Origin of the sequence: Nakamurella lactea DSM 19367 (assembly GCF_000426645.1) — a bacterium.
In the GTDB taxonomy this organism is placed as follows: Bacteria; Actinomycetota; Actinomycetes; order Mycobacteriales; family Nakamurellaceae; genus Nakamurella; species Nakamurella lactea.
The window spans coordinates 1-57671 of the sequence record NZ_AUFT01000006.1 but is presented as its reverse complement, the minus strand read 5'-3'; the positions used below and the strand labels follow the sequence as shown (position 1 = coordinate 57671).

Here is a 57671-nt window from a genome sequence, read left to right as displayed (position 1 = left end):
CCCGTCAGGCGTAGCAGGGATGTCCCGCCGGCGCCCGCCGGCCGGTGATCCAGCGCTCCCAGTTCGTCGAGCAGCCGGACCCCGTCGTTGATCTGTCGCGGATCCGGCGGGTCGATGAACGGGAATGACGCGATCTCTCCGAGATCGAGCGCGGCCATCTGCAGGATCACCGCGGCCAGCGAGGTTCTGGCAATCTCCGGGTCGGTGTACTCGGGCCGGGCGGCGAAGTCGTCCTCGCTGTAGAGCCGGATGCAGATGCCGTCGGCCACCCTTCCGCACCGGCCGGCCCGCTGACCGGCGGAGGCCTGGGAGATCTTCTCGATCGGCAGCCGCTGCACCTTGGTCCGGGTCGAGTACCGGGAGATGCGGGCGGTACCGGGGTCGATCACGTAGCGGATTCCCGGGACCGTCAGCGAGGTCTCGGCGACGTTGGTGGCCAGCACGATCCGCCGGCCGGAGTGGGAGGAGAACACCTTGTGTTGGTCGGCGGCGGACAGCCGGCCGTAGAGCGGCAAGACCTCGGTGTGGCCCGGCCGGCCTTGCAGGTGCGCCCGCAAGGCGTCCGCGGTGTCGGTGATGTCCCGTTCGCCGGACAGGAACACCAGGATGTCGCCGTCGCCGTCGGTGCCCAGTTCGTCGACGGCGCGACAGATCGCCGTCGGCTGGTCGATCGTCTCCCTGGGGCGGGGAGCGGGCCGCTTCTTGCCGCGACCACCGTCGGTCTCGTCGGGATCTTCGTCGTCAGCGTCGTCGGCGTCGTCCAGGTCATCCGGAAGGTAAGGCCGGTAACGAATCTCGACCGGGTACGTCCGACCGGACACCTCGACCACCGGAGCGTCGGCGAAGTGCCGGGAGAACCGCTGCGGGTCGATGGTGGCCGAGGTGATGATCACCTTCAGGTCGGGGCGTCGGGGCAGCAACTGGACCAGGTAGCCGAGCAGGAAGTCGATGTTCAGGCTGCGTTCGTGCGCCTCGTCGATGATGATCGTGTCGTAGCGGCTGAGCAGCCGGTCCCGGCCGATCTCGGCGAGCAGGATGCCGTCGGTCATCAGCTTGACCAAAGTGTCGGCGCCGGTGTGGTCGCCGAACCGGATGGTGTAGCCGATGGCGTCGCCGAGCTGGGTGCCGGTCTCGTCGGCGATCCGCTCGGCCAGCGCGCGGGCGGCGATCCGTCGGGGCTGGGTGTGCCCGATCATCCCGCGAACGCCCCGTCCCAGCTTCAGGCAGATCTTCGGCAGCTGGGTCGATTTGCCCGACCCGGTCTCGCCGGCGACGATCACCACCTGGTTGGCGGCGATCACCTCGGCCAACTCGTCGGCGTGCTCGGCGACCGGCAGCTCCGGCGGGAAGGTGATCTCCGGGACAAGTGCGCTACGCCGCTCGAGGCGTCGCTCGGATTCGGCGATCGCGTCGGCGATCTGCCGCAGCGAAGCGTCACGTTTGTCGGAATCGGCGATCTTGCGCAGGCCGGCCAGCCGGCGGCCGAGGCGCCGTTCGTCGGCCAGCGGCACCTGGTTCAGCCGTTGCCGGAGCTCGCGCGGCGTAGGCGGGGCGCTGGCAGACATAACCATCCCAGGATAGTGGAGCGCGACGACCGCTTTCGGCTACCGGCGACCACCGGGCCGCCGCGGTCGCCACCGTCAGCCGTGGGCGTCCAGCACCTTCGCCGACAGCACCGGCCAGGCCACCGCCGCCCATTCACCGAAAGCTTTGTCCGCCAACGAGACGCAGGCCAGCTTGGCGACCGGGTCGACCCACAGGAAGCTGCCCGACTGGCCGAAGTGGCCGAACGTCTGCGGCGAGTTTCCCGGCGCCGTCCAGTGCGGGCTCTTGCCGTTGCGGATCTCGCAGCCGAGACCCCAGTCGTTGTGCTGTTGCCGGCCGAACCCGGGCAGCACGCCCGGCAGATCCGGGAACGCCAGGGTGGAGATCGCCGACAGCACGCCGGGCAGCATCTCCCGGGTGCTCAGCAGTTCCTGCGCCAGCGCGGCCAGGTCGGAGATGCTGCCCGTCATCCCGTGCGCCGGCGAACCCTCAAGCACCGCACCGCTCATCCCCACCGGATCGAGCACCCGCTCCGCCAGTTCGTCGGCGAAGTCGTTGCCGGAAGCGGCCTCCAGTGTCTGCGCCGCGATCTCGATGCCGCGGTTGGAGTAGATCCGCCGGGTGCCGGGAGCGGCCAGCACGTCGTCGGAATCCATCGCGATGCCGGAGGCGTGGGCGAGCAGATGGCGAACCGTCGCGCCCGCCGGGCCGGCCGCGGTGTCCAGACTCAGCAGCCCGTCCTGGCAGCCGTCGAGCACCGTCAGCGCGCTGGCGATCTTGCTCACCGAGGCCCAGCGGTGGCGTTGCCCGTCGTCCAGCAGATCGAGCACGCCGTCGGGACCGATCACCGCGACGGAGGCGGAGCCGACGGGCCAGTCGGCGATGGCGGCTTTCAGGTCGAGGCTCACAGCCCGACCCTATCCGGCGGCGGTCGACGCCAGGTCGCGCAGCAGTGCCGACGATCCGGCATCGGCCGGATAGAACGTCTCGATGGCCAACTCCGACACGGTGACGTCCCGTGGGGTGCCGAACACCGTGGTCATGCTGAACATCGCCAGTTCGGCGTCGCCGAACCGGATCCGCAGCGGTACCACGATCGCGTCGGTGTCCGGCTGCGTCCGGCTGTCGGCCCCGGGATAACCGGTCAGCTCGTCCAGCAGCGCCATCAGTCCGGCGTCGGCGGAGGCGGCGATCTCTCGACTCAGTCGCTCCAGCAGGTGGCCTCGCCACTCGCCGAGATTCACGATGGCCGGCGCCAGCCCGTCCGGGTGCAGGCTGAGCCGGAGCACGTTGACCGGCGGCTCCAGCAGATGCGCCGCCGCGCCGGCGATCAACCGCTCGATGGCGCGGTTGCCGGCCACCATGTCCCAGTGCTGGTCGATGACCACCGCCGGGAACGGCTCGTGCGCCTCCAACACCGTGGTGATGGCATCGCTGACCAGCGCCATCGACGGCTCGCCGAGCCGGTGCTCCGGGTGGGCAGGGGCGTAGCCGCCGGACATCAGCAGGGTGTTCTGTTCGCGCAGCGGCACCTCGAGCTGTGCGGCAAGCCGCAGGATCATCGAGGGCGTCGGCTTCGACCTCCCGGTCTCCACGAAACTCAGATGTCGGGCCGAAACCTCCGCCCTGGCAGCGAGTTCCAGCTGGCTGAGATGCCGACGCTCGCGCCATTGGCGCAGCAGATGGCCGACCGATCCGGCCGGAGCGGCTGTCGTCATCCCTGCACCGTACGACGTCACCGTTCGGCGGCACTTACCTGGCAGGTAATCGACGGGCTTCCCCTTCCCCAGCAACATTGTCGGCATGCGGATCGGCCGACCGGGTCGACCGGAAACCAGAAGGAGCATCACGATGACCGACTTCCAGCAGCTCGCCGCCTACTACATTGCGATCTGGAACGAGACCGATGTCGAAGCCCGCCAAGCCGCGATCGGCCGCGTGTGGGCGGCGGACGCGCGTTACGTCGATCCGCTGGCCGACGTGACCGGACACGACGGCATCGCCGCCGTGGTAGCCGGCGCGCAGGGTCAGTTCCCCGGCTGGCAGTTCCGGCTGCTCGGAGCCGTCGATGCGCACCACGAGCAGTTCCGGTTCAGCTGGGAGCTGGGCCCGGCCGACGGCGAGGCGCCGATCGTCGGCTCCGATGTCGCCGTCGTCGGAGCGGACGGCCGGTTGACCCTGGTGCTGGGTTTCCTCGACAAGGTGCCGGCCCAGGTCTGACGGCGGTCGACCCTGCCTCCCCGCTACAGTCGAGCAATGCCGCCGGCCGCATCCACCGACCTGCCCCGCAGGCTGTTGGCGGAGTTTCTCGGTACTGCGCTGCTGGTGGCCGTCATCGTCGGCTCCGGCATTGCCGCGCAACAGCTTTCCCCGAACGATGTCGGGCTGCAGCTGCTGGAGAACTCGATGGCCACGGTTTTCGGTCTCGCGGTCCTGATCCTGGTCCTTGGCCCCGTCTCCGGCGCGCATTTCAACCCGGTGGTCTCCGCCGTCGACCATCTGCTCGGGCGACGCAGCGGCGTCGGCCTCTCGGCCGTCGACGTCGGCTACTACTCGGTGGTGCAAGTCGCCGGCGGGATCGTCGGTGCGTTGCTGGCCAACGTGATGTTCGACCTCCCACTCGCGCAAATCTCGACGAAGGACCGGCTGACGACGGGCCACACCGTCGCCGAGGTCGTCGCCACTGCCGGCCTCATCGTGGTGATCTTCGCGCTCGCCCGCGGCGGCCGGGCTGCATTGTCGGCGGCGGCGGTCGGCGCCTACATCGGCGCCGCCTACTGGTTCACCAGCTCTACCTCGTTCGCCAACCCGGCGGTGGCGGTCGGCCGGATCTTCAGCGATACCTTTGCCGGCATCTCGCCGGCGTCGGTCCCGATCTTCGTGGCGGCGCAGGTCGTCGGCGGCGCCGTCGGTCTGGTCCTGGTGGTACTGCTGTACCCGGACGCGGGGGCTGCCGCGGATCGCGCGGTGGTACCCCATCGACCGGGTCGTCGCCGTGGCTGAGGCGCCCGTCCATCGGCTCCGCCGCCACTGGCGGTGGCGACCCTCGACGGGGTCGGGTCAGGGAAGCATCCGGCCCAGGAGGCCGGCGAGCCGCTGACGTTCGGCAACGGTGAGCGAGTGCGTCATCGGTGCGATCAGGCCGGCAATCTCCGCCGTCAGACCCGGGTCAAGCCTTCGCCCGTCGGCGGTGAGACTGACCCGGACCGACCTTCCGTCGTCGCCACTACTGGTCCGCTGCACCAGACCACGCTTCTCGGCCCGGTCGATCAGACCGCTCACCGACGACCGGTCCAGCCCGAGATACCTGGCCAGTTCAGCCATTTTGGGCTGGCGGTCGCGCAGGATCGCCAGCATCCGTAGCTGGGTCAAGGACATGTCGTGAGCGGCCGCCGCCTGGCTCAGTCGGGCCATCACCGCGAACGAGGTCTGCACGAGGGCGTCCAACAGCTCGGGGTCGAGCTCGGATCCGGGTCGGGTGAACATCGTCCCAGACTACCCGATCTGATTGGTGTTACCATCTAGTTTAGTTCGTATTCCCAATTATATTTCCGACGCGATCCGCCGTCAGGTTCCTGGAGGTCAACATGCACGCCGCCGTCGTCACCGCCTTCGATTCCCCGCCGGCCTACCGCGAGTTCCCCGTGCCGACACCCCGAACACCGCACGAAGCAGTGGTCGACGTCATTGCCACCGGCCTGCACCCGCGGGTGCGGTCGCAGGCGGACGGCTCGCACTACACCAGTACGGACGAATTGCCGCTGGTTCCGGGTATCGACGGCGTCGGTCGCGCGCCCGACGGGTCGGTGCGGTACTTCGTGTTGCCGGACACCACCATGGGCGCGATGGCCGAGCAGACGGTCATCGACCTGCGGCGCAGCATCGAACTGCCGGCGGGAACGGATCCGGTGGCGGTCGCGGCCGGGATGAACCCCGCGATGTCGTCCTGGGTGGCGCTGCGCCGGCGCATCGATTTCCGCTCCGGGCAAAGCGTTCTGGTGTTGGGCGCGACCGGTAGCGCCGGCCGGCTGGCCGTCCAGGTCGCCCGACTGCTGGGAGCGGGCAAGGTGGTCGGTGCCGGTCGTCACCCCGGTCGGTTGGCGACGCTGACGGAGCTCGGGGCTGACGAGACGGTCTCCCTCGACGGTGACCCCGGCGAGGTCGACGATCGGCTCGGGCGGGCCGCGGCCGACGTGGATGTGGTGATCGACTACCTCTGGGGTGCCCCGGCAGCCGGTGCGATCCGCGCCCTGGTCACCGAGCGGAGCGACCGGGGGGTGCCACTCACCTGGGTCCAGATCGGCTCGGTGGCCGGGCCCGAGGCCGCGATCCCATCGGCCGCGCTTCGGGCGGCACGGCTGCAGATCGTCGGCAGTGGGCAGGGTTCGGTACCGACCCGCGACATTCTGGCCGAACTACCCGACCTGGCGACCGAGATCGCCAGTGGCAAGCTCCGGCTCGATGCCCGCGGCGTGCCGCTCGCCGACGTCGGGTCCGCCTGGGCGGAGACCGGCCGCGACGAACGGATCGTCATCACGCCGTGACGGGCGCTCGTGTTCTGTCCCGCGGTCGACTAACCCGTTGCGGTCGGCCGACTCCGCCGCCAGAGTGGCCGTATGACCACAACGACAGGCGGGCCGTCGGCCCGGCCCCTGCATCTGGACCCGCTGGCCTTTGTCCTGGCGGTGGAGGGCGCCGCACTGATGCGGGCCTTCGCCGGTGAACACGACGCCGCCTTCGTGCGGGCCAGACTGGCCAATATCCGAAGCCTGCTGGCCGATCCCGGCCCGCTCGGCGCGCCGGCCGAGGTGCGTGCGCTGACGGCCGCAGAAGGCTACGACGCCTGGTCGGTCGACTACGACGAACCCGGAAACGGGCTGCTGGCGCCGGACTTCGAGCGGGTCACCGCGATGATCGAGGACCAGCCGGGCGGCTTGGCGATCGACATCGCCTGCGGGACAGGTCGCTACGCCGAGTGGCTCGCCGGGCGCGGATATCAGGTGATCGGCGTCGACGGATCGCCCGGCATGCTGTCGGTGGCCCGCCGGAAGCTGCCGACCGTCGACCTGCGGCAGGGGGACCTGACGGACCTACCGGTTCCGGATCGCTGCGCCGATCTGGCCGTGTGCGCGCTGGCGCTGACCCATCTTGAGGACCTCACCGACGCGTACGCCGAGTTTGCCCGGGTGCTCAAACCTGGTGGCCGGCTGGTGGTTTCCGATACCCACTCGCTGTACCTGACGGCGGCCCGCTACCCACTGATCAAGCAGTTGGTCGACGGCGAGTTCGGCTACCTTCCCGGCTGGGAGCACTCGCTGGCCGATCACCTCAACGCCGCGCTCCGGGCCGGCTTCGCCGTTCAACGGGTGTCCGAGTTCAAGCTCGACGGGATCATCGATCCTGGGCTCGCTCCGGAGGATCTGCGGGACGCTCCGGTGCCCGACCCGTGGCCGTTGATGACCTGGGTGTCGGCGGCGGCGAATGCGGCGTGGGCCGGTGCACCCGCATCGATGTACCTGCAGCTGCAGAGGATCTCGGACGGCGGGTGACGGCAGGTTCACCCGCCGGCCGACGCCAGTTCCGCAGCGGCAGCCGCGGCGCCGGCCTCGATGATCTTCGGGTGGTCGGGGTCGGTGTTGTCGACGACCAGCCTCGCCCGTTCCCACGGCCGGGAGCTGGTGAAGTAGAGCAACTGAGCACCGAAGTACCGCTGACGAAGACCGTCGTCGATGCCCGTCCCGCCTCCGGCACGCTGACTCATTCGCCGGACGGCAGTCTCGGACGGGACGTCGAGAAAGACCGACGAATCCCAGTAACTCGCAAGCTCCCGACGATGCAGAAACGTTCCGTCCACGAGCACCAGGGCATCGTCGGCGGCCCGGACCGGTGCCGGCCTGGTCACCCGACCGCTGTCGTGGTCGATCGCGGCAGCGCGGAACCAACCGTCACCCGAGGGGCGTAATGGGTCGAGGGCATCGGACGTCAGCGCGTCATAGTTGTAGCTGTCGAGCCAGAACCCTTCCGGCGAATAGCGACCTCTGGCATGCCTGATCGCGGCGGGATTGAAGAAGTCGTCGACGTGCAACACGACAACCGGCCGGGTCTCGACGCTCCGCGCCAGCGCGGCGGCGAACGTCGTCTTCCCGCTGGCCCCGACACCGTCGATCGCAACGAGCGCGCGTCTGCCGCGCGGTGCGGTGTCGATGATGCGCGCGAGAGTCGCTTCCGCATCAGAATCCACCTGGTCACGCTAGCTGCTAGAAGCACGACTCCGGTGGCGAGCACCTGGTCGGCACCTTTGTCGGGCTCGGGCAGTTCCGATCCGCTATCCCCGCGTCACTCGGAACATCTTTGCCTGGTGGGGTGCGAGCGATGCCGACACCGATCCGTCGGCGGCCGTCGCCGACTGCTTCGAGACCAGATCCTTGTCCGTCACCGGCCCCGTCCCCAGACCCACCTGGCGTGCGTCGGCGGTCAGCACCCGCGCAGCGTCACTGCTGTTGAACAGGACGACCGAGACATCGCCGTTGGACAAAGGTTTGGTCATCACCATCCACCCGTCGCCGCTGGAGGTGACTCGTCCCTGGACGCCGAGCGAATCCTGGTCGACGGCGATGACGTCGGCATTCTTCAGGATCGCCAATGCGTCCTGGTCGCCGGCCAGCGCTGCCGGGTTGGTTGACACCAATAGCGGTGCGGCCATCTGCGCGAACATGATGAACTGGGTCTGCTGTTCGACGTTACTCATCGCGTGGCCCGCCGCCAGCATGTCCTCATCGTTCCAGAACCCGGGCTGCTGGTAGTCGGCGATCCTGGCGTTCTGTTCGACAGTGCGCAACAAACTTACCCAGCTGTTCCCGGAGTCGGCCTCCACCCGGGCCAGTTGACCGTACTTCCACGCCCAGGACGCGGCGTCCTGGTAGATCGCGCCGTCGTAGCCACACCACCAAGCGATCGATGCCGGTGCGGACACCGCCAGCAGCATCGGCCGGTCGATGTCGGCCAGGGCTTCCGCCGCCGACTTGTACCGCGCTTCGACATCCTTGAGACCCTTGCTGGTGTCGCACTGGGAATTGATCAATGTGTTGTCGGCCGAACCGCACAGGTCCAACTTGATGTAGTCCATGTTCCAGTCCGCGAACTGGTTGAAGTCCTGGTTGAACAGACCGAGCGATGCCGGGTACCCGCCGCAGGTCTGCACCGACGCAGCCGAATAGATGCCCACCTTCAGGCCCTTGCCGTGGACGTAGTCGGCCAGCGACGCCATACCGCTGGGGAACTTGGCGGTGTCGACCGTCAGACGCCCACTGCCGTCCCGTGACCTGTTCGCCCAGCAGTCATCGATGTTGATGTATTGGTAGCCGAGGTCCTTCAGGCCCAGAGTCACGAATTGGTCGGCGGCAGACTTCATCAACGATTCGGAGACATTGCAGCCGTAGGCGAGCCAGTCGTTGAATCCCATCGGCGGTGTTGGCGCCAGCGACGCGGCAATGGTGCGATCCAGCCCGGTGTCCGCCTTCGCCGCGACTGTCGACACGGCGATGTCGAAGATATGCAGGTTCGGATCTGTCGGCAGGGTCACGGCCATCAGGTGCTTGGTCGGATCGATCGGGAAGATGCGGGAGAACACCGTGAATCGTTGTGACCGATCGGCCACTCCCGACGCGGTATTGCGGCCGGAGGTCACCAGGGCGGGCTGGGCGGCGTAGTCGTTGTCGGCGTCAGCGGCCGAGTCGGTCCAGTCGGGAAACGCCGCTTGGTTCGGCGTGATCGCTGAGACCTTCGCCGTCACCCCGTCGTCGTAGTGCACCAGGACCTGCTGATCGTCACCGCCGGCGGTGGAGGTGCCGAGCAGGCCGAGGCCGCGTTTGCCGGTCGCATCGAGCGCGATCGTCTGGCCACCCGCGGCAATATTGTCCGGCTTGCCGGACCTGGAGTCCGGCCACCGGTAGTCGAGTCCGGGCTGCCCGCCCTGAATCTTCGCTCCTGGCTTGGTCTTTGCCGCCTTGAGCGCTTCGCGACGCAAACTCGAGCCAGCGCCGTCCAGATCACCCTTGTCGCGGTCGCGGAACTCTGTGGTGCCCACGTTGTTGAACGCCGCGCCGACGGAGCCGAACGGCACGATGCTGGCGGCGTCGGCGGTCAACTGACCACCGGACGACGAGGCGGTGGCGGTCCAGCTGAGGTCCCCGGGTTCACGATCGCGCGGAACGCTGACTCGATAAATGGCGGTTCCCACCGCACCGGCCTTGATCGTCCCGGCCATCGCCTGTTCCCTGCGCACGCTGATGCCCGCCGGCCCCGTCAGGTCGGCCGTCGCACTGCTGAGCGCCTGAGCGGACGCGTTCGTCATGCTCACCCGGACGCGGGCGGACGATCCGGGTGCGATCACCGGTGGAGCGCTGACGATCAGCGATTGTTCGCTGAGCAGACCGCCGACCCACGGCGGCGCCTGGTCGAGCACGCTCACGGCGAACACGTGATAGGAAGTGTTGGACGGCAGCGTCAGACTGGCCACCGTCTTTGCCGGATCGAGCGGAAAGTCCTTGGAATACAACGAGTACTCGTAGTCGGTGTTTGCATATCCGCCTTGGGTGTTGCGACCGGCGACGCCCCCGACCCGGCGGGCGCCGAAGGCTTCCGGATCGGCTTGATGGGTTGCCAGGTCGCCCCAATTTGGAATGCCGATCCCCTGCCGGACCCGACGGGAGATCTCCTCCGAGGTGCCGTCTGTGTAGGTGACGGTGAGCGATCCCGAGATCCCGTTCGCGGATGCGGCGGCCAATACCGAGAGCGCGGCCCCGGAGGCATTGACCGGGACCACCTGACCGTTGGCCCGCACATTGTCGGGCTTCTCGTCGGTCGCCGGATCGGCAGGCTGGTAGTCCGGCCAGATGTACGTCGGTCCGCCCGGATCCGTAGCCACGGTCGATCCCGGGGTGATACCCAGCTCGGCAAATTTCTGCGCGGCAAAACTGTTCCCCGAGCCGTCGAAATTGCCCGAGGCCCGAGTCGCGACCGAGGTCAGGCCGACGTTGTCGAACAATGGACCCAACGGGACATGTACCACGGGCGCGGTTTCCAGGACTGCGGCGGAGCTGCTCTGCGCACCGGCTGACGCCAGCGCCAGTCCGAGAAACAGCGGAATGACGCCGAGCGCTCTGGACAGTCTTCGTGCGGGTGATCGAGTCATGGGTGAAACCTCCAGATACACGCGAATGACCGGGCTCACCGCGCAATGCTCCCGACGCTAAACCCGAGACCATCTGCGCACAAGTGCAATGTACTGATTATTTTGAAGCATGTTCACTCAGAGACTCTGCGAGGGTCCCGCCGCGCGGGTCACTCTGGTCGATACGTCGACGGTCCACCGTATCCGCGATCATGACGGTGTACCGCATTGTCGGCACTCCTGGGCATACTGCGATCCATGACCGCATCCGAGGTCCTCGAGACCTTCGCCGCCGCTATCGACGCCCGCGACTGGGACCGGCTCGATTCGCTACTCGCCGAAAACTTCCACAGCCGGTTCGTCCACGACGGCAGGACGCTCGATCGAGCCGGCTTCGTCAGGTTCAACAGGGACTACCCAGGCTCGTGGTCTTTCGCCTTGGAGGACGCCGTGGCCGACGGCGACCGCGCCGTGGGTCGCGCACGGGTCACCGATGGCAGCGAAGAATACTTCGTCGCCTCGTTCATCACGCTCGACCAAGCCGGATTGATCGCCGAGCTCACCGAGGTGTGGACAGACGGCACGCCCGTGGATCACTAAGACCTGCCGGGTCAATGTTCGAGACTTCGACGGTGCAGGTACAGACCAGGGCATCGGGAGGCGAATTTGACGTCCCGGACCGTGAGGATCTGAATCGGGGACATCCAGCCCTGCGACGGCTTGTGCAGCGCCCACCCGCCGCCCAACGTGACCGCTGCATGCTGCGCCAACCCGTCCCGACCGCGCCAGAGCAGCACCGTTCCGGGTTCGTCGTCCGAGCCGCCATCGCGAGTTTCCGCCGCCAGCCACTCCTCGAAGGGCGCCTGCTGCATCCAGGCCTCGGCGGCCCCTCCGACACCTGCAGCACCCATCACCGTTCCGAAGCAATTCGGTCCGCTCCGCGTCGGAAAGGTCCCGACCAACCGGCGGGCGCAGGGCAGCACCTGTTCGATCCGATCCCAGACGGCCTGGTCAACCTCAGTATGACGAGAGGGTCGCCGTCCGTTCTCGACCGACCGCACTATGCGCACCGTGTCCGTCCCGTCGTGTCGCCGCCAGCGGTGCGTGGCGCGCTGCGATCGCCGGACATCCGGCGGCAGGCCCTGGGCCTCGGCCCTGGTAAGCCAACAAACAAGCTGATCGTCTTCGATGCCATAGAGCGAGAACGAGTCCCGCAACTCGGGCGTCAGCCGACCGCGATCATCGGCAACGTGCAGGTTTCGAGCGACCGACTGGGGCACGAGATATGGCTGCTCCTCAGGCATCAGCCATTCGAACCACTGGGCGATCAGGCCGACGTCGACCGGAATGCCCAGTACCTGCATGAACGGATGGTACCGACGGCCGACTCGTTCCTGGCCAGTCGCTCCGGCGCGGCTACAGTCGATGCGTGTCTCCGACTCCAGCCGCGACTCCCGGACGAACCGTCTACCGCGACACTGCCCGCGTGCTGCCGGTCGACCCCGAGGGGCGAGTGCTGCTGATGCACGGGTGGGATCCGGCCAGGCCCGATTACCCGTTCTGGTTCACCATCGGCGGCGGGATCGAGCAGGGCGAGTCATTGGCGGATGCCGCGGTTCGTGAGTTGTTCGAGGAGACGGGCATGCAGGCGGATGCCCTCGCCCTCGGCGAGCCGTTCGCCGCCCATCGGCACCAATTCGGCTGGGGCGGAATGACTCTGGTGCAGCACGAGACCTACTTCGCGCTACCGGCGTCCACCACCGAGGTGTCGTTCGCCGGCATGGAGCAGATCGAACTTGACACTACGGACGGAGCGGATTGGTGGACGCCCGACGCTCTCGACCAGGACGGTTCGGCCGGATTTCCGCAGTTGACCGACTTCATGCGGATGGCGATTCGGGCAACAGCGGCCCGCCTGACGCCAGGAATACCGGATTGCTGATCGCGGCCATGCTGCCGTCGGCGAATCTCATCTCGACCCAGACCAGCGCCGAGTCGGTGACCTCCGCTGCGACCTGCATGTGTTGATCAGTCAGGTCGAAAGTCCAGGTCGCACCGGTGTTGGTGTGGACAGTGAGCAGGCCACCCGGCGCGCCGGCGACCTCGACGGTCAGGGTCGCCGGATGGCTGCCGATTGGCAGGACGTCACCGATTCCGGCGACGAGATTGTCGACCCGGACCGTCAGGGACAGAGCAATTTCGGTGGAGGCGGCGATCCACGAGTGACCCGCCCGCAGTCCGCCGAGCAGTGCACGTGGAGTGCACGATTCGGCCCGGACCACAGTGTGCGGGTGAGCAATCTGACCGGCGAGATGCGCATCGCTGTTGCCGATCGCGGGTCGCCAACGGCCCGCCGAGAATTCGCGAAGGTCGCGCTGCCACCGGGCGAGAGCCGCTTCGTTGTCTGCCTGCCAGGCCAGTTCCGAGTCCCATCGGCCGTTCCACACCTCGACCAGATCGAACTGTTCCAATGGATATTCGCAGGTGCCGCCCGGATACGGCGCGATCGGATGGGCAGCGACGCACAGACCCCCGACGGCGCGCACCGCATCTAGTTCGTCCGAGATTCGACCGTCCGCACTGCCGTACTGCCAATCAATGAGCTGTCCAGGATCCACCCCGAGCGCGAGCCAATGCCCTGCCCGGGTTGTCACCTCCTGGCCCGGGATCACCAGCACATACAAGGATTCCCCTTGCCATTGGCCAGGTGTCGCCAGATTGTGCTCCGTCGCAACAAGGAAATCCAGGCCGCGCTCTCGTGCCGCGTCGATCAGCTCCCCCGGCTCCAATGCCCCGTCCGAGAAGCGGGAGTGCAGGTGGCAGTCACCGCGGTACCAGCGGGTTTGCGTCATTCCTCATCGTGCCTGACGATCCCAGCATTGTCAGGGACCACTGCCGCCGCCAGTGATCTTCCACGAGCCGTCCGCTTGACGGTGCAGAGCGTAGAACCAGGTCACTGGTCCCTCGGGAACGGTTCCGTCAACTGTGCCCTGCGAAAGGTGGAGCGTCACCGCGTAGGTGACGTCGTCTCCGGATACCGCGGGATGGGGCGTTCGGTCGATCGAATCGACCCTGACGTCTCCACAGAGTTCGCCGTTGCCGATGCGGAAGGTCGATGAGCCGAGCTTGGCGGCGGTCTCGCAGTCGTTGTTCTTGAACGCCGTCAGGTATGCATCGAGCACCTGGTCGGGTGAGGCGCCGATCCCGGGCAGTTCGACCGACGACTCGACCGAGCTGTCGACCGCGGCCGACTGGGTGGCCGAAGCAGCGCAGGCCGATGCGGCGCTACCGCACAGCACACCAAGCGCGACCGCCGCGGCGAAGCGCGCGAGTGACTGGCTGACCAGCAACGACATTTGCACAGTGTGGCACCAGCCGACCTGGGAGGCATCGAATCTTCAACATCGACGTGGGCGGGGCACGAGAGTGACCCGATCGGGCCCGAACTTTCCCAAAGTCCCAGGTCGAGCTGCAGCTTTGCAGGAGTTGAGGCCGGATCGGATCGGCCAACGCCTAGGCCCATCTTGGAGACCTGCAGTTGGCTCGCGCCCGCATCGTGACCTGCAATCTATGGGTTGCACAATCCTTCAGTATCTGCAACCATTGGATTGCAGATCCTATGGGAACGGGACCGCTTGCCCCGGCGGCAAGCGGCAGCCGAAACCACAGGTGGTGTCTGCACCGGAGCCACCACCAGCCCGGCAGTGGAACGAGCAACGGAGAGGAAGCATCATGGCAAACATGACCAGCAATCAGCAGTCCGTCGTCGACGAGGACACCTTCACGGTGCGTCGGACGATCCTGATCGAGGCGCCCGTCGAGAAGGTGTGGACGGCCGTCACCGCGCCGGAGCACATCTCGAAGTGGTTCGGTCAGGCCGTATTCAGCGGAACCGCTGCGGGGAGTACCGGAACCCTGACCTGGCCGGGCAATCAGCCCATCCCGGTGCGGATCGAGGCGGTCGACGAGCCGCGGTCGGTCAGCTACCGCTGGGGCAACGACGACGCCGCCGGGCGGCCGCCGGCCGATGTCGACGGTGGTCCGTCAACGGTGTTCACCTTCACCCTCGAGACGGTGCCGGGCGGAACCCGACTCACCGTGGTGGAGACGGGATTCGAAACCACCTCCGACCCGCTGGCCAACCTCGAGAGCCACCGCACCGGCTGGGACGCGGAGCTCGACACGCTGGTCGCGCTGGTCGAGGCGCCCTGATGGCTGTCGGGTCGCTGGTTCCGATGTTCGCAGCCCTCGGTGACGACACCAGATGGCAGATCCTGACTGCCCTTGGCGAGGGCGAGGCCTCGGCGTCCGCCCTTGCCGAGCGGCTACCGGTGACCCGGCAGGCGATCGCGAAACACCTCGCGGTGCTGGCCGAAGTCGGTGTCGTCGAACCGATCCGGGTCGGCCGCGAGGTGCGCTACCGGGTGATCGGCTCTCAGCTCAGCGCCACCGCGAAACGCCTCGACGCGCTCGGCGCGGAATGGGACCGTCGGCTCACCGCGATCAAGGAGATCGCCGAGGGGTTGTAGGCCTACGACCGCCCCGCGCTCGGACAGCGGTTGCGGCGCAACCGATCACGGCGACCCCGCCAAGAACGGTAGCCGCACTGAGGTGCTCGTGCAGCAGCAGTGCCGCCCAGCCGATGCTCAGCACCGGCTGGGCGAGCTGCACCTGGCTCACCTGCGCCATCGGACCGATCGCGAGGCCGCGGTACCAAGCGAAGAAGCCGAGGAACATGCTGATGACGCCGAGGTAGCCGAATGCCGCCCACTCGATCGGGGTGCCGGTCGGCGGCTGCTGCACCATCGAGACACCGGTGAGGACGATCATCAGCGGCGCGGCGATCACCAGCGCCCAGGACACCGTCTGCCAGGCGCCGAGCTCGCGGGCCAGCAAACCGCCCTCGGCGTAACCGATCGCCGCAGCCATCACCGCGCCGAACAGCAGCAGGTCCGAGAACTGCAGTCCACCGATCCCGCCGCCCTGCAGGGCGGCGAACAGCACCGCGGCGATCGCGCCGACGCCCGCCATGATCCAGAACGACGTCGGTGGACGCTCCCGCGATCGCAATACCGCCGTCACCGCGGTCGCCGCCGGCAACAGGGCGATCACCACCGCACCATGGCTGGCCGGCGCGGTGGTGAGCGCGAACGAGGTGAGCACCGGGAAGCCGATCACCACGCCGCCGGCGACGACGCCCAGCCGCACCCATTGGACACCGTGCGGGCGGCGCTGTTTGGTGAGAGTCAGCGCCGCCGCGGCCAGGATGGCCGCCACCACCGCTCGACCGCAGCTGACGAACAGCGGCGACATCGCGCCGCCCTCGACGGCCAGGCGTGTGAACGGCACAGTGAAAGAGAACGCCAGCACGCCGACCAGACCCCAGATCAGACCGGCGGACGCACCCGGTAGCGGTCGCGAGATAGCCAGGGTAGCGCTACTCTGTTCTTTCATGATCGATGGTAGCAGTGCGCGCATCGTCAGCGCTCTCCGGCGATGGATCGCCACGGCGCCGCCCGGCGCCCGCCTGCCGTCGACGCGGACGCTGGTCTCGCAGCATCGCGCGAGCCCGGTCACCGTGCAAAAGGCGCTACGAGATCTGATTTCGCAAGGGCTGGTGGAGACCCGCACCGGAGTCGGCGCTTTCGTCCGAGCAGCTCCGGTCATCCGACCGAACGATTACGGTTGGCAGACCGCCGCTCTCGGCTCGTCGAACATTTCTGCCGCGCGGCCGTCCACCGCGCTGCGCACCGCGCCGAACGACGTCATCGCGCTGCATGCGGGCTATCCGGACCGCGAACTGCTACCCGAGCGTCTCGTGCGCGCCGCGTTCGGTCGGGCCGCCCGCAGCGACGCCACCGTCGGTAGGCCCCCGGCCGGAGGCCTGCCCGACCTGCAGGCGTGGTTCGCCACCGAACTGGGTTCGACGGCCGGCGCCGGTGTTGCCGCGCCGTCGCCGCGAGATGTGGTGATCTTCCCCGGCAGCCAGAGCGCGCTCGGCGCCGCGTTCCGGGCCCTGGTCGGCGTCGATGGGCCGCTACTGGTGGAATCGCCCACCTACTGGGGGGCGATCCTGGCCGCCAAACAGGCAGGGGTGCAGGTGGTGCCGGTGCCCTCCGGGGCCGACGGACCGGACCCGGCCGAGCTGGCCCGCGCCTTCGCCGTCACCGGCGCGCGGGCCTTCTATGCCCAACCGAACTTCGCCAATCCGACCGGGGCGCAGTGGGCGCCAGAGCAGGCGGATCGGGTCCTGGACATCGCCCGCCGAAGTGGCGCATTCGTGATCGAGGACGACTGGGCGCACGACTTCGGCATCTCCGCCGACGCGATACCTCTGGCCGGCCGGGACGACAGCGGACACGTCGTCTATCTCCGGTCGCTGACCAAGAGCGTGTCCGCCGCTGTCAGGGTCGCGGGGCTCATCGCCCGCGGTCCGGCGCGCGACCGCATCCTGGCCAGCGCCGAGGCCGAGTCGATGTACGTCAGCGGTGTGCTGCAGGCGGTGGCCTTGGACGTCGTCAGCCAGCCGGCCTGGCGTACTCACCTTCGCGGGTTACCTCGCCAGCTCGCGGCCCGCCGCGACCTGCTGGTCGACGCTCTTCGCGAGCATGCGCCCAGTGCTCGGCTGGATTCCGTCCCCGGCGGCGGGCTGAATCTGTGGTTGCGACTGCCTGACGCAGTTGAGCTGCCCCGATTCGTTCGGGACTGTGAGGACGCCGGGGTGATCGTCGCGGCCGGTGACGAGTGGTTCCCGACCGAGCCGACCGGCAATTACCTGCGGCTCAACTACTCTGGCCCGAACCCCGGCTCCTTCCCGGAGGCTGCGCGGACTATCGGTCGGCTGCTCGATCGGCATTAGTCCGGTCCGGGTTCTCATCAGGTAGTGCCGAGCGGGACCCGCTGTCCGGGTCCGGCCGGCCACTCTCAGCTTTCGCGAGCCAGGTCGGCCACAGAGGCGGGTCCGCCGTCACACGAGCAGTGTCTCCAGTTCCGGAAGTCGGTCGAACATGTCGGGGAGGCCGCGCACGCCGTCGCGCACGGCCTCGTGCGACAGCGCGAGGTCAGGACCGATGTTCGCCTCCGCACCGGCGAGGCAGCGGAGGATGTTCCACCTCGTGTGCCCCAACCAGCCACCGATCATGAAGACGAACCAGCTCGGACCGGGCGGCGGCAGCGCTCCGCCCCTTGCGACGTAGCCGTCGAGGACCGAGCGGAAGATGGTGGGCTCGATATGGTCGAAGCCGGGCTCCTTCGCGAGGCTCAGCGCAGTTGAGCCGAGTTCACCGGACAGGTCGAGCATTCCTGAGAGCTCCCAGTCGAGCACTACCGGCCGGCCGTGTCGAGCGAGCAGGTTCCACGGCTGGATGTCCTTGTGCGTCAGCACGATCGGGCCTGGCCGCTCGCAAGTATCGACGAAGTCGGCGATCGCCAGGAACGTCTGTACCTGGGAGGCAAGTTCATCGGCCCACGGCTGTCCGGTCGTCGCCGCTCGCCCGGCGAGCACGTGCCAGTCCCGTGGCGTCGGTTCCTCGCTCGACCCGTGGGGCCACTCGACATCGAGCGCGTGGATGCGCGCGAGAATCTCACCGATCTGGAACGCGTAGGCCGCCGACACCGGCGCTTCGGGCACCTTCTCACCCTCGACCCAGCGATGGACGAGCGTGCTGTCGCTGGCCGAGATCGGCTCCGGCATCGGGATGCCGGCGGCGAAGGCCGCCCGCTCGAACCTGAACACGTCCTCGACGTGGTAAGTCAAGCGGCGGTCGACGAGGTTCAACTCCTTCACCGCGAACGACCCCTGGTCGGTGTCGAGTCGGTACATCCGGTTGGCGAACCCGCCGTGCACCCGGATCATCGGCCCGACCGGCACGCCGAGATGCGAAAGATTCACGCAACGCAATCTAGGGCTCGCAGACCATCGATGCACCGGAAATACCTGGGACCGACGCGCGGTCCCGGCCCGCCGGCCCAGGACCCGGCGGGCGTAGACGTCGGTCTGAGGGTCCTCTCGGCGGCACCGTGGAGGGGCTCGAAGATCCCGCCGTCGTGAGCCGTGATCGGGTGGACCTCTACTACCCCAGCTCGTCGCTCGGACGAATAGGCTCGCGTTCATGACCGACGGCGACTGGAGGGATGGCGGGTTCAGGCAGCGTCGGCCCTCCGTGGAGACTCTCGCCTGGGTTGCCGCGTCGATGGGTCGGGGCAGTCGGGTCGTTGGCTTTCGCCGATTGACCGGTGGCGTCTGCTCGGCCGTGAATCGGCTGACGGTGGAGCGACGTGGAATGCGAACGTTCGTCGTACTGCGGCAGTACCCGAGCGGCCTTGGCCTGCAGGGGAGCTTGGAGAAGGAGATCGCCAACCTTGGTGCGGTGGCGGGAAGCGGGCTCCCAGTTCCGAGCATCCTGGCAACTGATGTTGCAGGTGCTGCGACGGGGGGCACGCCATCGTTGCTGATGACACGGTTGCCAGGGCAGGTTGACCTCAACCAGGCAGACCCTCGGTCGTGGATGACGAAGATCGCGGAACTTGCTGCATTGCTGCATTCGCTCGATCTCCCCGCGAAGACACTCAGACCCTGGACGGATTCTTGGATCGCTCCTCTGGACCGGCTTCAGGTGCCGGTCGACGCACAGAACCCGGCTGTGTGGAAGGCCGCGTTTGATGTCATGGCGGCGTCGCCACCAAAGGGCAGTACCGTGTTTCTGCACGGCGATTTCTTGCCTGTCAACCTGCTGTGGTCACGCGGGAGGATCACTGGCCTGACCGACTGGAACGGCGTCGTTCGAGGGGCGCGCGCAGTTGATGTCGGGCACTGTCGGCGATACTTGGCGGCGCTCTACTCACCCGAGTGGACGGAACAGCTCCGGTCACTCTACGAATCGATCACCGGAGTGACTCTCGAGTCGTGGTGGGACCTGTATGCCCTGCTGCATTATGACGATAGCCAGCCGAAGTGGATCCGTGGTCAGGTCGCAGGACGCCGTCCCGTCGATGTGCCCGGCATGACTTCCCGGGTCGAGCTCGCTATCGAGGCAGCGCTGCGGCGCCTCGGGTAACTGTTTGAGGACGACGACCGCGGACTGGAGCGCCTCGCTGAAGGAGCGTGCGTCCTGGAACCGATCTTCCCGGGCCTTTGCCAGGGCCTTCACGAGCACGGAATCGAGCGCGGGGATGGCTGTGTGGGCGTGCGCCGGTTCCTCGTGGACCTGTTGGTAAGCAACGGAAACCGGATATTCACCGACGAAAGGTGGCCGCCCGGTCAGTAACTCGTAGAGCAGACAGGCGGCGGAATACAGGTCACTGCGGGCATCGGCGGTTTCACCACGCACCTGCTCAGGAGAAAGGTACGAGGGAGTGCCGAGAAACTCCCCGGCCACGGTGAGAGTCGCATCTTGACGGCCGCTGGCCCGCGCGATGCCGAAGTCCACGACCTTGACGTCGCCCTCGGGTGTGACCATCACGTTGGCCGGTTTGATGTCGCGATGGACGACACCCGCGCGATGGCTGAACTCCAGTGCCGAAAGGAGCCCCACCAAATACTTGACGGACTTCTCGAGGGTGAGTCCGCCCATCCGCAGGACATCCCGCAACGACCAGCCGGCGACATATTCCATGACAATGAACGGGACACGCAGTTTGCCCGCCGCGCCCAGATCGACCATCTCGGATCCGGTGTCGAGGATCGAGACGATCGCGGGGTGCCTGAGACCGGCCACCGCCTGCCCCTCACGCTGAAATCTGGAGTAGAACGTGGGGTTGCTTGCGAGGTGCTTGTGCAGCACCTTGATGGCAACCCAACGGCCCGAGCGGAGGTCGCGACCGAGGTGGACATCGGCCGTTGCGCCGCGGCCGATGAGCTCGCCCAACTCGTATCGCCTGCTGAGGACTCGATGCGTGGTCATCGACGAAGCTCCCAACGGAAGAGCCGGCCGGCCAGTGCGACGGCGAGCACGACCCAGGCCACGGTGGGGATCAGCAGGGGCAGGGAGTCGGCGAGCGAGACGCCGCCGTCCCACGCGTTCATGACCAGTTCGGTGGCCGCGCCGCCGGGAAGGAGTCGCTTGACGTAGGCGAGATTCTCGGTGCCGGAAATTCCCACCCAGCTCGCCACGGCGATCACCGCCAGACTGACCGGCAGGGTGGTCACCTGGGCATGCTCGGGTGAGTTCGTGAGTCCCGCGGTGGCCAGCGCCAACGCCACCATCATGGCCATCGTCGCCAAGATCGCCACCACCAGCAGCGGGATCTCGGCCGGGCTGGTGGAGACGACACCCAGCACGATCAAGATCGCGACAACTTGGATGAGCGCGATGACGGTGACCGGGAGGACCAGTCCGGTGAGGATGCTCGGGTCGCTCGCAGCGGTGGAGCGCAACCGCTTGAGGAACAGGTCCTGTCGGCGTGCGGCCAGCGTGGTCACCGCTGTGGTGTAGAGCCCGAAGGCCGTCACGCTGAACAGCACGATCGCAGCGACGTAGCCGAGGCTGCCGAGATCGGAGAAGATCTCATGCTGGTAGACGAAGAACCCGCTGACGGCGACCGGGATGATCAGTCCGGTGACCAGAACGAGCCGGTTCCGGAAGATTTGTATCAGCTCACTGCGAGCGATCTCGAACATGACGGTGATTCCTTTCATGGTGAAGCGTCGTGGTTTTCGGTCGGTTCGTGAGTTCAGCCGGCGTCGAGGGCGCGGAACACATCATCGAGGCGGGTCGGGCCGGCTGCCAGTTGCTGCAACTCCACGCCGGTGTCGTGCGCCCAGCCCAGCAACCGGTGGAGATCCTCTTGCAGGTTGAACGTCTCGACGTGGAAGGCACCATTGAGTGCACCCACGATCGGCGGTTCGGGAGCGCCGTCTGGCAGCGCGAAACTGATCACCGACGGCAAGGTCTGCGTCAGCTCGGCGACCGTGCCTTCCCGATGGAGCGTGCCCTCGTGCATGAGCCCGATTCGGTCGGCGCGCTGCTGCGCCTCCTCCAGGTAGTGGGTGGTGAGTACGATCGTAGATCCGTTGTCGCGCAGTCGATCCACGGCGGCCCAGAGCGAATCACGGGACTGGATATCCAGACCCGTTGTCGGCTCGTCCAAGATCACCAGCTCGGGCCCGCCGTAGACGGCCGTGGCAAAGTCCAGGCGACGCTTCTCGCCGCCGGACAATTGGGCGACCCTGGTCCCTGCCTTATGGGTCAACCCGGAGACATCGAGCACCCGGTCAACGTCATCCGTCCGGCCGCTCAACGCGCCGATCAGACCGACGGACTCCCGCACCGTCAGATCCGGCGAGAAACCACTCTCCTGCAACATGATGCCCATTCGGGGCCGGACCGCGCGTCGATCCTGCGGGCGCTCACCGAAGATCCGCACGGTGCCGGAGGCGGCCCGCCGGTGACCCTCAACCACCTCCAGCGTCGACGTTTTACCAGCACCGTTCGTGCCCAGCAACGCATAGAACTCCCCCCGTTCCACCCGGAGCGATAGATCCTTCACAGCCTGGAAATCGCCGTAGGTGACGTTCAAGCGTTCGACATCGACGACGGGAGAGGTGGGCATGGGGAGTTCCTTTCGTGTCAACAAGCGCAGATTCGTTGCCGTGCCATCAGACTCGCGCCGGTGGTGGCGCCCTCGCGTCGGTGAAAGGCACCGATGTCTTCGCCGGTCGACCCGCTCCCCCTGAGTGCCAGGCCATTCGGGTACGCTTCGCATCGGTGAGAGTTACCTAGTCCGGTGCGGACTCTGGGACGGGAGCGAGCCTCGTGAACCTCGTCGGCCGGCGTGCCGAGCGGGAGGCCGTCGAGCAGCTGCTCACCCAGGCACGGGCAGGGACCAGTGGGACCCTGGTGATCCGGGGGGAAGCCGGCATCGGCAAAACCGCTGTGCTGGAGTATGCACGTGAAACCGCTGCCACGTCAGGCTTCCGAGTGGAGAGCTCGGTTGGGGTGGAGGCCGAGTCGCAGTTCGCTTTCGCAGGCCTGCACCAGTTGTGCGCGCCGCTACTGGACCGGATCGGTGCCCTGCCCGGACCCCAGCAGGCCGCCCTCGGCATGGCGTTCGGGCAGCGTGATGGTGCCGCGCCGGACCGGTTCCTGGTCGGGCTGGCGACGCTCAACCTGTTGGCCGAGACCGCCGAGGACGTGCCGCTGCTGTGCCTCATCGACGATGCGCAGTGGCTGGACGAAGCATCGGCGCAGGTCCTGGCCTTCGTGGCGCGACGGGTGTCGGCCGAGCAGGTGGCATTGGTATTCGCGCTACGCGATTCCGCCGTCGGCGGCGATCATCCGTTCGTCGGGTGGCCCGAGCTGCGCCTGGACGGCCTCGGTGAGACTGACGCCCGGACCCTGTTGGCCTCCGCGGTCCGCGCACCGCTCGATGACCGGGTACGTGACCGGATCCTCGCCGAGGCCCGCGGTAATCCCCTGGCGTTGTTGGAACTGCCCCGAAGCGCGCAGCCGGCGCAGTTGGCCGGTGGGTTCGAGTTGCCCAGCACGCTCAGTGTCTCGCGCCGCCTGGAGGAGAGCTTTCGTCGCCGGTCGGCCGACCTGCGGGCCGAGACACAACTGTTGCTCCTGGTAGCCGCGGCCGACCCGACCGGCGACGTGGCGTTGCTGTGGCGCGCGGCCGCTCATCTGGGCATCCTTCGCGAAGCGGCCGCACCAGCAGAGACGGCCGGGTTGCTGGAGATCGACTCCCGGGTGCGCTTTCGTCACCCGCTGGTCCGCTCCGCGGTCTACCGGGCGGCCACCCCGCCGGACCGGCGCCGGGCCCATGCCGCGTTGGCCGTCGCCACCGACCCGCAAGTCGATCCCGACCGGCGTGCCTGGCACCGCGCGCAGGCGGCGCAGGGCACCGACGAAGAAGTCGCCGCCGATCTGGTGCGCTCGGCCTACCGGGCCCGCGCCCGCGGCGGGGTGGCGGCCGCTGCCGCGTTCCTGCAGCACGCAGCCGAGCTGTCTCCGGAGCCCGCCGATCGCGCTGGGCGGGCGCTGGAAGCCGCGCACGCAAAGCACGAAGCCGGCGCGACCGAGTTCGCCCTGGACCTGCTGGCCATCGCCGCCACAGGACCACTGGACGCCCTGCAACGCGCCCGGCTCGAACTGCTGCGCGCCCAGATCGCTTTCAGCCGCATTCGCGGCAGCGAGGTGCCGCGACTACTGCTCAATGCGGCCAGGACCCTCACCCCGCTGAATGCTGAGCTGGCCCGCGACACCTACCTGGATGCCATCGACGCTGCGCTCATCAACGGTGGCCACGACGCCGTCCGCGTTGCCACAGTTGCCCGGGCGGCTCCCGACGCCGCCGTGCCACCACGGCCCTCGGATCAGCTCCTGGACGGCCTCGTGCGGACGTTCACTGCGGGGTACGCCGCAGGGGTGCCGGCGGTCAGAGTCGCTTTGGAGGCGTTCCGCGACGAGGTGGACAAAGGCCGGGCGCTGGAGGGCCGGAGCGACCGCTGGCTGTGGCTGGCCGCTCGCAACGCCGTCGGGATCCTTGATGACGAGCTTGCCCACGTGCTGGCAAGCCGTCACGTACGGCTGGCTCGCGAGACCGGCGCCCTGGGAACCCTGCCCGCTGCCCTGAGCTCCTTGGCCAATGTCTTGATCCTGGCCGGCGAGCTCACTCGCGCCGGAGACCTGGCCGCCGAGTCCACGGCGATCGCTGAGGCCACCGGCGCTGTGCCTCTCAGACACACCCTCGTCGCGCTCGCCGCGTGGCGCGGCGATGAGGTCGGCGTTGCCCAGCTGAACGAAGCCATGCTCTCGGGCCTCGTCGACCCTGATGGCGACACGGAGGTAGACGTGGCCCAGTACGCGATGGCCGTGCTGCACAACGGTTTGGGTAACTACGATCGAGCGCAGAAGGCGGCGAGGCGGGCCTGTGAGACCGATGAGCTGGGGCTTGCCAACATCGGCATGCCGGAGCTCATCGAGGCGGCCATGCGTGCTGGCCACCCGGACATCGCGGCGAGTGCCCTGGAGCAGTTCAGCTCGCGCGCGCTCGCCTGCAATACGTCTTGGGCGCTCGGCCTTGCGGCCCGCTCCCGAGCGCTGACGATCGCGGGGCCACTGGCCGAGGAGAAGTACCGCGAGGCGATCGAGCGGCTGGGCCTCTCCCGGATGACCGGCGAGACTGCCCGCGCGCACCTCGTCTACGGCGAATGGCTGCGCCGCGAGGGCCGCCGCCAGGACGCCCGCGAGCAGCTCCGCACGGCCCACCAGCTGCTGTCGGACATGGGAATGGAGGCGTTTGCCGAACGCGCCGCCCGCGAATTGCGTGCCACCGGCGAGCATCCCCGCAAACGCACTGCCCAGCCGACCGACTGCCTCACCGCCCACGAACTGCATATCGCACGGCTGGTGGCCACCGGGGCGACCTCGCGGGAAGTCGGCGCTCAACTGTTCCTCAGTCCTCGCACGATCGAGGCCCATCTCCGCAGCATCTTCCGCAAGCTGGGCATCACTTCTCGCCGGCAGCTCAGAGAACTGCCCCTTCCCTGATCAGACAGGGTCTGGTTGCGGCGCCGCCGGCAGCAGAAGCCCCGGCCGGCGGGTGCCGAGCGACGGCTCTGATCACGTGGTGCGCCAGGGGGTGTGTAGGTTCACGACCTGCTTGACAACAAACCCCCCATTTCTCGCGGGTCCAGCGAGCCTCAGACCTGCTGGCTGTCTGTACCACTGGACGCGCAAAGCATCGGGGCTTGGAGCGAGAACGGCAGTGGTGAGACGTCCTACTCATCGGGCCAGCCACGCGGCGACGGTGTCCGCGACGGCTACCGAAGTGAGGTGGGTGCAATCGACCGCAAGATCGGCCGGAACGAGGTCGGGGAGGGTTTCCTGTTGCCGCAGAGTTCGGTTGAGATCGCCTGCGGCGCCCCGCACAATGAAGCGGCGTCTGAGTTCGTCAGGCTCGGAGGTGAGAGCCACTGTTCTCGTGTCCGGACCGAGGGCCTCCAGGCAGGCCGTGATGAGTTCGGCATTTTCGAACGGCAAGGAGCCATCGACGATCACGGTCCAGTCGTCGTCCGCCCATGCCGCGATCGAGCGATGCAACGCTAGGACGACCTGTTTGGACCCGTTCGCCGAAGTGGGGTTGGCCGCGTCATTGAAGAACGGGATGTAGCGGTCAGCTTCGATCAGCAGACAGGGGGCGGCTAGGCGTGTCATCAGGATCCGACTCACGGCCGTCTTGCCGACACAGCTGGGCCCGCTGAATACAACGAACACAGTGGCACCCTCCAGTTTCAAGTGTTCTTTGTCGCAAGGACGAACGTACTACCGGGTGGTCGCGGTTCCATTTGGCCGACTGTTCATCCGTCCCGGGGCGGCAACTCGTACCGCGCGGGCCACGAGCTGGCTCGCTCGGCGAGCCGCCCCGGCCAGTCGCCTCGCGTCACCCCTCGGGGATGGGGCTGGTGTGCGGGAGGGCGTTGAGGGTGGCGCGACCGTATGGGGCAGTGCGCAGGTAGACCCGCCCGGACGCTCGCAGGGTGACCGCCACGACACTACTGGTCTCCCCGTTGAGGTTTCGGGCGTAGAAGCGGTGGCCGTGCCGCATCAGGGTGAGTGCTCGCGCGGCGTTCACCTCCCAGGGTTGGCCGTCCGTGCGGACGCCGCAGTACGCGTCGATGGTGGAGTCCGGGTCCGCCGCGGTATCGGGCCGGATGGAGGTGATGTAGTGGTCCCGCGGGTAAGAGTCCGTGAGGATCGGCACCGGCGCCAGCCGCTTCCCGGTCGTCAGGAACGACATCACCTGCAGCTTGACCGTCGGGTCCCACAGGACCTGGGCGTGGTTGAGCGAGTTGTCGGTGCGCACCGAGAACGGCAGATGTGCCCTGGCCGCCGAGACCAGGACATCTCCCTCCCCGTAAGTCAGCTCGGGCGGCAGGCCCCCCATCTCCGGCGGGATGCGAGTCAGGTTGCGGTACTTGGACTCCCAGTGGAACGGCGGGGTATGCCCTTGCGGCACCGCGGCCAGGGGGGACAGCTGCCAGACCCCGAGCCACGAGAGGAACGGCGTCGTGCCGCCGAAGGAGTAATACTCGATCCCCGGCACCGGTTCCGCGGCGGCCAGCGCGGCCAGGGTCGGCGAGCCGATCCGGAAGTCCTCGTAGGCGGGGGCATCGGTCTCCGCCCGGATCATGTCGATCAGCGCATCGATGTGCCGCCCGATCAGGAACCAGTAGACCGGGTTGATGGCATTGAACAACCAGGACCCGGCAGTGCGCGCGTCGCTCTCCATCAGCCGACGGGAGGTCTCGATGGCCATGTTGGCCAGTCCGCTGCCGGCATTGGGCGTATGCAGGGTCACCAGCTTCGTGACGCGGCTCAAAACCCTTGCGGCCTCTACTGATCCGGCGTCTGCGTCTCGTTGAAGGTCCACCAGCACCAAACGTGCCAGCACCCCGCCACGGCTGTGCGCCACGATCACGACGTCCCGGTCCTGCGACATCGGGTGGGCGTCCAGCGCGGTCAACAGGGCGCGCAGCTCGGCGGCGGGTCGGGTAAGGCGGTCGCGGTGGTCGACCTGGCTGTAATTGACGGTCGGATAGCCCGCGTCGACCAGGGAGGGCTCCCAGCCCTTGACCGGCATCAGCTGCCCGGTCGAGAAGCCCCAGATCCCACCGAGATTCGGATACCAGTGCCAGCCGTGGTCGCGCGGTGTCTCTTCCGCGATCCTGCGGTAGTTGTAGGGCGAGCTGGTCGCCCCCGGGTCGCGCATATCGTTGATGTCGCCGTTGTTGCCGTGCAACAGGACCACGACCGGCAGGCTGTTGCCGGAGTCGTCCGGAGTGATTTGTGCGGTCGACGTAGCAGTTCCCGCGCCGTCCGGCCAGCTGAAGCGCAACTCGTCGGCGGCCATCTCAGCTGCGCTGGCAGAACAGCACGTGGCCGACGACCTGCGTCTCGACCGAGCTGAAGACCGACGTGGTCACCGAGAACGTCACCAGTCCCTCGTCCCGGGGCAGCTTTTCGGCGCCGCGCTCCACTGTGGGTTCGCCGTCCACCACCGTGCGCAGGGTGAGCGGCTTGAGGGTCCGGCGTGGGTGTTCGGCGCGATAGTCGGTCAGCGCCTGCTGCAGCCCGGCCGGCAGGGAGTCCTCGTCCAGCGCTTTGGCAGTGATGCGGCTGGCGCGCTCCAAGTGGAACGACCCGACGATCTCCTGGAGCATCTCCACGGGCAGCTCGCTCGGGTGGTCCGGTGGCCCGTCGCTGCGGTCCCTTCGGTCGTGCCGATCTGTCGGATCCTGGACCACGGGGCACTCCTCGTTCGCTGAGCGGGGGGCGTCTCTTTGACGGAAGGTAGCACTTCCGCCACCTCGGTGGGTTGCCGCTCCAGTACCCGGCGCGGCGGCGCACGGGGGCCGCTACGACAGGGGTGGCTACCATGGCGGCTGAGAACAGCGCCTCGACCGCGGGGACGAAGAAGCCCCGCCGGCGCTCAACGGGCGGGGCTCGTTCGTCTGTCTCAACCAGAGTGCGCCCGGAGGCAATCGAAACCACAGCGTCTGGTTTGGAGCTTCCCGTATGGGGACCGGGACGACAGCCTCGTCCTCGGACAATGAAAAGACCTGGGACGCAGTGATTCTGCCGTTCCGCCGGCGGGCGAGTTGACGATGATCGGGCGGCCGCCGGCGGATACCACACAGAAGTTGTTGGCCCGTAGTTGTCCACTTTGGCTCGGTTCTTCCGTACGTAGCGGATATGAAGCGACGGACAACGCCAGATGCGACCAAGATCGACTTCGTGGTCGGGGACTCGGTGCCAGCTGATGCAACGGTGCCCGTGTCAGCATTGTCCCGGAGGTTGCGTTGCAACGTAAAGCGGACACGGCAACCGAGACACCTTCACTTCCGTTACTCACACCGTGGGGCTCGTTGTTGTGCGTCTCGCCTGCTGCGCGTCTCAAACCGGGTAGGTGCTGGCGTCGGTTCACCGATCCATTCCCCCGGGGATCTGAAACGTCCACTGCGCTGTCTGCTGCTCAGGGTTGAACCCGTCGGGTGCGAGATCGTGCCAGATGTCGTGGGTGAATGACTCGCCGTCCAGGCCCGTGTATCTGATCTGGGAGCGCGGGTACTTACCGACAAGATCGACCCGCCAACCGCTACCGGCCAGTCGGCGTTCGACCACAGCCATCGTCGTCTCCTCCAGATCGGCCGCCCTCGACGCGGCATCCGGAGCCGACCGGGCGAGAGCCATGCGGAGCAACTCGGTGTGGGGATCGTCCTCGCCCGACCATTCGTCGTCCAGCCGCTCCAGCAGTGGCGTCAGCGCGGGATCGGCCAGCGCGACCGCGGCCTCCAGATCCAGAAGGAATACCGGGGCTTTCGGGTCTGCGAGTCGCTCCTTGAGCCGCTCCAGCGCGCGGGCGTCGCCGCGCCGCGCCAATCCGAGGCAGGCTTCGAATGCGGTATCACCGCCCGCATCACCGAGTCGGGCTGCCAATGCTTCGCGGATCTCGGGGGTGTCCAGATCACTCTGTGTCCCGAGCGACATCGTCGCCCAGTCGCGTACTTCGGACTCGACATCGGAGCTCAAGGTGATCAGCGTGCGGACCGCGTCCTCGTTGAGCGGCTCGCCGATGAAGATCAGTGGCAATGAAGCGGCGACCGCGATACGCACCAGCGGATGTGGATCGGCAGCATGGTGCAGGAGCTCGGGCACCCAGGACGCGTCCTCGGCAGACCCCAGTGCGCCCACGATCTCGGCGCGGGTGGTGTTGTCCGTCTCCCGGCGGGCAGCCGCAGCGAGGGCCGGCGCGATGCGGCCGCCGAACGGCCGCCCCTGCTGGAAGCCGAACTGCCCCAACACCCGTGCCGCCCATTGCCGACGGACGGGCAGCGCGTCCGAGAGCAGCTGCCGACCTTCATCGACGAACTGCGAATCACCGCTGCGTCGCACGATCGAGACCAGAGACACTGGACGATCGTCGTCGAGAACGGTTCCCTCCGGCAGTGAAAGCAGTTCTTGCCATGCCTGCCAAGGGGTCGGCCCGGCACAGACGGGTCCAAGATCGCCATCGACGGACATGACGACATTCTTACTCACCGTCCGCTGGAGAAACCACGGCACGGCCGTCGGCAGGCAGCACGTTCTGTCACGGACCGGATCTCATGGGAGAGCGACGTGGGCGTGCGTTGGCTGGATGCGTCACGAGATGCTGTGGGGTCCACTTGGCGACCCACGTCCCGGGACCACCAGTGGGTACGTCTACAGCTGCCAGTGACGGAGCTCCGTGAGAAATCTTCGGGACTCGGGGCCGGGATACAGATCCAGGCCAGCGCGCTAGTTGGCTCTGACCTGGGAAAACGTGGTGCGCCCGGAGGGATTCGAACCCCCAACCTTCTGGTTTGGAGCCTCCCGCACGCGGCTGACGCGGTCGGCCACGCCATCGGATGACGAAAGGGCCTGGGACGCGGTGATTCTGCCGTTCCGCCGCAGGGCCAGTTGACGATGCTCCGGCGGGCGCCTGCTGATACCACACAAGAGTTGTTGGCCCGTAGTTGTCCACATTGGCTCGGTTCTTCCACCTGTAGTGGATATGAGGCGACGGACAACGCCGGATCAGACCAAGATCGACTTTGTGGTCGGGGAATCGGTGCCCACTGACTGGGCGGGGGCAATTGAGGGGTGGACTCTGTGGCTGCGCGCCTCGGCGCGCCCGGAGACGACGATCAATACCCGTACGTACCACCTACGGCGGCTGGCCGCGGCGTTTCCTGACCGGTCGCCTTGGTCGCTGACCACCAGCGAGCTGGTCGAGTGGACGGCCGGTCACACCTGGGCTCGTGAAACGCGTCGGTCGTATCGATCGACTCTGCGGACGTTCTACAAGTGGGCCGTCTCGACCGGCGGCCTGGAAGCATCGCCGGCCGCGGATCTCCCGGCCGTGCGGCCGGCGACACCATCGCCTCGGCCAACCCCGAACTCCGTCTACGAGGCCGCGTTGGCAGACGCACCTCCCCGGGTCGCGCTGATGCTGAGGCTGGCAGCAGAGGCCGGGTTGCGCCGAGCGGAAGTCGCGGTCATCCAATCTGACGACCTGATTGAGGACCTCTACGGCTGGTCATTGGTGGTTCACGGCAAGGGCGACCGCGATCGGGTGGTCCCGCTGCCCGCGTCGCTCGCCGCGGAGCTACGAAGCCACGAGCCCGGCTTCCTGTTCCCGGGCAACGAGGCCGGGCACCTGTCGCCGCGATGGGTGGGCAAGCTGTGCACGCGGTATCTGCCGGATCACTGGACCATGCACTCGTTGCGGCACCGATTTGCCTCCCGCGCCTACGCGGTAGACCGGGACGTGTTCACCGTGCAGGACCTGTTGGGCCACGTCTCGCCCGTCACGACGCGGATGTACGTCGTTCCGCCGGCTGATGCGAAACGTCGGCTGTCGAGGCGGTTTCGGAGCCGACCGGTCCAACTCGCCTGCGACCAGTAGGTCGGGCCAGCGGTCAGTGAGCTCCTTCAGCCGTCGAGAGCCCGTGCGAGCCGATACACCAAGCAGCTCTGCCACGGTCTGGCCGGTGACCTTCGCGCCCTCGCGGTGCCGGGCGAGCAGCTGAACAGCGAGTTCCTCGGCCGAGTCGGGTGCGCCAGCAACGTGCAACCGTCGCGGTTCCTCAACCTGGCGCGGCGCCGACGTCGGACCGCTGGCCTGTTCGCCAGACACAGGCGAACCAACCGCCGGCGCTGTCATCGTCTCCGCGACCTGTGGCTTGGCAACGATGGATGGCGACGGTCGAGCCTTAGCGTCATCTCCGGATCTGTCGTCGCCTTCGGCATCTGCCTCGCCGAGGGGCGAGTTGGCGATGACAACGGGCCGCGCGGGCCGATCTGTCGGCGGTGCGGCCACGGCCGGTCGGGGCGTGGTGGGTGGCTGTCGCACGAGGATCAGCGCGCCGAGGTGCGTGGCCTGCATCAGGACCAACGGCGGGACCGCGGCGCAGACCATGGCGACCGCTGCGGGTAGGTGGATAGTGCCGTCGGCGGATCCGGTGGCATGGATGGCGTTGCCGACGACGGACATGGCCACCCCGATCCCCATCGACGCCCACGGGTACGTGGCGGTCTGTCCACGGGCCCGAAGAACCAGGGCAGCGGCCACGTTGACGATGACGCCGGCGTCGATGATGACCGGCCAGATCCAGGTCAACCCGGACGGCACGTTGGCGGCCGCGGCGACCTGGCGCAGCGCGGCGAACGACAGCAAGAACGCTCCGGTCGCCACCGCCAGGATCGCCAACGGCATCAGGAACCGCACGGCCCGGCCATCCGGATCGAGCTGCGCCTCGCCACGTTCCTGAACGTTCGCCACTGCGATTGTCGCCACGTGTCCTCCCGATGTTGCTGGCGCGCCACGGCTCTGGCGCCATCGCCACTGTGGTGGCGGCCGGCCAGTGGAGTTACCGCCAAAGCCAAGGCCACCGCCTCGCCACGGTGGTGGCGGCGGCCGGGCGTGTCGGGGGTGGGGGTCTGGGCACGGCCGGCTTGGCAGCCCCGTCTGTCTTCGATGGCCGCTCACGGCGGCGGGTGCATGGCGACCCGCGTGAAGTCCGCCGACGTTGTCGCCGCGGTCTTCGCCATTTCCAGCGGTCGCTGACCCGATATCGTCCGGCGTCGCTACCGTTCCCCAGCCGTCTCGATGCCGCTGTCGACCGAAGTCGCCAGCGGTCTTCCCTGCCTCGCTGCCGCTCGGCCGATACTTCCCGCTCGTCCTGCGGTCCTCGCTCGGTCGCTCTGTCGCTGCGCTCCGGCGCTCCCGCGGCGCGATGCGCCGTAGACCTACACAGATTTGGCACTACCGCCTGGGTGCGACTGGGCGCGGCCAGCGGCACCGGATGATCGGGGTGAAAGACCCCGGATGGCGACGGGAACTAGCTCGGGGCACGGTCGGCAGACAGCACTCCCAACCGGTGTTCGGGCACTCGATCTATGGCGGTGTCTCAACGTCTGGCTGCGGTTGGTCGCAAGGAGCCAGTCCGACAGTCCGTTGCACCCGTCGATGGTGACGCCGGTCCAGGACGACATTTCGAAGACGGTACGAACGCGTAGGCAGTGAAACGTCAGCAGTCAGGCGGGGTTTGCCTGCCGGGACGCGCCAACAGGCCAGACTCAAAGAGGAAGACGCTCGGCCCGTCGCGCTTGACGCCGAAGGGGGCGAGGTACCAACCCGAGTAAACAACGGCGACCGACTCGCGGGCTCTAGTGAAGGACACGTAGAATTTCCGTCGGTCTTCGAGCCAGGCGACGGTCTGGTATCCCGACGAGTAGTAGGGCAATCTGCCCTGCTCGACGGCCGCTATGAACACATGGTCAAACTCGAGCCCCTTGCTGCTGGTCATCGACGACACCTCGACGCGTCCGTCCCTGAGGCGAAGCCGGCCGAGCTGTTCGACCGTGTACCCGGCCATGGCGCCGCCGTCCGCCAGTGCCGCCCGCATTCGAGTGAATGCGGCGGCGTCGTCATCTCGTAGGGTCGACGAAAGGGCGGAGGCATCGATCGCGGTGGCGATGGCTTCGACGAAGACGGCAGCGTTCGAGCCCGTCGTGGTGTGAAGGAGAAGGTCAACGATGCCATCGGTGGCCGCTCGGAACGCGTCCCAGTCGCCAAGGTGCTGCCACTGGTCGAGGAGGTCCCCGAGGTGGTGGCCGCAGTCCTCGCGGCCACACGCAGCCCAGGCGGCAAATGCTTCTATCACGATCGTCAGCGGACTTGAGTCGTAGGCGCCGGTGTTCCACGAAGCTGGGATCCCGTGTCCCCGCAAGACCTCGACGATTGCGGCGCAATCGTCGTTCTGCGGGGCCAGTACGGCTATTTCGCGCAACTGGGCGCCCTCTGCGCAAAGCGCGCGTATTCGTTCAGCAATGTAGTCGGCCTGCGCGGTCAGTCCGTTGGGTTCGTATTGCACCGTGACCGCGCCGCCACCGCGCATAGTGTGTGGCTGGACGTCCGTACCGAGGATCCGCTGGGCGGCTTGGGCAATGACGGCTCCGCAACGGTAGTTGATGCGGAGGTCGACGCGGTGGACATCGGACCGATCTGCAAGTTCGAGCAGCAGTTCCGGCCGCGTCCCCGTGAACCCGAAGATCGCCTGGTCAGGGTCACCCACCGCGAACAGGGTGGACTTCCCTTCGTCGATCGACAACGCGGACACGATGCGATGCAACCCTGGAGCAAGGTCCTGGTATTCGTCGATCATCAGGTACGGGAATCGCGCGTTCAGCACGGTCTGCACAAACGGGTGCTGCTCGACGAGGTCAACTGCCACGCGTACGGCACCGTCAAAGTCAATATAGTTTTGCTGCCGCAGCAGCCTTTCGAAGGCTTCTGCCGCGTCGCGCATGAACGGTCCTGCTGTCTGCCATTCCTCGTCGGTCAGGCACATCTTCCGGTTACGACTTATGGTCGAGGCGACGTACCGGGTGTCGGCGCCCGCGGGGAAGGCAAGGTTGATCGCATGGATCATCGCGTCTCGAGCGACCTGGCGCGGCGCCAGCGTGTAGCCAGCCCACTCGGGGTGTCCGGCAGGCGCAGAGAACGGCCGGATGATGTGCGACATGACGAACGAGTGAACGGTACCGACGCTGACGGCGTGGCCGACGGGCTGACCGAGCGCGCGGATTCGAGTCCGCAGCTCGTTCGCGGCCGCGTTGGTCAACGTCACACATGCGAGACCCTGACTTGGGCCGAGAAGGTTGTTTGCCAGCCAGACTGCTTTGGTCGTCAGCAGTTTCGTCTTTCCACTGCCCGGAGGTGCAAGCACCGCACAGTGTCCTCTTTGTTGGTAAGCCTCCCACTGTTCTGGATTGTCTTTCAGGTCGTCGAGTGCCTGACGGAGGGCAGACATCTCCTACAGCTCCTTGAGATAAGCCAGCGCATTTGCGAAGTGTGCGGGCGGGGTTACCGACGCACTGGCGAGTCGCTGAGCAAACCGGCCCTTTCCTCCGATTTGGTCGATCATGTTGAGGAAGTCCCCGGCGGCCGGTGTCGTCTCGTCCCATCCGGCGACTTTCTGGAGGTGGCCAGTCGCCGCGTCACCAATCAGCTCTCTCAACACCGACACGACGCTCGTCCGGTTGTTGTCGGAGGTGCAGACTATGTCGTACTCGAATGTGGTGTCCCCAACGAAAACGGCAGACGGGTCGGCGCCGGCGTTCACTTCCAGCAATTCCTTGCGGCGTTCCCCTGTTACAGGTTTGCCGGGGTCCCCGTCGGTCAGCACAGCGTAGGGGATTCCGAGGGCATTGCATAGCTTGACGTAAGAGCCGAAGTGCGTGCCGCCGATGGCGCACACCGAGATGCCGACCTCGTCGAGGTCGACCCCGTTCGCCTTCGCCAATGACGGCGCCATGAGCTGCTCGGCGACCCCCTCGACGAGCATTACCCGTCGGGCGAAAACCAGCTCGGTGCGGGTGGCGTCGAGGAACCGGTCGATGTCGGTCCACTCGGGCTCAGTCAGAGCGGCGTCGCCGGCTGCGTGTGCGACCGTGCCAGCTTCGGTGGTACGCAGCATGATGAGGTTGCGCGCTGACGTAGCGCTTGCGATGTGCGGGGAATGGGTGGTGACCACCGTCGACCGGTTGGAGTCGTCCTGCTGCAAGTGTCTGAACAGTAGCCGTTGCAGATGCGGGTGTAGATGCGCTTCGGGTTCCTCGATGGCGAGGAGGACGTGGGCGGCTTCAGCGGTTGCGAGCCGCTGCTTCAGCCGCAAGTCGAGCAGCGAGAAGTACAAAACGTTCAGGGCGCCGAGGCTCGTGCTCGTCAGCTGCCGCTGCGCCGAACCATCGACGAATAGTCGCATCGACCGGACCAGTCGGCGCGCATCGGGAGGCGCGGCGGCCAAGGTCGTAGCCAACCCCTGGAGGGCACCGACCGCCGCCTCGGTGCTCTCCGCGATGTCTTTGCTGAGCTTTACTAGCGGCGCCAGCTTGTTGAGCGAGTCGTTCGCCGTCTGCATCGCGTCGCGGACCCCATCGAGGTCTGAGGGATTCGCCTCTCGCGATGCGGCCTCCAACAGAGCACGAAGCGGTGAGCGGCGCCAGTTCCCGACGTCGCTTTCTACGTCACGCAGCGCATGCATGAACACAGTGATCAGCCGGTCGCGCACGTCGACGGCGGTCACCAACCGGTTGTCGGTGCCGCCGTAAAGCCGAGCCCGATACACGGGCTCACCGTCGACCTTCGGATCCGGTTCCCACCGGTAAGTCAGCCGGGCCGTCATAGGGTCACCGGTTACCAGCGCGTCACGCAGAGTGGCCACGACAGGCGCCTCCTCCGAGAAGTTGGTGACGTCGAGAGAAACTTCGATGACGTCGCCGTTGCTGACTGGATCGGAGGTTGCGCCGGACAGCCCCTCCCAAAAATCCTCAGGAGGCAGACGACGCTGGTCCGCAGACAGAGTGTTGTCCAGAACCAGCCGCATCGCGTGCAGCAGGTTGCTTTTGCCTGACCGGTTCTCGCCGACAATCACTGTGTGCTGCGTGAGCGGCACATCGATGTCGACCAGGTTTCGGAAGTTCTTCACACGGACGCGGCTGAGTCTCACCCCGACACCGTAGAAGACGAGCGCGGCCTGGTGGCGTTCGGGACTGCCCAAACGTTGGCAGTCCCCTCCTTGCGGTCGTTTGCGCCATACAGAACCCGACCTCTCCCGATGCGGAGTTCTCCGTCGGTCTCATGCCCTTCCATTGCGGGGAGTCTTCCGGCTGCGGAGTGATGTCCAACAGCGTGAACCTCCCGGATGATACCCAAAGCTTCGCGATGCTCGTACGACCCAGTAGACGGTCCTCAGCCACCACGCAGACTTGCTCCGTGCTCGCGCTCTGGCGCCGCCTGAAAGGGTCTGCTGCACGAAACCTGTGACAGCGGCTGACGATCGCGTGATGGCAAACGGCACCCTTGGCGTCTTCCCCTCAGTCGTGCCCAGGCGGACCATGGGGTGACGGACGTCTTTGGGTTCTTCAGCGCGTCTTGCACGGTCGACTTCGAGAACGGCCGCGCCGAGGTTGTCGGTGAGAGGTTCATCGCCAAGTTGAACTGATCATGCGTTGAGTTGCGCTGCGCGGAACAGATTGATCCGAAGGCAGCGGACCACCCCGTGACGTGGTCATGTCTCTTTCGCCGATGTCGTCAGTCGACTACCTGGTTCGCCATGTCGCGGCCGCCGATGGCCGCGCCACCGGCGGCGAACCCGCGGCGACCGTGTCGCCGCTGACGCGGTACTACACCGCCGGCGGCTACCCCCCGGGGCGCTGGCTTGGGTCCGGCCTTGCCAGCCTCGCCGGTGGCGAAGGTGTCGCCGAGGGCAGCGAAGTCTCGGAAGCGCAGATGCGCGCCGTGTTCGAGGACTCTGCCGATCCGGTAAACGGCGCGTCGCTGATGCGCCGAGCTCCCGCGTCGTACCCGTCCCGGGCCGAACGGATCGACCGACGCGTCCGTCGGCTGGTCGATACCTTGCCGGTGATGTCGGCTGAGCAAAGCGCTGATGCGATCGAGAAGATCCGCGAGGAGGAGCGCCGCAACCCGGGTCAAAGGACAGTTCACGGGTTCGATCTGACGTTCAAACCGGTGAAATCGGTCAGCACACTGTGGGCGCTAGCCGATCACGGCATCCAGGTGCAGCTGTTCGAAGCCCACCATGCGGCGGTCGCGACAACCCTCGCACGTGTGGAGGGCGAGGTGCTGCGAACCCGGATCGGAGCACAAGGCGTGCGGCGGGTCCGGACCAGGGGGCTGATCGCGGCGGCGTTCGATCACTGGGATTCCCGGGCGGGTGATCCGTTGCTGCACACCCACGTGACGGTCGCGAATCGGGTCCAGGGGGAGGACGGGGTGTGGCGAACCATCGACTCCCGCAGCTTCTACAAGGCGACGGTGGCTCTCTCGGAGTCTTATGACGCTGCCCTGGCGGACGAGGTGACACGGCGGCTCGGCATCGGCTGGGAACGCCGTGCCCGCGGCGCAGGCCGTCGCGATGGCCGTGAGCTGGCTTCGGTTCCTGCCAAGTTGTGTGCCGAGTTCTCCAGCCGGTCTGCGGATATCGAGCAGGCTGTCGCCGTCGCGCTTGAGGAGTACCGGACCGCACATGGCGGGGCTGCGCCCTCGCAGGCCGTGTTGTGGCGGATTCGGCAGCAGCAGACCCTCGCGACCCGCAGCGGCAAACACATCACGGGACTCGACGAGGCGATCGCCAGGTGGACAGAGCGAGCGTCCGCGATTCTGGGCCGTCCTGCGGGCGAGTGGGCGGCCGAGGCGAGCCGAGCTCAAGCCGATCGGCCGGTGCTGCTGCGGCGCGACGACATCTCGGCCGCCGCTGTGGAGTCCCTCGGCGCGCGGGTGGTGGACGTGGTCGCTTCGAAGCGTGCTCAGTGGGGTGAGTGGAATCTCGACGCTGAGGCATCGCGGCAGATCGTCGATATCGGTTGGCAGTTCGTCGATCCGGATCACGCGGACGCTGTCCGTCGGCTGGTTGTCGCCCGAGCGGTGGCGGTGTCGGTGGCCATCACCTCTCCCGAGCTGGCGTCGGTGCCCGATCGGTTCCGTGACCCGGCGACCGGCGCTAGCGAGTTTGCGCCACCTGCCACGTTCACGTCAGCCGCAGTATTGGCCGCGGAGGACCGACTGGTCGAGCTTGCCGACGACACTGCCGGTCCGGCGGTCGGACTGGATCGCGCGCTCGCGGTGGCCGAGCAGCCGTTGCCCGGCCGCTCGTATGCCCTCGACGCCGAAGACCAGACGCCCGCCGCGCTGGACATCGCCGGCTCGGGACGGGTCGTCGACGTGCTGGTCGGGCCCGCCGGGACCGGGAAGACAACGACCATGGCCGGCGTCCGAGCGATCTGGGAGTCGGAGTTCGGGGCCGGCGCTGTCGTCGGGCTGGCGACCTCCTCGAAAGCAGCCGAAGCACTGGCAGCCGACCTCGGAATCGCCACCGACAACACCGCGCAATGGCTCGCGCAACAGCGTGTCCAGCCCCAACGAGCCGAACGGCTCGAGGTCCTCCGCGCTCGGCGCGCAGCCGCCGATGGAGGGTCACCGACCGCAACCGCCCTGGACACAGCGATCGAATCGGCGCAGGCCGACTACAACAGGTGGCGGCTGCGGCCAGGGCAGCTGCTGATCGTCGACGAGGCCGGCATGGCCGGCACCTTCGCGCTACGGGCGCTGGCCGATCAGGTCGCGGCCAGTGGGGCCAAGCTGCTGCTGGTCGGTGACCCGCATCAACTATCGCCCGTGGAGACCGGCGGCGCCTTCGGCATGCTCGTGCACCATCGGGCCGACGCGCCACAGCTTCACGTGATCCGCCGCTTCGCCGAACCCGACGGCAGCCGTCGGCGCTGGGAAGAAGAGGCGTCTCTCGGTCTGCGAACCGGACGGCTCGAGGTGATCGACACCTACAACGATCACGGGCGCCTGCACGACGGCGACCGAACAGACATGCTCGACGCCGCCTACCGAGCCTGGCAAACAGACACAGCCGCCGGGCGAGCCTCCATCCTGATCGCCGGCGACAACGGCACCGTCCGCGAACTCGCAGAACGCGCCAGAGCCGACCGGATCGCGGCCGGCGAGGTCGATCCGACGACACAAGTCGCGCTGCACGACGGACTGGCGGCCAGCCGCGGAGATCACGTCGTCACCCGGGAGATCAACCGCTACCTTCAGGACGGCACCACCTACGCGCCGGCCGGACGATCGGGCCGTCGATCCGACGGCTACGTCAAGAACGGCCAACGGTGGCTGGTCGATCAGGCCCGTCCCGACGGGTCACTCACCGTCCGGATGCTCGGAACTGACAACCAACCAACAGCCGCGTCGGTGACGCTGCCGGCCTGGTACGCCGCCGAACACGTCGAACTCGGCTACGCCGCCACCGCGCACCGATCCCAGGGCATCACCGTCGACACCGCGCACACCATCGCCGACGAGATGACCGCCCGGGAGCTGCTCTACGTCGCGATGACCCGCGGACGCTTCAGCAACCACACCTACCTGGTCATCGAACGGGCCGGCGGCGACGCCGAAGACCAGCACGGACCACCCGTCGAGCCGTGGACACCGCGGGACCTGCTCTGCCAGATCCTCCACTCAACGAGAGCAGAGCTCTCCGCGCGCGAAACCATCACCCAGCTGCAGGATGAAGCCGAATCCTTGCGCCGCCTGGTTCCCGAGTACGAGACCCTCGCGGCCGCCGCCCACGAACTCGCCGCCGCAGACCTCCTGCACACCACCGGCCTGCCGAACGCGGCCGAGCTTGTGGCCGATCCAGAATTCGGACAGATAGCCACCGCGATCCGCTCGGCGCACCAATGGCAACTCTCCGGCGACGCATTGCGCCGCCACCTCGCCGACAACACTCCCGTGCCAGTCGCCTGTGGCGATGTTGCCGAGCAGATCCGCCGCTGGACCGCGGCGCAGACAGCCGGTCGAAGCAGGCCTACCCGCCGCCTGATCGGCGGCATCGTCCCCGACGCTTCGGCCGGACTGGGTGATGGCCAATTCTTGACCGCGATGACGGAACGAGCCACCCTCATAGAGTCCCGCGTCGAACGGCTTGCGGAACGCGCCGTCATCTCGCAGCCCGCATGGCTCAAGGACTCGCTCGTAGGCAAGTCAGCGCAGGCGATGACGCTGTCTCCACGTAGCGCCACGGCGGTACGGCAAGTCGTTGCGTATCGCGATCGGTGGAACATCGAGGATCCGCGACATCCACTTGGGCCGCGGCTGACCGCGTCAGCCGGGATCTCGCAGCGGATGGATCGGCGCCATGCAGAACGGGCTGTCCTCGCGGCGCAAGTTGATCAGACTTCGGAGCGGATGCCTGATACTCCGACGCTCGTCTCGACCCGCGGCCACGACCGGTAGGTGGCTGCCTCTGTCGGTCGCTCAGCGGGCCGCCGTAGGTATGTCGGACGATCCGTACGTGAAAGTAGGCGACAGCGCCGGAATCACCTACGTGCAGCCGTCTCGGACGGTGTCAGGAGGACTGCGGGGCCGGCCCGGGCAGATCAATCGCGCTGACAGGCGAGGTGGAACGACAAGTCGTCCCGCCGCTACGCCTGTCCTTACACGTGGAACGCGTCCTGATCAGTAGAATCGGCGCGTGCCAGCGGACCCGTCTAAGCGCCTTCATCCGCAGGTATACGACGCACTAGCTGAGGCCCTCACCACATTCGAGTGGTACAAATCGCCCTACTCTCGGATGCTGTCCTCTCTGTTCGCCGCCGACAGCAGCGTGCTGGCTGGGATCGATCTTGCAAATCGAACCAAGCGCGAGGCCGCAAGCGAGGTCGTCAGCCGCCTCCAGCGAGACGAGCCGCGCCTCCAGAGCCTCACCCTGGGCGTGCTGATGACCTTGGCCGACTGGAACCCTGCATTTAGGAACCTGGCCCGACTTGAAGACGGTAAGGAGAAAGTACGAGCCGCCCAGGCTGCACTCGCCGAGGTCAAGCGGGTGATCGGCCAGCACAAGACGTTGGTCGAGGACGCTGCTGCTCGGAAATCCGCTGACGCTGCGGCCAGAGCTGCGGCGGCTCAGAGTTGGGCCCGCACCCAAGACCTCGAAACGTTGAAGGCCGACTTTTATCGCCTCAGCGAGATGACTGACCCCCAGCTTCGTGGGCTGGCCCTGGAGCCATTCTTGAATCGGCTCTTTGCGCTGTTCGACCTCGACCCCCGCGCGTCCTTCGCGCTCAAGGGAGAGCAGATTGACGGAGCGTTCACCTTCGACACCGATGACTACTTGCTCGAAGCACGATGGCTGAGCGAGAAAGTAGATCCCAAACAGGTCCGAGACTTCGCGGGCAAAGTTGCCGAGAAGATGCATCGAACTGGCGGGCTGATGATTGGCATCAACGGATTCAGTGCCGAAGCCGTCAACCTGCTCCGGCGTAACGGGTCTCGGGTGTTGCTCGCTGACGGCGCTGACCTTGTCGCAGTCCTCGAGGGTGCGCTGGGCCTGGATGAGCTGCTCCTTCGTAAACGTCGACACGCCGCGGAGACCGGCGACCCCTATCTCAGCGCTCGCGAGATGGACTAGGTCTCGGTTGACGATCTCCTTACGGCGTGGCGGAGTGACCAGCCGGCGCGGCGGGGTCGCGGGGTCTTGTTCGACGACGGCAGAATGGCGGCATGAAGGCGCCGATGATCCGAGTTGCGGAGCTGGCGGCGGAGCGGCCGGCAGGTTGGAGTAGTGACGAGCACTTCCCTGCATCGCTGGCAGGCTTCGTGGTCGAAACGTACAGCAACCCAGGGGATCGGGTGCTCGACCCGTTCGCTGGCTCAGGTACAACTTTGGCAGTCGCGCACCAACTCGGCCGGCAGGCGGTCGGAGTGGAGCTGCTGGCCGACCGGGTGGCCATAGCCCGGGACAGAGTCGATCCGTCGTGCGTCATCCAGGGCAACGCACTCGACCTCGACCGGCTGCGTCTGGGCACGTTCGAGTTGTGCCTGACCTCGCCGCCATACATGAATGCCGTCGACCACCCACAGAATCCGCTGACCGGGTATCGAACGTTGGACGGCGACTACCAGCGCTACGTCAATCAGATGGGCCAGGTGTTCGCGTCCATCGCCGGCCACCTCACGACCACCGGAACCTTGGTCCTCAGTGTCGCCAATATCCGGACCGGAGAGACCGTGACGCCTCTCGCCGACGATCTTGTCGCCGCGGCCATGGGCTCCTTCACCGTGCGGGACACGGTCCCGCTCACCTGGGATCAACCACCGGGATGGCTCATCGACGACCGCCTCGTGGTGCTCGGCCGTGCCAGATAGGGCCGAATGCCGCGCACTTGGGAAGGAAAGCTCGTCGCAATTGTCTATCGATGAGTCCGATATAAGGGCTTGCCACACCTTCGATGTTCGACCCTGCAGACGCTGCCGGACAAGTCGTAGTCAAATCGTCGGCGCCTGTTGGTACAGCGCTGGACGTCGTCGCCATGCGACAGCCCTTCCGATCCCGCGGATCGTCGTCATGGCTCAAGTTCGCCGCGCATCCTCGCTTGCGCCAGGTCGAAATCGGTCGCGAGTCGCAGCGCCCACGCGGGCACCAGGTGATTCTGCTCGATGTACTGCCCGTACGCCAGCTTGACCCGGTACCGGCAGGCGCCGAACCAGCCTGTCTCGGCCAGCACCCAGGCGTCGAGTTCGGCGACCGCGGTGTAGTGGAGCGATGCGATGAGGAGGACGTTCGGCCGCCGGAAATGCGGCTGGCGACCGTACAGGGCGCCGAGATCGATCAGCACGGTCTGCGGCGGTTCAACGGCACGAACCGGCGAGCGCGTCGTGGGGGTGCCCGCCTGCCGCTGCGGGGTGGTCGACACAAGTCGATCATACGTTCGATACAAGTCCTCGAACGACCAACTGCCCGAGCCCGGCGTGCCCGGCGATATGACTTAACCGGCCCGGCCGGAGCCCACCCATGGGGTAGCAGATTCCCGGCATCCAGCCGGGGTCACCGATGGGAAGCAGGTACGAGAGATGCCAGCAGAGACGACCGTCAAGCACCAGTGCGGCCACAGCGAACAGCGTGATCTGTCGACGAAGAAGCCGTTCGAGCGGGCCGGCTTCGCGGCCTGGCTGGCGAAGCAGCCGTGCCGGGACTGCGATCCGAAACAGATCAGGAAGAAGCAGGAGTGGGTCGCCGCCAAGCGCGCCGAGGAGTCCCGCGAGGCCCGCGCCGCTGAGAAGAAGTTCGGCCTCGAGCCGCTCGATGGCCCGGAGAAGATCCAGGATTGGGCGATGCGCATCCGGGTCGACCTCATCACCAAGGCGTTCGAGGCCCTCGACCTGGACGAGGCGGACTTCGACGAGCAGGTCGCCTCGCCCGCCGGACAGGTCAACGCCGCAGGTTGGTGGCTCGACCACCGCGACATCGACCCGTCTGTGCTGTCCGATGAACTCACAGCCGCGCTCACCGACGACGCAGCGACCACTTCGACCGGCACCCAGAACCCGTACTGAAAGGCAGGTGACTGACCATGACCAGACCCAGCGAACCCGCCGACGGTGACGTCGCGGCAGAGGTCCGTTCGATCATCGCCACTACCGACCTCGACCAGCTCGATAGCGCGCTGCGCGAGTGGTCGCAGGGCCGCAACAGCGCGGACGTCGCGTTCGCGTTCGGACAGGTCCTCGCCGAGCTCGAGCCTCTCGAGGATGCCTACGTCAGCCTGACCGATCCGGACAACGAGTTCGGCTCACCAGCCTTCGACGGGCTGGCCTCGACCGCGTGGCGGCACCTGGCGCCCGGCGACTATCAGGTGGACACGAGCATCGACGGGCAGCGCGCGATCCTGCGCGTCGCCGACAGGGCCTCCACCGTCATCAGCCCGCCCGTCACCGCCGAGGCAGTCGCGCAGGGCGCCCGATTTCCCAACCCAGCCAGCACCATCACGAACGGAGAAACGACCATGACCACCCCCGAGACCACCCTGCTGGACGGTCGCGGCCGTCCGGTGCTGCCCACCCCTCCGTGGGGCAATGTCGCCGAACAGGCGACCATCCTGTCGACGCAGATCAGCGACCTGGAGGCGGAGGACGGCAACCCGGCCCGCATCCAACGCGCCACCGTGCAGCTCGCGGCCCTGCTGGACGGGCAACGCGGATCGGAGGCCGACGCCCTGCGCGATCTGCACGACCTCCAGAACCCGGCCGAGCCTGACCAGCCGGCTGAGGCCGCCGAGAATGAGCCACCGGCCGACCGGACCGAGCCGGCCACAACGCCACCGGCCGACACGCCGTCCCAGCAACGATCGCCGGCGCCGGTGGCACCGCCCGGCATGCGGGTCACCATCAACGGCAACCTGGCGGCCGAACCGACCTACGGCGTCGCCGACTCCGGCCGCTCGTGGGCGCGGCTGCGGGTAGCCAGCAACGAACGAGTCCGCGACACGGACGGGCAATGGACCGACGCTCCGCCGGTGTACACCGAGGTGGTGATCTTCGGCAGCCGCGCCGAAACGGCCGTCAACTCCATGCAGATCGGTGATCCGGTCATCGTCAAGGGCCGCCCCGAGGTCGAAACCTTCGCCCGCCGGGACGGCAGCATGGGCGCGGCGCTGAAGGTATTCGCCTCCAGCGTCACCCCACGGCCGACACCCGGAACCGCCACCGCCGCGCCTGTGCAACGAACCGTCGAACGCGCGACGCCTTCCGCGGCGGCGACGCTGCATCACACTCCGACGCAGACCATCGCGGTCGGGGTGGGCCGCGACGACAAGGCGCTGCAGGGCGTGCTGAAGGACAACGGGTTCAAGTGGTCGGCCAAGCACACCGCCTGGTACCTGCCCGCCAGCATGGGCGCGGCCGACCGGGACACCCGCGTCGCACAGGTGAACCGCGGCGTCTATGACGCCGGTCTGACGCTCAACGTCAGTGACGCGCCAGCAGCCAGTGATGCCCGGCCCGTCGGGTCCGCGCCGGAGACAGGGCGCGGCGGGTTCGCCCGCGACGGAGCCGAACCGGCCGATCGCGGCGTGTCCATTGACCGCTGACCGTTAACTCGCATCGGCCCGGCCCACCCCATGGGGTGCGCCGGGTCGGCCTGTTTCCGGGGACAGGGTGATTCCGCCGGAATCACCTCGAGCCGAGGTTTGCCGGGCCGGTGTCACACCCAGGTGAGGTACTGAACCCAGGCCGAGCAGGAAGGAGCACGGCAATGCGGCACCGCAGATGTCACTGGCCGTCCACCGCCCGCGGGGCCGCGGACCCCGTCGGAGGACGCAGCGCATGTCAGCACGGCGACGTGATCGGACCGATGATGGTGGGCAGCAGCTCAGCTTCGATGATCTGTGGGGAGCCGCGGAATCGCAGCCGCAGCGCCTCGCACCGGCCCGCTCAGGAGATTCCGACGATGAACCAGTACGGCCAGCTGGCGAAGACCTATTGGCGGCAGCACAAGCCGGCAGCGTTCGCAGAGATCCCGGATCCCGAGGACTTCTTTTCGACCTTGGGCGAGACGGTCGCCTCTCAGGTGGATCAGCTGACGGACCATCTGGCGGGACCGGATCGCGCCGGCGAGGGGTATCTGGGGAAGGTCGGCCGGCTGCGGATGGCGAAGCTGCAGGCCGAGGAAGCGGTCCTGGCGGACCTGGTCTACTCGTCACCCCCGGAGGAGACGGACCAGGAGGACGACGAGGAACCGGATCCGGTCTGGCAGCTGAAGCAGCAGTGGGCCCGGCGGGACCGGCTGGAGCGGGAACAGGAGGAACGGGACCGGAACGCGGAGCTGGATCGGGACTGGCGGGAGCGGACCGGCCAGCAACAGCCGTAGCTCGCCCAGTCTTCCGGCCGGCGCGTGATCGGCAGCTCGTCCCGTCCGGGGACCGCGCCCGGATCGACGCGAACCTGCGGGCGCTGCGGCTTTCCCGTGAGCTCGCCGACGGCGATCGGCCGGCCACGGCGGACGAGCAGCCGGTGCTGGCGGCTTGGTCGTCGTGGGGGGCGATCCCGGGCATCTTCGACGACACCCGCGCCGAGTGGTCGACGCAGCGCGCCCAGCTCCGTGATCTGCTCACCGGCGCCGAGTGGGACGCGGCCCGGCGCACCACCATCAATGCGCACTACACCGACCCCGGCATCGTCGACGCCATTTGGCAGGCCGTCACATCCCTCGGCCTCACCGCAGGCGAGGTCCTGGAACCCGGGTCGGGTTCCGGCACCTTCATCGGTCTGGCCCCGGCGTCGAACTCCGAAGACGCCGCGGCAACCGGGTTCCGGATGACCGGTGTCGAACTCGACCCGGTCACCGCACGCATCGCGCAGCAGCTGTACCCGCACGCCACCATTCGCACTGAATCCTTCGCCAATACCCGTTACCCATCAGCGGCTTTCGACGCCGCGGTCGGGAACGTGCCCTTCGCGGACGTGGTACTGCACGATCGACAGCACAACCCGAACCAACACAGCATGCACAACCACTTCATTCTCAAGTCTCTGGACTTCGTCCGCCCCGGCGGCCTGGTCGCGGTCATCACCTCCGCCTCCACCTTGGATGCGACCAACCCGACAGCCCGTCGCGAGATGTACGCCAAGGCAGACCTTCTCGGCGCCGTCCGGCTACCCACCGGCGCCCATCGGCGCACCGCCGGCACGGACGCGCTCACCGACGTGCTGGTGCTGCGCCGCCGCGAAGACGACCGGGAACCCGGCGATGACTCGTGGCTCACCACCCACCCGCTGCGCATCGACGGCGTGCTGCAGGACCGGCGCATCTCCGGGTACTTCACCGAACACCCCCAGCGAGTGCTCGGCGAACCCGGGATCCGCCACGGCATGCACGGCGCGGACACGCTCACCGTCACCAGCCCGGACCCGACCACGGTCGCGGCACAATTGCGGACCGCGCTCGCAGGCATCGTCCACGAGGCCCAGGTCGCCGACCTGACCGTCAGCGCCCGGCCCGATGGGCCCGCACCCACCGCGACCGCCGCGGTCACTCCCCCCGACGGCACCTGGATCGGCATGGTCACCGGGCATCCCGAGACCGGCTTCCAGATTATGGACGTCTACGGTCCGGCGCCGCTGACCGTGCCCAAGACCCAGCAGCGCGAGCTCCGCGAACTGCTCGAGCTGCGCGACTTGGCCCGCGAACTGCTGCAGCTTGAGGCCGCCGACAGCGACGACACCCCGGAGCTGGACGGCCTGCGCGGCCGGCTCGGCCAATCCCACGCCCGCTACGTCGACCGGCACGGCCCGATTAACCGGTTCCGCCTGGTTCGCAGCGGCCGCACCGACCCCGACACCGGCGAAGACCTGATGAACCGCCGCCGCCCGGACGTCATGCGATTCCTGCGCACCGATCCATTCGCCTCCCTTATCCGTGCCCTGGAGATCTTCGACGAGGAAACCCAGCGGGCCATCCCGGCACCACTGCTCACCGAACGCGTCGTGCTCCCCCGGACACCGGTCCTGGGCGCGGACACGCCCGAGGACGCAATCGCGATTGCTCTGGAAACCGACGGGCGCCTCGACCTCGACCGGATCGCCGCTCTCCTGGGCGTCGACCAAGAGGATGCCCGCGATCGGCTCGGCGAGCTGGTCTTCGATGACCCGCAGGACGGCCGCCTGGTGCCCCGCGCCGAATACTTGTCTGGCAACGTGCGGGTGAAACTCGACGCCGCGCAGACCGCCGTTGACGACGGTCATGGCCAATTCACGGTGAACGCCGCCGCCTTGCGCGACGTGCAACCCACGCCACTGACTCCGGCCGAGATCAGTCCGCGGATCGGCGCGGTGTGGATCAGCGCCGACGACTACCAGCAGTTCCTGCGGGACGTGCTGGGCGACCGCTCCGCCCGAGTGCAGTCCGGCGGCGAGGGCACCTCCATCTGGGAGGTCCGCGCCAATCGACACAGCCTCGCCGCGACCAGCCAGTGGGGCACCGAGCGGCGCCCCGCCGGCGAACTGATGGCGGCCCTGCTCGAACAGCGGCCCATCACCGTCGAGGACACCAACCACGACGACGGGTCCACCACACTCAACCCCACCGAAACCGAGGCCGCCCGGGACAAGGCCGCCGCGCTACAAGAACGGTTCGCCGACTGGGTGTGGGAGGAACCGGAACGTGCCGTGCGGCTCGCCGACGAATACAACCGCCGATTCAACTCCCTGGTCCTGCGGGACTACAGCGAGGACGGCCAGCGGCTCACCCTGCCCGGCCTGGCCGCCTCGTTCACCCCCGGCCCGCACCAGCGGGCCGCCGTCGCCCGGATGCTCGCCGAACCCGCCGTCGGACTCTTCCACCAGGTCGGCGCCGGCAAGACCGCCGAAATGGTCATGGGCATGATGGAACTGCGCCGGCTCGGGATGGCCAGCAAACCGGTGGCCGTCGTCCCTGGGCACATGCTGGAACAGTTCTCCCGCGAATGGCTGCAGCTCTACCCGCAGGCCCGCGTCCTGGCGGCCGGCAAGGACGACGTCACCAAGGACCGCCGACGTGACCTGATCGCCCGCATCGCCACCGGCGACTGGGACGGCATCGTCATCACCCACAAGTCGTTCCAACGCATCGCCGTCTCGCCTGAGTTCGAGGCCGAATACACCCGCGCCGAGCTGGACGGGCTCCGATCCGCGCTGGATCGCGCGAAGGAGTCCGGCGCCGACCTGACCATCAAGCGCATCGAGAAGCTCGTGTTGAAGTCCGAGCAGTCGCTGACCGGCCTGCTCGATGTGGCCCGCGACCCGGGGGTCAGCTTCGAAGACACCGGCATCGACTACGTCGTGGTCGACGAGGCGCACCTGCACAAGAATCTCAAGACCGTCAGCAAGATCCCCGATGCCGGCCTGGACGGCAGCCAGATGGCCACCGACCTGCACATGAAGATCGAGCTGCTGCGCCGCAGCCACGGCGAACGCGTCGCCACCCTGGCCACCGCCACCCCGATCGCCAACTCCATCTCCGAGGCGCACGTCATGATGCGCTACCTGCGGCCCGACCTGCTCGAAGCTGCCGGGGTCGCCGACTTCGACGTGTGGGCAGCGACTTTCGCCGAGACGACCGCCGGGCTGGAACTGAAGCCCAGCGGCGCCGGCTACCGACAGAAGACTCGCTTCGCCCGCTTCCAGAATGTCCCTGAGCTGCTGCGGATCTGGGCCACCTTCGCCGACGTGAAGACCGCCGAAGACCTCAACCTCCCCACCCCGCTACTGCGGGCACGACCTGACGGTAAGCGGCTCCCCGAGACCGTCGCGGTGCCCGGCTCACCCGAACTGGCGGAGTTCATCGCAGAGCTGGACCACCGCGCCGACCGGCTCACCGGCCGTGCAGAGAAGGGCGGTGACAACCACCTCAAGATCATCGGTGAGGGCCGGCACGCGGCGCTGGACATGCGCCTCGTCGGCGGCGACGAGCCGACCGAAACGACCAAGGTCAGCGCGGCCGCCGACCGGATCGCGACGATCTGGCGGGAGACTCGCGACAACGAATACCTCGACGACACCGGCAGCACCAGCCCGACCCGCGGAGCGCTGCAGCTGGTGTTCTGCGACCTGTCCGCACCGAAGGCCGACAAGTTCAACATCTACGACGAACTGGCCAGCCTCCTTGTCGGACGCGGCATGCCCCAGCGCTCGATCCGGTTCATCCACGACGCCAACGACGATGCCCAGAAGGCACGCCTGTTCGCAGCATGCAGGGCCGGCGACGTCGCTGTGCTGCTCGGCTCGACCCAGAAGATGGGCGTCGGTACCAACGTGCAGAACCGTGCCATCGCTCTGCACCACCTCGACGCGCCCTGGCGACCCGCGGATATTGAGCAACGCGATGGTCGGATCTTGCGGCGCGGCAACCAGAACCCCGAAATCGAGATCTACCGGTGGGCCACCGAAGGCTCCTTCGACACCTACATGTGGCAGACCCTGGAACGGAAACAGCAGTTCATCACCCAGGTACTTCGCGGCCGGCTCGACGTCCGCGAGATCGACGACATCGGCGACGCCATGCTCTCGATGGCCGAGACCAAGGCCATCACCTCAGGCGACCCGCTGCTCCTCGACAAGAGCACCGCCGACGCCGCGCTGGCCAAGCTGCAGCGCCTGGACCGGGCACACCACAACAACCTGTCCACCCTGTCCTACCGCGCCGAGTCCGCCGCCCGCAGCATCATCCAGGCCGACCACGACGAACCCCTCCTCGTCGCCGCCGCCGAGCGGCTCACCCCCACCACCGGAGACGCCTTCCGCATCACCATCGGCCGCGGCACCTACACCGACCGCGGCGAAGCGGCCCAGGCACTCCGCGACGCGCTCATGTCCGGCGTCAGCCGAACCTGGCTCGCTCGTGACACCGCGGTCGAGGCCGAACTGGCCGGGCAGCACTTCACCTTCACTCAACTGCCGTCCAGCTCGAGCCGGCCGGACTTCCGCGTCGACATCGCACACGCTCCCCGCACCTCATTCACGGTCACCACCGACAGCGTCGCTGAGGGCGTTGGCGCCATACGGACCATGGAGAACCGCGCCGCTGCCATCCCCGCAGTCCTCGACAAACTTCGGGAAGGCCGCGCCGAAGCGGCCGCCACCGAACAAGCTGCCCGTCAGGCGATGTCCGAGCCGTTCAAGCACGCCGACGAGCTCGAAGCGGCCCGCACCGAGGTCGCCCGCATCAACGCACTCATGACTGAACGAGCCACACACCGGGCGCCGGAGCCCTCCGTGGACACTGACGGGTCAGCTTCCGTCGCCTGGCCGGCACTGCCAATCGAACATCAGCCGGAAAGCCCAGCACCACAACGTATGCCGGCCAAGGCCGAGGGCCACGGAAACGACTCGGGCACCGAAGAAGCGGGCCTGTACCACATCGTCGCTGAACCCGCGCCTACTCCCGCCCCGCGCACTCCAGCACCGGTGGAGCAGCCACCTGGCGCCGACACCCATCACCCAGCCGGAACAATGAACCCACCCGCCACCGCGGACGTTACGGGTTCCGCAGCCACCGGACCTGTCATCAAGCACGGCCCATCCGGTACCACCGTCGTCGGCACCGCCAAGACGGACACCATCCTCCGACAGGCGCTGAAAGATTGCGGATTCAAGTGGTCCAGTAACCACGGAATGTGGTATCTCCCAAGGCGAATGAACGAGCACAATCGCGGTATTCGAATCCGGCGCGTCGCCGACGTCTTAGATCATGAAGGTCGCGGCATGCCCCCGGTCGTCGGCACTTCTGACCAGCACGAACAGTCCGCTGGCTCGACAGGACTGGCGATGCCCTTCCCTGACAGCGACCGGACCGGTGGCCGCGACCTATGAAGCGTGGATCCGCCCGGCAACTCCGCCTGTAAGGTGACGAACCTAGACGCGTTGGTCACGATCGAGCATCAGGCGTAACGGTGAGGCGCCCGGTAGCGATAACGTTCACGAGCACATGCGGGTGTGTCGACTGACGACTGGCGGGGGCAAGCAACAACCATGATCGACAAGTTCGAAGACCCGGCAACTCACTGGACAGAGGTCGTAGACCCGCCTGCCCCCTGGTACCGGAGGTACTGGGGTGTGCTACTACTTGCCGTTGTCCTCGCAACGATCGCGGTCACCGTCATCGTCCGTATGGGCAACGAGAGCGACCGAACCCGCGACAGCAGTATTGAAGCGTGCTACGACGCCGTCGAGTTAGCACGCATTCGGGTTGGCGTGAGCGTGTCGGACCCCGAATTTCGTGCGATCTATGAACGCCAGCGGGCCGAGTGTCGCACGAACGCAGGACGCTGACCGGCCGTCAACCCCAACTGAGCCGCAAGGAACCCCGAATCCGGCTGTGCCTTGACGTCTCCGCCTGCATGCCCAAGGCCAGTGGCGACGTGGTTGTCCAAACGTGACCGTACAAGACGGATCTCACGAATCGGTTGAGACTCTGGAGCGTCGGCGGCTCGGCCTGAACTTGACCTTGTCGCGGGCGGTGGCAGCAAGGTCAAACCTCGGACCGCTGAGACCGTGGCCCTTCGATCAATCCGTCCACAATGCGCTGTGCGACACCCGGAGTCGCTGCTATCGTCATCGCCGAACCTGACAAAGGACCGCCTATCCGAGGTGCGTATCCGGCAGGACGCCGAAGGGTGGAGGTGAGTACCCGGTGATGAACTCGTTGCGTCCCACCGAGTACCAGACCGATGCAGCAATGCTCCCAACCCTCGCAGCGGTCGTGCTGCTGCCGAACTTGATTACCGGCCTGACGCTGCCCCTGCGACTCAGTTTTCAATCGCACGGGCTGAGGACGAATCACTCGAAGCTGCTATCGCTACTCTGATTGGGACCTGGACCTCCAGGTTCAAGCAGAAGCCGCCCCCGGGTGCCAGTCCCCGGCAGGGCGGCTTTTCGCATCTGCAGATCGCCCGCGACGACGGGGCGCGCCGGCTCCGAGGGGTCCGACCGCCTCTTGCCGAGCACTGCCGACGCTGCGCCCCGACGTCAACCTTCACGGTCGCGCCTTGTTGCGCGCCCGAAGCCGGAACGTCGCCTTCCCGACCCAGATACTCGTCGAACCAGCCGACGAGCTCGCTTGATAGCGCCGGCTCACAACACACGACACCACACCGACTATCGGAGAAGACCCATGGAAGAACAGGAATTTCGCGAACAGATCGCCACCCAGATCACCCGCATCGCGGACGCGCAGATCAAGATCCGAGAATTCGCTCGGCAGGGATCCATGCCCGGCGTTGCCCGCCAGTCCGAGTTCATCGTCCGCGCGTTGTACTGGGCAGCAGAGGTAGTCAGAGACCCTGCAGCGGTTGACGTCGCGGTCGAGTTGCCCGGCCGCGGTTGGCTCTGGCCATGACCGCAACCCCGCCGACCATGAGCGTCGCGTCGCCGCCGGACGCTGCTGCCCGTTCCAGCCAGCGTTCGTGTTGGACGAGCGCGCTAGCAGGTCTCCAACCGGGTCGCCGCTGGCCCTGAACGGCGATCTGGAAGGGAAGTGACAAAGTGCTAGGCGATGCCGGGCAACACTGCTACGGTCATCGACGGAACCAGACCTGGGACCAAGTCATCAAAGACCATGAAGCACGACATCGAGATGCCGGAGGTGAGTACGCGGTGATTAACACGTTGTGTCACACCAAGTTCCAGGCCGACTTCGCGATGATTCCTGCCTTCGCGACGTCGGCCGCCACCTCAAGCATCGGCATCGGCATCGACCTGGACCGTTCCCCCGAGATGCCGAGGACCAGCCACACCCGCCTACAGTCGACGAACCTCCACCACCGGCGGCCGATGATCTGAACGACCTGACCACCAGGATCAGACCAGAGGCCGCCCCGGGAGCAAGTCCCGCTGGGCGGCCTCTCGCATGTGCCGAACACCAGCTCAGACGAGCGGCCGTCCACAACACCGCCGTAGCAGGTTCGAGACCTGCCGCCATACCGAACGACGGCACACAACATCCGGTCCACCAGACCGGAGAGCCGCCGTTGGACCGTCCCAGTGCGCCTGGGTCGGGAACACCTTGAGAACTGGATAGAGGATCAGAATCCCGCCAGCCCGAAGCCGGCGGATGAGGCACGACCCACGCCAACCGGGCACAGACACCCCGGGGGTCGCGTCGAGCCATACAGTCCGAACGGTCCGTCGCGATCACCCTCACCGGGAGCGCGACGGATCGGTCGGCCCGCAGGAAGCACCACCCGGCCGCAACACAATCGTTGCGGTCACATGGGTCTCGTGATCACGACGTATCGGCCTGGCTGTAAACCAGGTGCTTCGGCACACGGGGTTCGACTCCCTGGAGGCCCACCGACAGCAACCTTATTACATGCCGCCGTAGCTCAGTTGGCAGAGCACCCGCCTGAAAAACGGGGCGCCCTGGTTCAATCCCAGGCGGTGGCACCGGGACCGGAGGCACACGCTGCCGATGGCGCCCCACTGCGGCGTAGCTCAGCGGCAGAGCAACGGGCTCATAACCCGTCACGCCCTGGTTCGAGTCCAGGCGTCGCTACTCAACATCCAACGCAGGGTGGTCACCGTGGCCCAGCGTTCTCCGCGCCGACAGCACGGACACTCCAGTCGGCCGCTGCACCGGCTGGTCGATGCGCCGGATGCCGTCTTGTCGGCCGCACTGTCTCTGTGGCGCAACGGATAGCGCACCTGATTACGAATCAGGGGGTTGGGGGTTCAATTCCTCCGGGGACACACTTCCGGAGACACGCGCCGGCCCAGGTCCGAGAAGGCCGGCGGACACTCCGCAGTGCCAGTCGGGTCGCGCGGCACGGCCTGCCGGTGCCGATAGAACCCGGTACACCGGTTGTCCCCTCATCCCGTCGGACGGGGTTTCAGAGTCCAGCCGAACGGTTCCGTCGGTGACAACAGCACGCATCTCAGCGTCGTGCTCCGGGTGTCGACGCCGCACCTGCCTCGGTAGCTCAGGTGGCCAGAGCGCCCGCCTCGTAAGTGGGATGCCGCCGGTTCGACTCCGGCTCGGGGCTCGATTGACCAAGGTTCAAGCTCCTGTGGCGCAACGGATAGCGCGACCGGTTTCTACCCGGTTGGTTGGAGGTTCGAATCCTCCCGGGAGCGCGCACGGCACCATCCAGCACCACAACCGTGCCCACTGGCGCAATAGGCAGCGCATCCCGCTCTGGACGGGAAGGTTCGAGGTTCGCCCCCTCGGTGGGCAGCGCGGCAGCACCACAGGCGCCACTAGCTCAGACGGTCAGAGCAGCGGATTCTTAATCCGTGTTGTCCGGGGTTCGAATCCCTGGTGACGCACCACCCGGAGGTAGCCGGCATCTGGCGGGCGAACGCTCCGAGCGACCCACGTGGTCCTGGCTCTTGCGACAGTCGGCGCCACCCCGGGGGTTTCGCCCCGCTAGCTCAGCCGGTAGAGCAGCATCCTTTTAAGTTGCGTGTCGAGGGTTCGAGCCCCTCGCGGGGCACTCGGTCCGCTTCGCCCGTTCCGGTGGCGAGTTTCGGTGGCCGCATCTGGCCGAAACCCGTTTTCCCACAGCGATTGTGAGGCTCCAACTGCCGTCCGGCGGGGGTGTGCCTCCCGACGTCGGATCCGACCTTGCCCCGTAGCTCAGTTGGCAGAGCGTCCACTTGTTAAGCGGTGTGTCGCTGGTTCGAACCCAGCCGGGACAGCGCACTGCAACATCAGTAGCTCGCCCTCGTAGCCCAATGGCAGGAGGCGCCAGCCTAAGGAGCTGGACAGTGTGGGTTCAAATCCCACCGAGGGCACGCAACACCACTGCGTGGTCGCTCTGCTCTGCCGGCATGGGCGATCTAACTTCACTCAGAACCTTCGCGGGTTCGACTCCCGCCCAGGTCACCAGCGGTTCCAGTCCCCGGCACAGGGGTACGGCCGCTTCGCCCAGGTAGCTCAGTGGTGAGAGCACTTCTCTGATGAGGAAGGGGTCCGAGGTTCAAATCCTCGCCCGGGCACTGTGTCCGACCGCAACGTCGTGCGCGGCCTGATTGTGGATCAGGTGCTAGCGGGTGCAAGTCCCGCCGGACACCCCAACACTTTGGTGCGCACCCAGGTGCGGGCGCAGTCGGCTCAGGTGAGCGGCTCCGCCACGCCGACCGCCACTGCGAACACGGAAGCGGACGATTGATCACAATCGCCCGCCGCCGAACACCGTAGAACGTGTTCTGCCGTATTGGAGAATGAACCGGACGGGCGTGCCGGGTTCCGTTGCTAGCGGAAGCGGCCGCCGATGCGGCTGGGCTTCGAGTGCTCCATTCTCCGCCTCTCCCCGGATCGCGTACGCGAACCGGCACCACAACAACACGATGGACAGCGCACACCACTGGCGCGAACTAGGTCTGTCACGAGTCGGCTCCGGCTGGCTGGTGGCCGCAACGCTGCTCGGCGAACAAGGAGCAGCACCAATGCCCCGGTGACGGAATTGGCAGACGTGCGCGGTTCAGGACCGCGTGTCTTCGGGCGTGAGGGTTCAAATCCCTCCTGGGGCACAACGCATCGCGTCACCTGCGATGCCGACCTGTGCGGCACCGACGGTGCCGCACCGGGTGCCGTGGCGGTACCTCGCCAGGCCCGGCGACCGGCCGTTACTTCGTTCGCCCGGTGCGGCCTCAACGTTGCACCGTTTCGGCATCGTCGAGAGCCTCGAACGTGGCCTGGACGCCTCCTGGCCGTTTTGACCGCGCAGCAACCCGATGGCCGTGGTGGTGCGCGGCGCCCATCGGCCACGGACCGTGCCGGATCGTCAACCTGAATGGCGAGCAGGTCAACGCCCGTCACCGGTCCCTGGCGCTGCCGCTCCGCGGGGCCGTTGTCCTTGTAGCTCAATGGAAGAGCGCCGCCGTCCGAAGGCGGAGGCTGAGGGTTCGAGTCCCTCCAAGGACACCAGCACGACCTCAACCGGCCGGGCCAATGGCCGGCCCCGCCGATCAGGAAGGAAGTGCCGCGATCATGAACGAAGTTCTGCTCATCAACTCCTCGTACCAGGTGCTTTCCCGGATCGAATGGCAGCGCGCGGTCAGCCTGGTCGTCACCGGCGAGGCCGAGACCTTCGAGGCGCACCCGACGAAGGTGATCCACTCGCAGCACCTGTCGATCCCGCTGCCGAAGATCATCCGGATGCTGGCCTACGTGCACATCGGCTTCCGGCCGGCGCTGGACAGGCAGCCGACCTTCGCACAGATCAAACTGCGGGACAGCCGGACCTGCGGCTACTGCGGCAGGCACGGCGACACGATCGACCACATCATTCCGCAGTCCAAGGGCGGACCGAACACCTGGGAGAACCTGATCACGTCCTGCCGACCCTGCAACAACCGCAAGGCCGACCGCACGCCAGTGCAGGCAGGGATGAAGCTGCTGTGGCTGCCCCGCCCAGTTCTCCCGGACACCGCCGATCAGGAATACATCTGGTCCGTGTTGGCCAACTCGGCAGCGTGACTGCGGCGGGACGCTCTCCGGAGAGTCCCGCCGCAGCCCATTGGGGTGTCGTCCAACGGCAGGACGACGGGCTTTGGTCCCGTCAATCAAGGTTCGAGTCCTTGCACCCCAGCAGGTTGCGATCGGCTTTGATGCGCTGTTGCGCCAGGCGCTGAAGGGCTACGGTTTCAAGTGGTCTAGCAACCACGGATTGTGGCATCTCCCGAAGCGAATGAGCCAGCAGAGCCGCAGCCGCCGTGTCGCCAGTGTCCTCGAATACGAAGGCCGTCAGATGCCCCCGGGGTTTGCCCAGGGTCTGGTTGACCGGTTCGTCAGGCCGCGGGTGCGGCTCTGTTGATTGTCTCAAACTCGATCGGGGTCAGCTTCCCGAGGCGGCGTTGCCGGCGTTTGCGGTGGTAGGTCCGCTCGATCCAGGTCACGATCGCCAGGCGCAGCTCCTGGCGGGTGCGCCACCGCTGGCGGTCCAGGACGTTGCGCTGCAGTAGCGCGAAGAAGCTCTCCATGGCCGAGTTGTCGGCACATGCCCCCACCCTGCCCATCGAGCCGAGCAGGCCGTTGTTGGCCAGGGTCCGGACGTATTTCTTGGATCGGAACTGCGATCCGCGG

General features: G+C 67.2%; 44 protein-coding genes, 13 tRNA genes and 2 pseudogenes (1 of these 59 running past the window's edge). 36 read left to right on the top strand and 23 right to left on the bottom strand.

The window, feature by feature from the left end; genetic code table 11:
• The 3 genes from hrpA to K340_RS0105905 all read right to left on the bottom strand — a co-directional run.
• On the bottom strand, positions 1-1571 hold the start of the coding sequence (gene hrpA, locus K340_RS0105915) for an ATP-dependent RNA helicase HrpA (protein ID WP_211229288.1). Its footprint begins 2776 nt before the window's first position; the window shows 1571 of its 4347 coding nt (coding positions 1-1571); its start codon is at positions 1569-1571; its stop codon lies off the left edge, out of view.
• Positions 1572-1640: 69 nt separating this feature from the next.
• Complete coding sequence (locus K340_RS0105910; RefSeq protein WP_029136030.1) at positions 1641-2453, bottom strand: serine hydrolase domain-containing protein; 813 nt, start codon at positions 2451-2453, stop codon at positions 1641-1643.
• A 9-nt stretch (positions 2454-2462) separates the two neighbouring features.
• Positions 2463-3263, bottom strand: coding sequence for a helix-turn-helix domain-containing protein (locus K340_RS0105905; RefSeq protein ID WP_029136029.1), 801 nt, complete (start codon positions 3261-3263; stop codon positions 2463-2465).
• 133 nt (positions 3264-3396) lie between these two features.
• Between K340_RS0105905 and K340_RS0105900 the strand changes: the two genes are divergently transcribed.
• Both K340_RS0105900 and K340_RS0105895 read left to right on the top strand, forming a co-directional pair.
• Positions 3397-3765, top strand: a complete 369-nt coding sequence (locus K340_RS0105900) for a nuclear transport factor 2 family protein (protein ID WP_029136028.1) — start codon at positions 3397-3399, stop codon at positions 3763-3765.
• 36 nt (positions 3766-3801) lie between these two features.
• Positions 3802-4548: an aquaporin gene (locus tag K340_RS0105895; RefSeq protein ID WP_029136027.1), complete on the top strand. Its 747-nt coding sequence runs from the start codon at positions 3802-3804 to the stop codon at positions 4546-4548.
• A gap of 57 nt (positions 4549-4605) precedes the next feature.
• On the opposite strand, the gene K340_RS0105890 is transcribed toward K340_RS0105895, so the two are convergent.
• On the bottom strand, positions 4606-5031 hold the full coding sequence (locus K340_RS0105890) for a MarR family winged helix-turn-helix transcriptional regulator (protein WP_029136026.1): 426 nt from the start codon (positions 5029-5031) through the stop codon (positions 4606-4608).
• A gap of 101 nt (positions 5032-5132) precedes the next feature.
• Between K340_RS0105890 and K340_RS0105885 the strand changes: the two genes are divergently transcribed.
• Together K340_RS0105885 and K340_RS0105880 are read left to right on the top strand one after the other, a co-directional pair.
• A complete protein-coding gene (locus tag K340_RS0105885; protein WP_029136025.1) occupies positions 5133-6089 on the top strand; it encodes a quinone oxidoreductase family protein in 957 nt (318 codons plus the stop codon).
• A gap of 72 nt (positions 6090-6161) precedes the next feature.
• On the top strand, positions 6162-7094 hold the full coding sequence (locus K340_RS0105880; RefSeq protein WP_051265245.1) for a class I SAM-dependent methyltransferase: 933 nt from the start codon (positions 6162-6164) through the stop codon (positions 7092-7094).
• An 8-nt stretch (positions 7095-7102) separates the two neighbouring features.
• Here the strand turns inward: K340_RS0105880 and K340_RS0105875 are convergent, their stop codons facing one another.
• Positions 7103-7786 carry a nucleoside/nucleotide kinase family protein gene (locus K340_RS0105875; RefSeq protein WP_029136023.1) on the bottom strand — a complete coding sequence of 228 codons (684 nt, stop codon included), beginning with the start codon at positions 7784-7786 and terminating at the stop codon, positions 7103-7105.
• A gap of 84 nt (positions 7787-7870) precedes the next feature.
• A complete protein-coding gene (locus tag K340_RS33920; protein WP_084614100.1) occupies positions 7871-10738 on the bottom strand; it encodes a glycoside hydrolase family 27 protein in 2868 nt (955 codons plus the stop codon).
• Between the two features lie 237 nt (positions 10739-10975).
• On the opposite strand from K340_RS33920, the gene K340_RS33915 reads away from it, so the two are divergent.
• Complete coding sequence (locus tag K340_RS33915; RefSeq protein ID WP_051265241.1) at positions 10976-11317, top strand: nuclear transport factor 2 family protein; 342 nt, start codon at positions 10976-10978, stop codon at positions 11315-11317.
• 11 nt (positions 11318-11328) lie between these two features.
• On the opposite strand, the gene K340_RS0105855 is transcribed toward K340_RS33915, so the two are convergent.
• Positions 11329-12081, bottom strand: coding sequence for a hypothetical protein (locus K340_RS0105855; RefSeq protein WP_029136022.1), 753 nt, complete (start codon positions 12079-12081; stop codon positions 11329-11331).
• Between the two features lie 65 nt (positions 12082-12146).
• Here K340_RS0105855 and K340_RS33910 point away from each other — a divergent pair, with 65 nt between their 5' ends.
• The gene (locus K340_RS33910; RefSeq protein WP_051265239.1) at positions 12147-12659 is read left to right on the top strand and encodes an NUDIX hydrolase; all 513 of its coding nucleotides are present in this window, start codon (positions 12147-12149) and stop codon (positions 12657-12659) included.
• Here K340_RS33910 and K340_RS27800 read toward each other — a convergent pair.
• Both K340_RS27800 and K340_RS0105840 read right to left on the bottom strand, forming a co-directional pair.
• Positions 12598-13569 (bottom strand): CehA/McbA family metallohydrolase, encoded by a 972-nt coding sequence (locus K340_RS27800; RefSeq protein WP_051265237.1) that lies wholly within the window; start codon positions 13567-13569, stop codon positions 12598-12600. The genes K340_RS33910 and K340_RS27800 overlap by 62 nt on opposite strands.
• Before the next feature lie 30 nt (positions 13570-13599).
• The gene (locus K340_RS0105840; RefSeq protein ID WP_029136021.1) at positions 13600-14073 is read right to left on the bottom strand and encodes a Cif family virulence factor; all 474 of its coding nucleotides are present in this window, start codon (positions 14071-14073) and stop codon (positions 13600-13602) included.
• Between the two features lie 385 nt (positions 14074-14458).
• Here K340_RS0105840 and K340_RS0105835 point away from each other — a divergent pair, with 385 nt between their 5' ends.
• Both K340_RS0105835 and K340_RS0105830 read left to right on the top strand, forming a co-directional pair.
• Positions 14459-14929 (top strand): SRPBCC family protein, encoded by a 471-nt coding sequence (locus K340_RS0105835; RefSeq protein ID WP_211229287.1) that lies wholly within the window; start codon positions 14459-14461, stop codon positions 14927-14929.
• Positions 14929-15246 carry an ArsR/SmtB family transcription factor gene (locus K340_RS0105830; RefSeq protein ID WP_029136019.1) on the top strand — a complete coding sequence of 106 codons (318 nt, stop codon included), beginning with the start codon at positions 14929-14931 and terminating at the stop codon, positions 15244-15246. The genes K340_RS0105835 and K340_RS0105830 overlap by 1 nt, the downstream gene beginning before the upstream one ends.
• On the opposite strand, the gene K340_RS27795 is transcribed toward K340_RS0105830, so the two are convergent.
• Positions 15221-16171: a DMT family transporter gene (locus K340_RS27795; protein WP_037363049.1), complete on the bottom strand. Its 951-nt coding sequence runs from the start codon at positions 16169-16171 to the stop codon at positions 15221-15223. The two genes, K340_RS0105830 and K340_RS27795, sit on opposite strands and share 26 nt — an antisense overlap.
• Between K340_RS27795 and K340_RS0105820 the strand changes: the two genes are divergently transcribed.
• The gene (locus K340_RS0105820) at positions 16170-17576 is read left to right on the top strand and encodes an aminotransferase-like domain-containing protein (RefSeq protein WP_029136018.1); all 1407 of its coding nucleotides are present in this window, start codon (positions 16170-16172) and stop codon (positions 17574-17576) included. The genes K340_RS27795 and K340_RS0105820 overlap by 2 nt on opposite strands.
• Before the next feature lie 108 nt (positions 17577-17684).
• Here K340_RS0105820 and K340_RS0105815 read toward each other — a convergent pair whose 3' ends face one another.
• A complete protein-coding gene (locus K340_RS0105815; RefSeq protein WP_211229286.1) occupies positions 17685-18587 on the bottom strand; it encodes a phosphotransferase family protein in 903 nt (300 codons plus the stop codon).
• Between the two features lie 241 nt (positions 18588-18828).
• Between K340_RS0105815 and K340_RS37455 the strand changes: the two are divergent.
• Positions 18829-19536: pseudogene (locus tag K340_RS37455) on the top strand (phosphotransferase family protein); the annotation flags it as partial.
• Positions 19537-19584: 48 nt separating this feature from the next.
• Here K340_RS37455 and K340_RS27790 read toward each other — a convergent pair.
• The 3 genes from K340_RS27790 to K340_RS0105800 are packed head-to-tail and all read right to left on the bottom strand — an operon-like array spanning position 19585 to position 22267.
• Positions 19585-20619 (bottom strand): protein kinase domain-containing protein, encoded by a 1035-nt coding sequence (locus K340_RS27790; RefSeq protein ID WP_051265236.1) that lies wholly within the window; start codon positions 20617-20619, stop codon positions 19585-19587.
• Entirely contained in the window at positions 20616-21335 is a 720-nt protein-coding gene (locus K340_RS0105805) for an ABC transporter permease (RefSeq protein ID WP_029136016.1), read from the bottom strand. The genes K340_RS27790 and K340_RS0105805 overlap by 4 nt, the downstream gene beginning before the upstream one ends.
• Positions 21336-21388: 53 nt before the next feature.
• Positions 21389-22267, bottom strand: coding sequence for an ABC transporter ATP-binding protein (locus K340_RS0105800; RefSeq protein WP_029136015.1), 879 nt, complete (start codon positions 22265-22267; stop codon positions 21389-21391).
• Positions 22268-22470: 203 nt separating this feature from the next.
• Between K340_RS0105800 and K340_RS0105795 the strand changes: the two genes are divergently transcribed.
• Positions 22471-25209 carry an ATP-binding protein gene (locus K340_RS0105795; protein ID WP_029136014.1) on the top strand — a complete coding sequence of 913 codons (2739 nt, stop codon included), beginning with the start codon at positions 22471-22473 and terminating at the stop codon, positions 25207-25209.
• Between the two features lie 234 nt (positions 25210-25443).
• Here the strand turns inward: K340_RS0105795 and K340_RS0105790 are convergent, their stop codons facing one another.
• The 4 genes from K340_RS0105790 to K340_RS33905 all read right to left on the bottom strand — a co-directional run bounded on the left by K340_RS0105790 (position 25444) and on the right by K340_RS33905 (position 29631).
• Positions 25444-25935, bottom strand: coding sequence for a phosphotransferase-like protein (locus K340_RS0105790; protein ID WP_161632062.1), 492 nt, complete (start codon positions 25933-25935; stop codon positions 25444-25446).
• 166 nt (positions 25936-26101) lie between these two features.
• Positions 26102-27571, bottom strand: coding sequence for an esterase/lipase family protein (locus K340_RS0105785; RefSeq protein WP_029136012.1), 1470 nt, complete (start codon positions 27569-27571; stop codon positions 26102-26104).
• A 1-nt stretch (position 27572) separates the two neighbouring features.
• Positions 27573-27887, bottom strand: a complete 315-nt coding sequence (locus tag K340_RS0105780) for a hypothetical protein (protein WP_154674102.1) — start codon at positions 27885-27887, stop codon at positions 27573-27575.
• A 754-nt stretch (positions 27888-28641) separates the two neighbouring features.
• Positions 28642-29631, bottom strand: coding sequence for a HEAT repeat domain-containing protein (locus tag K340_RS33905; RefSeq protein WP_051265234.1), 990 nt, complete (start codon positions 29629-29631; stop codon positions 28642-28644).
• 1027 nt (positions 29632-30658) lie between these two features.
• Here K340_RS33905 and K340_RS36885 point away from each other — a divergent pair.
• Positions 30659-31147 (top strand): tyrosine-type recombinase/integrase, encoded by a 489-nt coding sequence (locus tag K340_RS36885; protein WP_245599473.1) that lies wholly within the window; start codon positions 30659-30661, stop codon positions 31145-31147.
• Positions 31148-31702: 555 nt separating this feature from the next.
• Here K340_RS36885 and K340_RS37450 read toward each other — a convergent pair.
• From K340_RS37450 to K340_RS0105755, 3 genes and pseudogenes are all read right to left on the bottom strand, one after another.
• Positions 31703-31957: pseudogene (locus tag K340_RS37450) on the bottom strand (DUF2637 domain-containing protein); the annotation flags it as partial.
• 814 nt (positions 31958-32771) lie between these two features.
• The gene (locus tag K340_RS27775; RefSeq protein WP_051265230.1) at positions 32772-34556 is read right to left on the bottom strand and encodes an ATP-dependent helicase; all 1785 of its coding nucleotides are present in this window, start codon (positions 34554-34556) and stop codon (positions 32772-32774) included.
• 3 nt (positions 34557-34559) lie between these two features.
• Positions 34560-36254: an ATP-dependent nuclease gene (locus K340_RS0105755; RefSeq protein ID WP_029136009.1), complete on the bottom strand. Its 1695-nt coding sequence runs from the start codon at positions 36252-36254 to the stop codon at positions 34560-34562.
• A 578-nt stretch (positions 36255-36832) separates the two neighbouring features.
• Between K340_RS0105755 and mobF the strand changes: the two genes are divergently transcribed.
• From mobF to K340_RS27760, 3 genes are all read left to right on the top strand, one after another.
• Positions 36833-40573, top strand: coding sequence for a MobF family relaxase (gene mobF / locus K340_RS27770; RefSeq protein ID WP_161632061.1), 3741 nt, complete (start codon positions 36833-36835; stop codon positions 40571-40573).
• 337 nt (positions 40574-40910) lie between these two features.
• A complete protein-coding gene (locus K340_RS33895) occupies positions 40911-41747 on the top strand; it encodes a restriction endonuclease (RefSeq protein WP_051265226.1) in 837 nt (278 codons plus the stop codon).
• 92 nt (positions 41748-41839) lie between these two features.
• A complete protein-coding gene (locus K340_RS27760) occupies positions 41840-42484 on the top strand; it encodes a DNA methyltransferase (protein ID WP_051265224.1) in 645 nt (214 codons plus the stop codon).
• 197 nt (positions 42485-42681) lie between these two features.
• On the opposite strand, the gene K340_RS27755 is transcribed toward K340_RS27760, so the two are convergent.
• Positions 42682-43032, bottom strand: a complete 351-nt coding sequence (locus tag K340_RS27755; RefSeq protein WP_037363046.1) for a hypothetical protein — start codon at positions 43030-43032, stop codon at positions 42682-42684.
• Between the two features lie 157 nt (positions 43033-43189).
• Here K340_RS27755 and K340_RS27750 point away from each other — a divergent pair, with 157 nt between their 5' ends.
• The 21 genes from K340_RS27750 (at position 43190) to K340_RS0105620 (ending at position 57177) form a co-directional block, all read left to right on the top strand.
• Positions 43190-43672, top strand: a complete 483-nt coding sequence (locus K340_RS27750) for a hypothetical protein (protein ID WP_051265222.1) — start codon at positions 43190-43192, stop codon at positions 43670-43672.
• A 17-nt stretch (positions 43673-43689) separates the two neighbouring features.
• Positions 43690-45204 (top strand): single-stranded DNA-binding protein, encoded by a 1515-nt coding sequence (locus tag K340_RS0105720; protein ID WP_029136008.1) that lies wholly within the window; start codon positions 43690-43692, stop codon positions 45202-45204.
• Positions 45205-45563: 359 nt separating this feature from the next.
• A complete protein-coding gene (locus K340_RS27745; protein ID WP_154674100.1) occupies positions 45564-45983 on the top strand; it encodes a TnpV protein in 420 nt (139 codons plus the stop codon).
• 143 nt (positions 45984-46126) lie between these two features.
• Positions 46127-51460 (top strand): hypothetical protein, encoded by a 5334-nt coding sequence (locus tag K340_RS27740; protein ID WP_051265218.1) that lies wholly within the window; start codon positions 46127-46129, stop codon positions 51458-51460.
• Positions 51461-51619: 159 nt separating this feature from the next.
• The gene (locus tag K340_RS0105710; RefSeq protein ID WP_029136007.1) at positions 51620-51919 is read left to right on the top strand and encodes a hypothetical protein; all 300 of its coding nucleotides are present in this window, start codon (positions 51620-51622) and stop codon (positions 51917-51919) included.
• Positions 51920-52760: 841 nt separating this feature from the next.
• Positions 52761-52985 carry a hypothetical protein gene (locus tag K340_RS0105700; RefSeq protein WP_029136006.1) on the top strand — a complete coding sequence of 75 codons (225 nt, stop codon included), beginning with the start codon at positions 52761-52763 and terminating at the stop codon, positions 52983-52985.
• Positions 52986-53131: 146 nt separating this feature from the next.
• Positions 53132-53428 carry a hypothetical protein gene (locus K340_RS36545; RefSeq protein ID WP_154674099.1) on the top strand — a complete coding sequence of 99 codons (297 nt, stop codon included), beginning with the start codon at positions 53132-53134 and terminating at the stop codon, positions 53426-53428.
• A 531-nt stretch (positions 53429-53959) separates the two neighbouring features.
• Positions 53960-54031 (top strand) — tRNA-Phe (locus tag K340_RS0105690).
• A gap of 37 nt (positions 54032-54068) precedes the next feature.
• A tRNA-Met gene (locus tag K340_RS0105685) sits at positions 54069-54140 on the top strand.
• A gap of 122 nt (positions 54141-54262) precedes the next feature.
• Positions 54263-54334, top strand: a tRNA-Arg gene (locus K340_RS0105680).
• A 219-nt stretch (positions 54335-54553) separates the two neighbouring features.
• Positions 54554-54627: transfer RNA gene (locus K340_RS0105675), tRNA-Thr, on the top strand.
• A gap of 18 nt (positions 54628-54645) precedes the next feature.
• Positions 54646-54718, top strand: a tRNA-Arg gene (locus tag K340_RS0105670).
• Between the two features lie 117 nt (positions 54719-54835).
• Positions 54836-54913, top strand: a tRNA-Lys gene (locus K340_RS0105660).
• 91 nt (positions 54914-55004) lie between these two features.
• Positions 55005-55077 (top strand) — tRNA-Lys (locus K340_RS0105655).
• 132 nt (positions 55078-55209) lie between these two features.
• Positions 55210-55282, top strand: a tRNA-Asn gene (locus tag K340_RS0105650).
• Positions 55283-55304: 22 nt separating this feature from the next.
• Positions 55305-55378 (top strand) — tRNA-Leu (locus K340_RS0105645).
• A 131-nt stretch (positions 55379-55509) separates the two neighbouring features.
• Positions 55510-55582 (top strand) — tRNA-Ile (locus K340_RS0105640).
• A gap of 452 nt (positions 55583-56034) precedes the next feature.
• Positions 56035-56116, top strand: a tRNA-Leu gene (locus K340_RS0105635).
• Positions 56117-56438: 322 nt separating this feature from the next.
• Positions 56439-56513 (top strand) — tRNA-Arg (locus K340_RS0105630).
• A gap of 63 nt (positions 56514-56576) precedes the next feature.
• Positions 56577-57065, top strand: coding sequence for an HNH endonuclease (locus K340_RS27735; RefSeq protein WP_161632058.1), 489 nt, complete (start codon positions 56577-56579; stop codon positions 57063-57065).
• 41 nt (positions 57066-57106) lie between these two features.
• Positions 57107-57177, top strand: a tRNA-Gln gene (locus K340_RS0105620).
• Between the two features lie 199 nt (positions 57178-57376).
• Here K340_RS0105620 and K340_RS0105615 read toward each other — a convergent pair.
• On the bottom strand, positions 57377-57671 hold a 295-nt coding region (locus K340_RS0105615), incomplete at its 5' end, for an IS3 family transposase (protein ID WP_029136005.1).

What these genes read in the sequence shown, in the direction of transcription:
- K340_RS27775 (WP_051265230.1), bottom strand. Translation starts at nt 34,556, where the DNA reads ATGTCTGCCCTCCGTCAGGCACTCGACGACCTGAAAGACAATCCAGAA.
- K340_RS0105855 (WP_029136022.1), bottom strand. Translation starts at nt 12,081, where the DNA reads ATGCAGGTACTGGGCATTCCGGTCGACGTCGGCCTGATCGCCCAGTGG.
- K340_RS33895 (WP_051265226.1), top strand. Translation starts at nt 40,911, where the DNA reads ATGCTGTCCTCTCTGTTCGCCGCCGACAGCAGCGTGCTGGCTGGGATC.
- K340_RS27800 (WP_051265237.1), bottom strand. Translation starts at nt 13,569, where the DNA reads ATGACGCAAACCCGCTGGTACCGCGGTGACTGCCACCTGCACTCCCGC.
- mobF (WP_161632061.1), top strand. Translation starts at nt 36,833, where the DNA reads ATGTCGTCAGTCGACTACCTGGTTCGCCATGTCGCGGCCGCCGATGGC.
- K340_RS0105820 (WP_029136018.1), top strand. Translation starts at nt 16,170, where the DNA reads ATGATCGATGGTAGCAGTGCGCGCATCGTCAGCGCTCTCCGGCGATGG.
- K340_RS33920 (WP_084614100.1), bottom strand. Translation starts at nt 10,738, where the DNA reads ATGACTCGATCACCCGCACGAAGACTGTCCAGAGCGCTCGGCGTCATT.
- K340_RS0105835 (WP_211229287.1), top strand. Translation starts at nt 14,459, where the DNA reads ATGACCAGCAATCAGCAGTCCGTCGTCGACGAGGACACCTTCACGGTG.
- K340_RS33915 (WP_051265241.1), top strand. Translation starts at nt 10,976, where the DNA reads ATGACCGCATCCGAGGTCCTCGAGACCTTCGCCGCCGCTATCGACGCC.
- K340_RS0105785 (WP_029136012.1), bottom strand. Translation starts at nt 27,571, where the DNA reads ATGGCCGCCGACGAGTTGCGCTTCAGCTGGCCGGACGGCGCGGGAACT.
- K340_RS0105805 (WP_029136016.1), bottom strand. Translation starts at nt 21,335, where the DNA reads ATGTTCGAGATCGCTCGCAGTGAGCTGATACAAATCTTCCGGAACCGG.
- K340_RS27795 (WP_037363049.1), bottom strand. Translation starts at nt 16,171, where the DNA reads ATGAAAGAACAGAGTAGCGCTACCCTGGCTATCTCGCGACCGCTACCG.
- K340_RS0105890 (WP_029136026.1), bottom strand. Translation starts at nt 5,031, where the DNA reads ATGTTCACCCGACCCGGATCCGAGCTCGACCCCGAGCTGTTGGACGCC.
- K340_RS0105800 (WP_029136015.1), bottom strand. Translation starts at nt 22,267, where the DNA reads ATGCCCACCTCTCCCGTCGTCGATGTCGAACGCTTGAACGTCACCTAC.
- K340_RS27745 (WP_154674100.1), top strand. Translation starts at nt 45,564, where the DNA reads ATGAACCAGTACGGCCAGCTGGCGAAGACCTATTGGCGGCAGCACAAG.
- K340_RS0105720 (WP_029136008.1), top strand. Translation starts at nt 43,690, where the DNA reads ATGACCAGACCCAGCGAACCCGCCGACGGTGACGTCGCGGCAGAGGTC.
- K340_RS0105905 (WP_029136029.1), bottom strand. Translation starts at nt 3,263, where the DNA reads ATGACGACAGCCGCTCCGGCCGGATCGGTCGGCCATCTGCTGCGCCAA.
- K340_RS0105885 (WP_029136025.1), top strand. Translation starts at nt 5,133, where the DNA reads ATGCACGCCGCCGTCGTCACCGCCTTCGATTCCCCGCCGGCCTACCGC.
- K340_RS27760 (WP_051265224.1), top strand. Translation starts at nt 41,840, where the DNA reads ATGAAGGCGCCGATGATCCGAGTTGCGGAGCTGGCGGCGGAGCGGCCG.
- K340_RS0105700 (WP_029136006.1), top strand. Translation starts at nt 52,761, where the DNA reads ATGGAAGAACAGGAATTTCGCGAACAGATCGCCACCCAGATCACCCGC.
- K340_RS0105900 (WP_029136028.1), top strand. Translation starts at nt 3,397, where the DNA reads ATGACCGACTTCCAGCAGCTCGCCGCCTACTACATTGCGATCTGGAAC.
- K340_RS27750 (WP_051265222.1), top strand. Translation starts at nt 43,190, where the DNA reads ATGCCAGCAGAGACGACCGTCAAGCACCAGTGCGGCCACAGCGAACAG.
- K340_RS0105840 (WP_029136021.1), bottom strand. Translation starts at nt 14,073, where the DNA reads ATGTCGTTGCTGGTCAGCCAGTCACTCGCGCGCTTCGCCGCGGCGGTC.
- K340_RS0105895 (WP_029136027.1), top strand. Translation starts at nt 3,802, where the DNA reads ATGCCGCCGGCCGCATCCACCGACCTGCCCCGCAGGCTGTTGGCGGAG.
- K340_RS27735 (WP_161632058.1), top strand. Translation starts at nt 56,577, where the DNA reads ATGAACGAAGTTCTGCTCATCAACTCCTCGTACCAGGTGCTTTCCCGG.
- K340_RS27790 (WP_051265236.1), bottom strand. Translation starts at nt 20,619, where the DNA reads ATGACCACGCATCGAGTCCTCAGCAGGCGATACGAGTTGGGCGAGCTC.
- K340_RS0105830 (WP_029136019.1), top strand. Translation starts at nt 14,929, where the DNA reads ATGGCTGTCGGGTCGCTGGTTCCGATGTTCGCAGCCCTCGGTGACGAC.
- K340_RS0105880 (WP_051265245.1), top strand. Translation starts at nt 6,162, where the DNA reads ATGACCACAACGACAGGCGGGCCGTCGGCCCGGCCCCTGCATCTGGAC.
- K340_RS0105710 (WP_029136007.1), top strand. Translation starts at nt 51,620, where the DNA reads ATGATCGACAAGTTCGAAGACCCGGCAACTCACTGGACAGAGGTCGTA.